Origin of the sequence: Helicobacter sp. MIT 05-5294 (assembly GCF_000765675.1) — a bacterium.
In the GTDB taxonomy this organism is placed as follows: domain Bacteria; phylum Campylobacterota; class Campylobacteria; order Campylobacterales; family Helicobacteraceae; genus Helicobacter_D.
On sequence record NZ_JRPA02000002.1, the window covers coordinates 115,344 to 169,838 of the forward strand.

Consider the following 54,495-nt stretch of genomic DNA (forward strand, 5'->3'; position numbering starts at 1 on the left):
CTGCACACAATCTATGGTGGCGACTTTACAAGGCACACAATGGGATACAAAGTTGGATTTGGAGATTATGGAAAAAGCCGCCGAGATTTTAAAGCGCAATCGCAGAAAATACAAAAAATTTGAATCTGAATACAATCAAATTGATACGCGCGTGTTAGTCAATCAAATCCCCGGTGGTATGATTTCTAATATGGCAAACCAACTCAAAGAGCAAAACGCACTTGATAAGATGGACGAAGTGCTAAAAGAGATTCCCAATGTGCGCAAGGATTTTGGCTATCCTCCGCTTGTTACGCCCTCTAGCCAAATCGTCGGCACACAAGCGGTGTTGAATGTCCTAGCGCAAACGCGTTATAAGACGCTAACCACAGAATCTAAAAATATCATTAAAGGATATTATGGTAAAACACCCGCGCCAATTGCCAAAGAACTATTAGAGCGCATTCAAGCAGAGGGTGAAGAAGTGATTACCGTGCGTCCAGCAGATAGATTAGAGCCTGAATTGCAAAAGGCTCGTGAGGAATCCCAAGGCTTCGCCAAAAGCGAAACTGATGTGATTTCTTATGCGATTTTTGGCGGAATCGCTAAGAAATTTTTGTGTGAGCGCAACGAAAACTGCCTAAGCCCTGAAGCATTGACGACTTTTGAGGGAGCAAATGCGCCAATGTCAAAAGAATTTACGATTAATTTGCATGGGGAAACTTATAATATCAAAATAGAAGGAAGTGGCACGAAAGATGAAAATGTGCGACCTTTCTTCGTGCGCGTCAATGGGGATTTGAAAGAGGTTTTAATAGAATCTAGCGAAAAAGATTCCAAAACCCCTAGTAAAAAATCCGATTCCTTGCCACAAGCGAATCTTCCCGGGCATATTATTTCTCCAATGCCCGGAAATCTAACAAAGCTAAAAGTCAAAGTGGGCGATAAGATCAAAGAGGGCGATGTTTTGGCAATCGTAGAAGCAATGAAAATGGAAAATCAAGTTTTGGCAACCATTGGTGGGGAAATCAAAGAGATTTATGCCAAAGAGGGGCAGCAAATTAGTGCGAATCTCGCAATTATGCTCGTAGAATAATGAATATCTTAAGCGTTAGTGAGCTAAACGCACAGATTAAAAGTTTGCTTGAAGCAACTTTTTTGCAAGTGAGTGTAAGCGGAGAGATTAGCAATTTCACGCACCATAGTAGCGGACATCTTTATTTCACTCTAAAGGACAAGGATTCTAGTCTAAAATGCGTGATGTTTCGCGGGAATGCTTCGCGTTTAAGATTCCAAATCCAAGAGGGTATGAATCTCGTGCTTCAAGGCTCTATTAGCGTCTATTCTCCGCGTGGCGAATACCAGCTAAACTGCGTTAGCGCACAGCCTTTAGGAATCGGAGAATTAACCCTTGCTTTTGAACAATTAAAAGAATCCTATCAAAGCAAAGGCTATTTTGATAACAAAAAACCCTTGCCCAAATTTCCTAAAAAGGTCGCTTTGCTGACTTCTAGCACGGGCGCGGTTTTGCACGATATGCTAAGAGTTGCTAAAAAGCGGTGGAATCTCGTGGAGTTTGTCTTGCTAAATACCCTTGTGCAAGGGGAGGGGGCGAAAGAAAGCATTGCAAACAATATCCAAAAAGCCGATGAATTGGGCGCAGATTGCATTGTATTAGCGCGTGGTGGTGGGAGCTTGGAGGATTTATGGGCTTTTAATGAGTCTTTAGTCGTGGAGAGTATTTATAGAGCAAAAACTCCAATTATCTCGGCTGTGGGTCATGAACCCGATGTGGTATTAAGCGATTTTGTCGCGGATTTACGCGCTCCCACTCCTTCAGCAGCGATGGAAATCTTATTGCCCGATAAGAATGAATGGTTAATGGGTTTGGATTCCATGCAAAACATACTTCAAGAACGATTCTTGCATTTGGTGCGCAAAAAAGCAAACCAACTCCAAAATCAAGCATTTTTGCTAGAGAAAAATTTGTTTTTCAATAAAATAGAACACGCAAGAAATGCGCTTGAAAATTTTGATTTGGTTTTAGCGCAAAAAATGCAACACAAAATCTCCTTGTGCTCCTTAAAATTGCAGAATCCAAATCTTCAAATTTCCCTTAAAATGCAGCAGTTTTTAGCGCGAAAATCTATGCAATTAGAGCATTCTAAAGCGCAACTTTATGCTAAGAATCCCGAAAACTACCAAAAATCAGGCTATGCTTGTGTGTTGATGAAAGGCAAAAAAATAAAATCCTTAGCAGAGATTCCGCCACAAACTCTTTTAGAATTGCAAGATGGAAGTGCCACCATTAAAGCGGAGGTAAAGGAAGTGTTGCAGAGGCATTGAATCGTGAGTCTTTTAGAATCGCAGTTTGCATTGTAGGCATCAACACAACTCTATTCCAAATACTCCCCAATCTCTTTTTTAGAAGTTTTCCATTCGCCAATGCTTTTCCATTTAGCAAGATTACAAAAACGACAAAAAGGAATCGGTTTGGCAAGGAATTGCAAAATCTCGTGATAATCCTTTGCCTTGTAAATATCTATAAAATCTATTGGAGTGATAGGAAGATTTTGATGAAAAGCTGCATTGAAATATTGGATATTGGGCGCAATGTTGCAAGGATAAAGTTTGCCATTTCTAAGTTGCACACAATTATTCGCCATACCGCATTTTACAAAGCTATCTAAGGGATTGCAATTTCCTTTTGGTTCTAGGACAAATTTAAGGGAAGCTTTAATCACTTGCGTGTTGTTGAAAAATATCAGCGGAATCCCAAAGTCTTTGCATTTTTGTTCTATCACTTCCCAATTTACTTTAATAGGATATTTAGTTGGGTGAATCTCTATTTTATTCTCTTTGCAAGATTCCCAAAAGTCTTTAGATTGGGATTCTAAAAGGATTCCATTTGTAACTAGCCAAATTGCACTCTTAGGAAAATATTTTCGTGTAACTTGAAAGAAGTCTTTGCAATTTGGATTCAGCAGAGGTTCTCCGCCCATTAAATGGAATCTCCCAATCAAACCATAAGTTAAGTTGGATAGCCTCTTTAAGTCGCACTCGTATTGATTGAGATTTGGGAATCCCTCTTTTGCTAATTGAGAAAAATGCGAACAGCTAAAGCAGTTGAGATTGCAATGCTCGGCTAGATGAATCTCTAGGATTCTAAGATAGACTTGCGGGGTGAGTTTATTGACTTTGGATTCTAATGCGTGGAATCTGTTTTTAAAGTCTTTATTTTGAATCTCTAATTGCCTTATTTTTTCTTTAGAATCTTGATAAAGAGATTCTACTTCTTGGAGTTTTGTTTTTAACTTTTGGTGTTGTTTGGAGTTTTTAACAAGTGAGAGAATCCAACGCTTTTTATCTTTCAAAAAGAGATTTAGTTTATCTTGCCCCCCCCCCCATATTATTTGTATGATTTGATTGCATGAAAGTCCTTAAAATAAAATGTGCGATTTTAGCGAAAAATCTTTAAGATAAGACGCGCGAATTGGCTAAAAAATCGTTTTTGAAGCGCACATAGTTTTGCGCGGATTCCACGATGAGCGCAACTTCTTCTTCTTTTAATTCCCGAATCCATTTCGCGGGATTTCCTAAAATCAATGAGCGCGGAGGGAATTTCTTGCCTTTAGTTACGACACTTCCAGCTCCTACAATGCTTTCTTCGCCAATTTCTGCATTATCCATAACACAAGCGTGCATACCAATGAGGCAACGCGAATGGATTTGACACGCGTGAATAATGCAGTTATGTCCGATTGTAACTTCATCGCCAATCACAACAGGGAATCCAGAATCTATTATCTTGCCATTTCCATCAAAGCTTCTATGCCAAATATGCAGAGTAGTTAAGTCTTGGATATTCGTGCGTTTGCCAATTTTGATGAAATTTTCATCGCCTCTAAGCACACAATTAAACCAAATGCTAGAATCCTCGCCGATTTCTACTTCTCCGATAATCTTAGCACCTTCGGCGAGGAACACATTAGCGGCGATTTTTGGGGTTTTTCCTTTGAAACTTAATAGCATTTTATTCCTTTGTTGTTGGGGTTTGGCTTACTTCATCAAGTAGATAAATAATGTGTTGCCAAGAAGCGTTGGTCGCCTCGCTTAATCCTACTTCGCAAGTGCTTGAACTCGCATAGAATCGCTGAATGTTTTGTTTTGCAAAGTATTCTTTTAAATCCTCTAGGGCATTTTGGTTTAGCTTGGGATTTATAAAGCCCTTATTTCCCGCGAACCCACAGCAAAAAGTCTGCGCGTGTTCTAATACTTTAGATTTTGTGCAGTTTGTGGCAATCTGCTTAATAGAATCCGCGTAACCTCCCTTTTTGCAAGCGCAAACTGCGTAGATTCCAATGGGTTCATCAAGGGGATTGAGTTTGAGGTTTGGCAAGATAAAGTCCCGCGCAAAGACGCTTATATCAAGAAGTTGCAATTTTTGGGATTCTAGCTTATTTTTGAATTGTTCTAGCATTTCTTGTGTGCATGCGCTATGGTCGCATACGATAGGGATTTCCCCATTGCGCGATTCCTCTATTAAATCTTGCAGGATATTTTGGAACGGGTTGATTTGCGGATTCTTTTGTGTATAGTCTTTAAATGCCTTGCCACAGCACATTTTTTCAAGATTTTTTGGGAAAATCACTTCAATATTAGCCTTTGCGCAAAGGCTTAAAAAGACTTCTTGAATCGGTCTTGTATCTCTAGCAAGAGGCGAGGGAGCAAAAATACGATTCAAACAAGAGCTAAAATACAAGACTTTTTGGGAAGATTTGATTTTTTTATTTGGCAATTTCAAAGCATTAGAAGTTGGCATATATTTAGGGATATAAGGAATTTTTATTTTTTGGTTCGCAAGAAGTGAGAGTTTTTTGATATTTTCGCGTCCTAAAATCTTCGCAGTTGTCTGTGCGAGGGTTACGCCAACTTTGGCAAGAGAGATTGTAAGTGGGATTTGTTTAGTGATTTGTGTAGCAATAGAAATTGCCAAAGGGCTAGAATGGTTGTTTTTGTGTGTAATAGCGATTTTTGCGGTGTTAATGCTTAGAGGACACATACTTTGACATAAGGAGCAAGTCGCGCAAGTCTCTACCACATAATCTTTAAATTTCGCTTCTAATGCGGCTAACTCTTCCCTTTCTTTTTGGTTTTTGTCCTCTAGGCTTTTTAGTCGTTCAATTTCCCTTACAACTGCGATTCTTTGTCTTGGCGTTAGGGTTAGGTTTTTGCTAGGGCAAACTTTCTCGCAGAATCCGCATTCCATACAGGCATTAAGATAATCTTCAATCGCATTAGCGGGTTTGAGGTTTTCAATATGGATTTTAGGATTCTCACAGATAATCACATCGGGGTTAAAGAGGTTTTTGGCGTCAAAAATCTTTTTAATGCGTTGGTTGATGGCATACGCCTTAGCTCCCCATTCTAATTCTACAAAAGGCGCCATCATGCGCCCTGTGCCATGTTCTGCTTTGGTGCTACCTTTAAGCGCGACGACCATTTGGGCTAATGCGTCCATAAATGCAGCGAAATTGGCGCATTCTTGCGGGTCGCTTAAAAGCGGAGTGATGATAAAATGCACATTGCCACTTAGCGCGTGTCCGAAAATGATTCCTTCAAAATCATATTGTTTAAAAAGCTCGGTAATGTTTTGAATGCCTTGTGCGAAATGCGGAATCTCAAAGCAAATATCCTCTGTAATCACCGTGCTTCCGCTGCGTTTAGTTGCCGCAGAGATAGGCAACAATCCTTTGCGGACTTTCCACCATTGTTCTTGTTCTGCGCTATCAAAGCTGAAATTTAAGCCAAAGAGCGTAGGCACGGAATCTAGCTGCTCCCGAATCGTTTGGAGATTGTTTTCCAAAAGAGAGAGCGTGTTGGATTCTAATTGGATAAGAATCGCACAATTCCCCTCACGGACATTTTGCAAATCCTGTGGCATTCCTTCAATATGCCGCACAGCTTTCAAACAAGCATAGTCCATAATTTCTGCAGCACTAACAATAGAATCGTTGGCACTTAGGATTTTTATCGCTTTTGCTGCGTCTTCCAAGGTTTGATAGAAGATTAACGCACAGGCTTTATGTGTGAAATCTTCTTGCATAAAATATTCTACGCGAGAAACGAATCCCAATGTCCCCTCCGCACCGATAAAAATATGATTAAGAATCTCTGTAATATCTTCAAAATCCACTAGAGCATTCAGGCTATAACCTGTGGTGTTTTTTATTTTGAATTTGCGCACAATTTCTTTGCATAAAGAATCATCTTCTAAAATCTCTTGGCGCAAATGGAGTAGATTCTCTACTAATTCTTGATGTGTTTGGAGGAAATTCTCTACATTTTGCCTATCTGAAGTGTCCAAAATAGAACCATCATATAAAATCACGCGGATAGATTTGATGGTGTGGTAGCTGTTTTGCTTGACGCCACAACACATACCGCTAGAATTGTTAGAGAAGATTCCGCCAATACTCGCATTGTTGATAGTCGCGGGGTCTGGTCCTATCTTTTTGTTAAGCGGTTTTAAGGCAAGATTCGCGTCTGAACCAATGACACCACAATCACACCAAATAGAATCCTTTTCTAGTTTGATGTTTTGCCATTTATGGAGACACACGACAAGCACACTATCACTACAAGCCTGTCCGCTTAAACTCGTGCCTGAACCCCTAAAGGTAAGAGGAATATTGTATTTTTGGCTTAAAGCGATGATTTTTTGAATCTCGGTTTCGTTAATGGGTTTAAGGACGAGTTCAGGAATGTAACGGTAGCAAGAAGCGTCAATGCCATAAGCAAAACGCTCCAAATAGTCCCCAAAGATTCTATAATGCTTCACTTCCTCTGTGGTGTCAAATAAAAATTCTCTGCATTCTTTGGCGAAATTTTGGTAATCTCTTTGCATTTTTTTCCTTAGCGTTGAAGTTGTCAGATATTTTACAATTTTTTATTTGCGAATTTTCTTGTTTTTTAGAATGTTTGAAAAAAGAGGGAAAAAACTTGCAATTTGTTTAAAATTTACTCAAATACAAGTTAGAATCCCAAATAAAAGCTTGGAATCGCTAAGGTTTTTTAAGTATGTCTTTGTAGGTGCAAGATTGGCAAAGTTTCTCTACGCATTGGTTATTTTTGAATCCCTCAATGAGTGCTTTTGCGCGTTTGGAGCGTAGAATCTCTTTTAGGCTTTGTGTGCGGAAATCCCCCAAAGGTATGTCGCCTTTAGTATCAAAGCAACACGGCACGACAATGCCATTACAGAGGATTCCTAGCTGTTTGCTTGCTCCATAGCAGAATCCCGCATTGGACTTTGTTTGTGTTTTTAGGTCTGCCCATTTGAAAAATGGTGCGCCCACTAGGAAAATCTTATAGCTTAAACGCGTCCTTTTTGGCACAATAGAATCTAACCCAAAAAAGCTTTTCAAATGCGCATAAATGGCGTTGTTTGTTGGTGGTGGGGTTAGGTTTTCGTCTAGATTCCAAAGTCTTAGGTTGATAAATTTCTCGCTTTTAAGTTTTTGGTGTTGTGCGCAGAGATTAAAAATAGGAGTGAGGTAAGAATCTAGTGAAATGGGCTTGGGTTGATAGAGCGCACTTGCGAGGGAAATATTGATTTGATGAATGCTAGGGTGGCGCAACAAAAGAGAAGAATTTGCTACATTCAAATAGAATCCGCTTGTGGTTAAATCAATCCTAAGCTTAAAATTCTCTGCAATATCCAAATAATCCTCTAGGGATTCCACACTTAGCGGGTCGCCTAAGATATGTAAGGTGCAGAGTTTGGTATGGGGGCTAATTTGCGCAGTAATTTTGCTAAAAAGATTCAAAGGCATAGTTTCTTTGAGGGTTTTTAAAGGAGTGCAAAAAGTGCAGTTTAAACCGCAAAAATTTGTAATTTCAATGAAAATTTTTTCAAATTGCATATTTTATGGAATCTGAAATTACAAATTATTCATTGCGCAAAACTTGCAAAGGGTCAATTTGTGTCGCTTTTTTGGCGGGATAATAGGAAGAAGAGAAGACAATCACAAAAGAACCAACTAGAATAGAGATTAAATCTACGAAAGATAATTCTAAGGGTAGTTTATCGCTCCCATAAACATCAGCTGGTAGCGAAATAATCGGAAAAGAAGAAAGTAGGACAAGGATAATTGCTGCGAGGATTCCACCTGCTAGGATTCCGCTAATGCCGATGAAATTACCCAAATAAAGAAAAGTTTTTTTAATTTCTGTCGCGCTTGTTCCCATGGTTAAAAGCAGGGCGATTTCTTTTCTGCGATTCATCACTGTCATTAGAAGTGAGCTAATGATATTAAGCGAAGCGACGAGAATAATCAGCATTAGCACGATAAATAAGGCGCGTTTTTCCAAAGCCAAAGCGGCGAAGAAATTGCCATTTTGCTCCCACCAACCTACAAAATGGATTTGTGGGTAATGTTTTTGGAGTTCTAAAATATCCTTGTGAGGGTCGCTAGAATAAATATGAATGCCATCATAAACGCCTTGTGGAAGTTGTTTGATAGTCTGCAAGGATTCTAAGTTTGTATAAATATAGCCTTTGTCATAAGCGAGTAATCCCGAATCAAAAACACCCACGACATTAAAGTTTTTCATCGTAGGGCTAAGGCTCATCGCAGTAGGGGTAAGGTGAGTGAAGATAAGCAAAAGATTGGAATGAAATTGTAAGCCATATTGTTGTTGCAGAGTTTTGCCAACAATAATATCAAAATCTCCTCTTTGGTAGGCTGAATTGAAGTTTTTCTGATAGGATTCTTGCGTGTTTTGATAAGCAGTATTAAAGACGGGATTGAGTTTGCTCTCGCGCTCGAAATCCACCCCAAAAACAACTGCACCTTCCATTCTTTGTCCGCGTTTGGAGATTGCTTGAATTTGCACAAAAGGGCTAAATTGCAAGTGTTGGAAACTAGATTCCATCTCTTCTAGCAAGTTTGCGTCTATCATTTCAAAGCCACTACTAAGTGCGGTGATTGGGTAATTCATAATAAATAATTTGCGTTCAAACTCCCTATCAAATCCATTCATTAATGCCATTGCAACAATCAACACCATAACGCCGATACATACACCCAAAAAGGCAAGAATCGCGGTAATAGAAATAAAAGGTTGTGATTTGTTGAATCGCAAATAGCGACGCACTAAAAAAGAAATCAATTTCGTGTTTGATTTTGTGTGTGGCGCAGATGGGATTTGGGGTTGCATTTTTAAGATTCCTTGCGTTTGGCAGCAAGTATGCCACTTTTAGGTCCGCTTTTGCCATGGCAATCTTTATATTTTTTGCCACTTCCACATGGGCAAGGTTCATTGCGCACGGGTTTTGCGCCGGAGTTTCCAAAAGTCGCGCCTTTGTTGGAATCGGATAATTTTTGTCGTGCGGCTTCTGCTTCTTTTTCATTTTCTTTATTGGCGGCTTTTAATTGCACTTTTTGAAGCATTTTGATTGCCGTGTATTTGATTTGTGCAGCAAGTTCTAAAAACAAATTATAACTTTCTTTTTTATACTCTACAAGAGGGTCTTTTTGGTTGTATCCGCGCAATCCGATTCCTGTTTTAAGGTTATCCATTACATAAAGATGTTCGCGCCATAGGTTGTCTAGCGTCTGCAAATAAACAAGTTTTTCAATCTCACTTCGTGTTTTTGCGTCCAAAACTTGCATTTTTTCTTCATAATCACGAGATAAAATTTCCTCAATATAGCCTTCAAATTGGTTGTTTGCCTTGTAATATTCTTTTAAAGAATCCAAATTTAAAAGTGCGTTGAAGTCTTCTTGTGCTTGTGCGCAAAGCAATCCCAAATCATCTTCTTCATTGAAAACTTCGCATTTTTGTAAAAGCATTGTAATGGCTTCTTGTCGGTTTTCTATAATTTTGTGCGCAATGTTGTGGTTTGGGTCTAGCATTTCATCACGCACACGATAGATTGCTTTTCTTTGCTCATTGGCGACATCATCGTATTCAAGCAAATGCTTCCTTGCTTCAAAGTGCATACTTTCTACTTTCTTTTGTGCATTTTCTACTGAACGCGTTACGAGGTGTGATTCTATGTGTTCGCCCTCTTCAAGCCCTAATTTGTCCATAATGTTTTTAATTTTATCGCTTCCAAAAATACGCAACAAAGGGTCTTCAAGGCTTAAATAAAATTGACTTGTTCCGGGGTCGCCTTGTCGTCCGCTACGCCCTCTTAATTGGTTGTCAATCCTGCGCGATTCGTGCCGTTCTGTCCCGATGATATAAAGTCCTCCAAGTGAGCGCACTTCATTATCAATCTTAATATCTACCCCGCGTCCAGCCATATTTGTAGCAATCGTTACTGCGCCCTTTTTCCCAGCATCTTTGATGATTTCGGCTTCTTGTGCGTGGTGTTTGGCATTAAGCACAGAATGAGGAATCCTAGCTTTTTGTAGGAGTTCGTGGATTCTTTCGCTTTTTTCTATAGAGGCAGTTCCTACAAGAATCGGCTGTCCTTTTTGGTTTAGTTCTATGATTTTGGCAACTAATGCTTTAAACTTTTCTGCTTCTGTTTTGTAGATTAAGTCGTTTAAATCTTGACGCAGAATCGGCACATTGGTTGGAATAGAAACGACTTCAAGATTATAGATTTGCAAAAACTCACTTGCCTCTGTTTGCGCTGTTCCAGTCATTCCCGCGAGTTTTTCATAAAGTCTAAAGTAGTTTTGATAAGTAATGTCAGCGAGTGTTTGGGATTCTTCTTTGATTTGCACCCCTTCTTTTGCTTCTAATGCTTGATGCAATCCCTCGCTAAAGCGTCTTCCTTCGCTTAATCGCCCGGTAAATTCATCAACAATCACCACTTCTCCTTCGCGTACGACATAATCTTTGTCTTTTTTGAAAAGATTATTTGCTTTAAGGGCTTGGTCTAAATGGTGCGCTAAAATCGCGTTTTCAATGCTGTATAAATTATCCACGCCAAAGAGTTTTTCTGCCTCATTAACTCCCTCTTCGGTTAGGAGAATCGTGCGGTTTTTCTCATCTAAAGTATAGTGTTTTTCTTCTTTTAGTTTGAGGGCTACGACATTGGCTGCTTTGTAATTGTCTAATGTGCGATTTGCAGGTCCTGAAATAATTAGCGGAGTGCGCGCCTCATCAATCAAAATAGAATCCACTTCATCTACGATAGCAAAATGATGATGTTTTTGCACTTTTTGGTTAAAATCATATTTCATATTATCGCGCAAATAGTCAAACCCAAATTCATTATTTGTGCCATAAACAATGTCGCTAGAGTATTGCTTTAATCTTTCATTATCATCGTAGTTGCCACTAACAATCACACCGACAGAATATCCTAAAAACTCATAGAGCGGACGCATAAGCTCCGCGTCTCTTTGGGCGAGATAGTCATTGACGGTTACGATATGCACACTTTTGCCAATCATTGCATTGAGGCAAACAGGAAGTGTTGCAACGAGGGTTTTCCCCTCGCCTGTTTTCATTTCAGCGATTTTTCCCTCGTGCAATACGATTCCACCGATGAGTTGAACATCAAAATGCCTTAGGTTTAGAATCCTTTTACTCGCTTCTCGCGTGATAGCAAAGGAATCATAAAGCACCTTATCAAGTTCTGCTTTAGCGTCTTTGGAGGTTTTGACTTGTTCTTTTAAGGAATTAAAAGCGTTTTTTAATTCTTCATCGCTTAACTTTTGGTAAGTTTCCTCTAACGCATTGATTTTGCGAATCTCTTTGAGATAATGTCCAATCAATCGGTCATTTTTGCTACTAAAAATTTTTTTTACAAGGGATAATATCATCTCTTAAGCCTTTCGTTTATTTGGGTGCTATCAACAAATCTTTCTAACAAATACAATTAAAAAGTTTGGATTTTAGCATAAATGCTATATTACTTAGATAAAATACAAAGAAATATTTTGATACAAATAAGGATAGTGATGATTTTCGTAGATGCGTGTTTCAAAAAACAAACCCCTTATACTCCGGTATGGTTTATGCGTCAAGCAGGACGCTATTTGAGTGAATACAAAGAAGTCCGAAAACTTGCAGGGGATTTTTTAAGTCTTTGTAAGAATCCAAAATTAGCAAGTGAAGTAACTTTGCAGCCTGTGGAGATTCTTAATGTAGATGCGGCAATTTTGTTTAGTGATATTTTAGTTGTGCCACTTGAAATGGGAATGGATTTGGGATTCTTTGCGGGTGAAGGTCCTAAGTTTGCTGATACAATAGAATCGCAAAAGGATTTAAATAGACTACGCAATGATGCACATTTAAGGTTAAATTATGTTTATGATACGATTGCCCTAACGCGCCAAAATCTCGCAGAAGATAAGGCGTTGATTGGGTTTTGTGGCGCACCTTGGACGCTTGCAACTTATATGATAGAGGGGCAGGGCAGTAAAACTTACGCGAAGTCTAAAAAGATTCTGTATTCTAACCCAAAACTTCTCCACGCATTGCTAGATAAAATCACGCACAATTTAAAATATTATTTGGAATCGCAAATTGAAGCCGGGGTTAATGCGGTAATGGTGTTTGACTCTTGGGCGAGTGCGCTAGAAAAAAGCGCGTATTTGGAGTTTGGTTGGCAGTATTGCAAACAGATTGCAAGTTTTATAAAGCAAAAATACCCTCATATTCCTGTGATTTTGTTTCCTAAAGGAATCTCTGGATATTTAGAAGAGATTGACGGGGAATTTGATGTTTTTGGTGTGGATTGGAGCACTCCTCTTGAAATTGCCAAAGCAAAACTTAGCCCTAAATACACGCTGCAAGGGAATCTTGAGCCTTGCAGAATCTACAATGAAGAATCTATGCTAGAGGGTGCGCGTCAGATTTTGGATTTGATGAAAAACACGCCACATATTTTTAATTTAGGGCATGGAATGCTTCCGGATTTGCCACGAGAAAATGCGATTAAACTTGTGGAATTTATCCATAATTACCGATAGTTGCATACACAGATTGTGAGGGCTGGGCGAGATTTAGCAAGGCAGAATCTGTTAGAATTGTATTTCTTTAGATTTTGGTTTTGGGGTGAGAAAGGGTGTTTTTGAGTAGATTTTAAACACTTTTTGGGATTTTTGCAGCTAAATTCTCCCCAAAAGCCCAAATTTGGCTTAAATTCAAAATTTTTATTTACCCCATTAAGAGAAAAATATATAATTAATCACCCTTAAAAACTTCAAAGGAGAAATTAGAATGAATGTAATTGGTATGGCAGTTTGGGCTGTGATAGCTCTAATTGGCGCATGGTGTTTTGGTGTATTGGCTTTACATCAAGGTGAGCAAATTTCCGCAGTGTGGATTGTTGTAGCCGCAGTATGTATTTATATGATTGGTTATAGATTCTACTCTAAATACATTGCAGAAAAAGTGTTGGGATTAGACGATAATCGCGCTACTCCTGCTTTGACAATGAATGATGGGCGGGATTTTTGTCCTACAAATAAAATCGTGCTTTTTGGACATCACTTCGCGGCAATCGCAGGCGCAGGTCCGCTTGTAGGTCCGATTTTGGCAGCTCAAATGGGCTATTTGCCAAGTATGATTTGGATTGTTGTGGGGGTTGTGCTTGCTGGAGCGGTGCATGATTTCACGGTTTTGTTTGTTTCTATGCGTAGAAATGGTAAGTCTTTGGGCGAAATCATTAAATTAGAGTTAGGCAAAGGTGTTGGAAGTATTGCAATGATTGGTATTTTAGGCATTATGATGTTGATTATTGCAATTCTAGCACTTGTTGTTGTAAATGCTCTTGCAGAATCTCCTTGGGGATTATTTACGATTGCAATGACGATTCCAATTGCGATTTATATGGGAATCCATATGAGATTTTTGCGTCCGGGCAAAATCGGTGAAGCAAGTATTATTGGATTTGTTTTGTTGATTCTTGCATTATTTTATGGGCAAGAAGTCGCTGCAAATCCTACATTAGCGGCTATCTTTACACTAAGCCCCATTACCCTAACTTATATTATGATTGGTTATGGTTTTGTTGCTGCGATTCTACCTGTTTGGTTTCTCTTGGCTCCTCGTGATTATCTAAGCACATTCCTTAAAATCGGTGTTATTGTTTTGATGGCAGCTGGGATTTTGATTGTCGCTCCAGATATTCAATTTCCGAGTGTTACGAAATTTATTGATGGCACAGGACCTGTCTTTAGTGGGCAGTTATTTCCTTTCTTGTTTATTACTATTGCTTGTGGGGCGATTAGTGGATTCCACGCACTTATTTCAAGTGGGACAACTCCAAAAATGCTAGAAAAAGAATCCCACGCTAGAATGGTTGGTTATGGTTCAATGGTAATGGAATCTGCAGTTGCTGTTATGGCTTTGATTGCTGCGTGTATTTTAACTCCGGGATTGTATTTCTCTATCAATGTCGCTCCTGCAGGACTTGGGACAACAGGAATCACCGATGTAGCACAAGCTGCAGCAGTCGCGGCGCAAACCATTAATAGTTTTGGATTCGTTATTACGCCTGAAGAAATTTTAAATATGGCAAATAACATCGGAGAAAATAGCATTTTAAGCCGAACAGGTGGTGCGCCAACTTTCGCGATTGGATTAGCGACAATTATTTCTGAAGTGCCAATTTTCAATCAAGGTTCTACCGCATTTTGGTATCACTTTGCGATTTTGTTTGAAGCACTTTTTATTCTTACTGCAGTAGATGCGGGGACAAGAGCGGGACGCTTTATGGTTCAAGATGTTTTAGGTAATGTTTATGCTCCGATTGGAAACATTCAGTCTATGTTTTGGGGGGTTGTGGCGACATTGATTTGTGTTGCAGGTTGGGGTTATATTCTTTATCAAGGAATCACAGACCCACAAGGTGGCGTGAAATCCCTTTGGACGCTTTTTGGAGTTTCCAATCAAATGCTCGCAGGTATGGCGTTGTTGCTTGTGATTGCAGTGCTTTTCAAAATGGGCAAAGCAAAACAAGCGTGGGTGGTTATTTTACCCGCTGCTTGGGTTTTAATCACTACACTTTATGCAGGAATCCTAAAACTTCTTCCGGCGAATGGCGAAAGAGTGCATGACGCAGTAAGCCATATCGCGCTTTGGCAAATCAATAGCGCAAAGGCAGCGGCTGCGACAGATCCGGCTTTGGCAGAAAGATTTGCAACGATTGCGACAAACAATTTGATTAATGCAGGACTTTGCGCATTCTTTATGTTTGTTACTTGTTTGATTTTGATTCAAACGATTCGTATTTGTATTCAATGCACAAAGGGAGAGGTTGATATTCCTCTTGCAGAATCTCCTTACCAAGAGGCTAGTCAATATGAAGGAAAAGTTGCCGCACACGGATAAGGAACAAAAAAGTTTTAAAAGCAAAATTGTTTGGTTAGAGGCTTTGGCTTCTAACCTTGTCCAAATTTATCGTCGCTCCGATAGGTTTTTTCATCTGCTTGTAGGAATGCCGAGTTATGACAAATATGTAGAGCATATGAGGCAAAATCACCCCGATAAGATTCCAAAATCTCAACGGGAGTTTTTCAAAGAGGCAATGGAAGCCAAATATGGGGCGGGAAGAAATAAGTGCTGATAGCTAAAGCCATAAGGTTTATGGATACAAGATTTCAGCATTCACTCCTGAACTTAAGAATCTATCGCCAATTCCGCTTTACAACCAAAAGATTTATGGAGTAGTATTGTAAGGATTTCATATAATTTTTGCAATGACGACTTAACTATGCCTTTTGTTGTTACGAGGAGCGAACGAAGTGAGAGACGCGGCAATCCATAATTTGAAATCAAAGAATATTCTACAATGACGAGATTCTGTATTATAGATTTGCGCTGAAGTGGGTGAAATTTGTTTCACAAATTGCACGCCACGAGATTCTAGCGAATCTCTCGCAATGACGAACAATGGTTATTTAGCTATGTCTTGCGCATTTTGTTTGTCTCTTGTAATGTTGCAATGGCAATTTATTTTTTAAGCCTTCTATTTATTTGCAAATGTGGAATCTTATTTTAGTTTTATTTTATGATTCTACTTAAAAGGCAAAAGTGGAATGATAAATGCTTTTTAATATTTAAAATTTTAAAAGGAGTTTTTATGCTATCTTCAGTAAATCCCTATGGAATGGGGAAAATTTATCCAAATTCACAAATCAATCTTCAGCCAACGCAAGGGGTGCAAGATACAATTAATGCGGAATCTCAAGCCGTGCAAGAAGCGCAAGAGTTGCCTAATTTATCGCAAACAGCTTTAGAGATTCGCAAGTTTAGCGATGGAGTTAAAGGCGCAAATGAAATGGTAGGCGCAATGCAGATTGCCGATATTACATTAAGCGGATTGGGTAATCAAATCAAAAGTAGCGGTGAAGATTTAGCGCAATTAGATAATACCGCCAAAGCAGCTCAATTCAAAGGAGAAGCACTTTTTGGCAAAGAATTAAGCTTAAGTCTAGCTGGAGAGAATGTGTCGGTTTCTCTTCCATTGCCAAGCCAAATGGAGGGTTCTATCAGTGAAAATCTAACCAATAAACATAATGAGATTATGGAAAAAATGGGAAAAATCAGTGAGTTAATAGAAAAAGCAAGTCAGCCTCTCAATGCGCCTTCCAATCAAGATTTTGATTTTGAAAACTTTGACCCAAGTTCCTTTAAGGGTTTGTTTGGATAGTTTGACGAAGTCGCAAATACTGCGACTTCTTAGAGAATCTTAGAATAAAATCTTAGTGTCCGCCGTTATTTCTATCAGAAATTTTTTCTGCCAAAAGTTTATCCAAAACATCAACGACTTTATCTGAAGCTGCTTCACCTGCATCAAATAGAGATAAAATCTCTTCGTCTCCCTCTAAGCCTTTGACTTTGAAAATATCTAGTGCATTTCTGAAAGATTCATGCACATCGCCATGTGGGGATTCCAAATTTCCATAACTTGGCAATCGGCTAAACATTTCTTTGCCATTTCCTGTTTCATACCATTTTCCAAGTCTGCAATCATGGTGATTTGCTAGTTGCACTTCTCTGTTATCATTGACAACCGCGCTGTAACTATTCATTTTAAACAACAAATGGTCTAGCTTGACAAGTCCGATGAATGTTGTATCCAAGACATTCGCGGAGTTTTGTCGCACATCCATAGAAGCTTCTCCTACTTGAATGAATTTTGAAACTTCGCCATTGACATGATCCATTTCATCGACAATTTCTTCTGTGGAAGTTTGTACTTCAGAGAAGTTTTGGCGCAAGACTTGAATATTCATTTCAATCTCTTTTGTGGCTTTTTGGGCGCGTTCAGCAAGTTTTCGCACTTCATCGGCAACAACTGCAAATCCGCGTCCATGCTCTCCAGCTCTCGCAGCTTCAATAGCGGCATTTAAGGCGAGTAGGTTGGTTTGGTCGCTAACATCGGTGATAAGATTGATTACATTGGTAATAGAATCAAGGTCTTGATAAACTTGCCCAATCATTGTTTGGAAGCTATTAAGTCTTTCTGTTACGCTAGAAACGCTACTTGTAATGGCTTCTTCAAGGATTTTGGTTTGCTTTACATTTTCTGTTGAAGTTTTTTTTGCTTCTTGGAGCAATTCAACCGATGAGGCAAAGTTATCTTGTAGAATCTTCAAATGTTTAGAAGATGAGTTTGTAACAATATTTAAGATTCTAATAAACATTTTAATGCGCTTTTCGTCTGCATTAAATTTCGTAAGAACCGCCGCATTTTCCTCTTTGTTTTCACTGCATTTACGCAAAGCATTTTCAAGCTGTTCAATTTTTGCATGTAATGCCTTGTTTTCTGCCAACAACTCTTGCTCTCTTTTGGAATTGCCAAACATTAAACTCCCCTTTTTGTGAAATTGAAATAATGAAAACTCATTCTATCTAAAAAACTTTAATAGAATCCTTATAATTATAGAAATTTAACGATTTCTTCTTTGGGATTCCGAGATTTTTTTGGAATCTGATTCTGCATTTTTTCTCCAATCACAAGAAGAATCGCAGTGCGTTCTTTGTGGATGTTGAGATTCAAATATGTGTCAAGTTTGTTAGAATCAAACCCGCCAATAATGCAAGAACCAAGCCCTAATGCGCTTACAGCATTCGCGAGATTGCCCAATGCCAAAAAGACTTGTTCTCTTGCATAATGCAACTTTTGCTCTTCGTCCATCGCGTCAATAAAGGGCTTATAAAGCGTGATGCGTTGGTTGATTTCCTCTTGTGGCATATTTCGTGCTTTTAGTTTATCTATGAAATATTCCCCAAAATCTAGCCGCGCAGTGAGGATTAGAATCACTCCGCAGTTTGCAACATGGTTTTGGTTGTTTGCGATTTTAGAAATTTCTAGCTTTTTTGCTTTGTCTTCCACCACATAAAACCTCCAAGGCTCTAAGCCAAGCGAACTAGGCGATAGTCTCCCGGCTTCTAAAATATAGTCTAGGGATTCTTTTGGGATTGGAGAATCCTTAAATTCCCGACAAGAATAACGCTCTTGGAGGATTTGCTGAAAAGCTTGTTTTGTAGATTCCATAGGTTTCCTTTCTGTAAATTTATTGGAGTAAAAATTTCTGTGCTTTTTCTTTGCTTTCAAATGCAAAAGATTCTATTTCTTTGCCTTCAAAGCACACTTTATAGGGCTTGTTCGGCTGTGTTTTGCCATAAAGTAGCGTGAGCGAGATTGCGAGATTTTTATCTTCTAAACTCGCGTTGCTCTCTACAAGCCCCAAAGGTCCGATACAATCTAGCAATTCAATCGGCGACATTTTAGGGTGTGGGAAATTTAGCTTTTGATTCTCTTCTTCGTTTCTAGCGATGACGCAACGCGCACCATTAGGCAGAATCATATAGCGTCCAAATTTGACTAATTCCATATCTTCAAACACAATCTCGCGATGGCTTTGCAGGTCTTTGAGTTTGTTGGCGATAGAAGTTTCTGTTAGCAAACAACCTCCGCCGGGACGCTCGTAGTATTCAATTCCGTATTGTTGGACTAATTCTAGTTGGCGATTCCGTCCTCTCCCGCTAATATCAAGTAGTTTTTCTCTAGGAATCCAACCTCTTTGCTCTGGAATCGTAGGAGGGAGGAGCTTAGCAGAGAGTGGGCGCACGATAAGTCCCGCACTCCCGCTTTGTTTTTCTGTGGAGAGTTTTTCTACTTGCCCTAAAGCCTCTGCGCGTTGGCTTTTGGGACGCTGTCCTAAAACTTCTCCGCTAATGACAAAATTAGCTTGTTTGGATTCTAAAAGCTTCAGTGCGTGGGCAAACATATTGCCATGACAATCAATGCAAGGATTGAAATATTTGCCATAGCCAAATTTGGGTTGGAATAAGATTTCATCAAAAAATTGTCGGCGAATGTCTATGATTTCTAATTCCGTCCCAACTTGATTGAGCCTTTGACGCAAGATTTCGCTTTTGTCGCTTTTGCTTCCAAAGCCGATATTAAAATGCAAAGCCAAAACTTCAATGCCTAAATCTTGAATGATTTTGATTGCAAGTAAGCTATCTAATCCGCCGCTAAAAAGTGCTAACGCTTTCATAAAGTGCCAATTCTCCTTTTTTTAAATCTTCTAAATATTTTTGGTATTTTCTTATTAAAAATGACTTTTCCCTAAGCGTTAGGGAATTATTTTGCAAAAGTGATTTTCTTTGTGCATCATAATGCCGATAGAGAATCATAATGATTTGCTGTTTGAGATTCTCTTTATTTTGGGGTTTGATTTTAGAATCTAACAAGATTCCGATTAATTCGGAGGATTCTAAATCCCCTTGAAGTAGTTTTTGGTATGCAATAGCTTCGGAATGAAACATTTGAGGTTCAAGATAATTTAACACAAAATCCAAAAGGCTCATATCTTCCAAAATGCTTTTGATGATTATTTTCTCGGCTAAACCATAAAAATCATTTTGGGTGTTTTGGCTATTTTGGTAAGCTGGATTGGTAGAAAAGGATTCCTTTTTATATTGGGTTTTAATCAAATGTGCTGGTAGATTTAGCCTTTGTGCTAACCAAACTTTATATTCTTCTTGAATCACAGGTGAGAGTTGGTGTAAAAAGACAAGAGATTCTTTAAGGCAAGTGTCTTTTTGCACTGCGTTTTTTAAATCAAAACGGCTTAAAATCGTGCCAAGCACATAATCAATCAATGGAATCGGCGCACTAAAGAGGTTTTTTAGATTCTGTATTTCTCCATTTTTTACCATATCAGCTGGGTCTAATCCATTATCAAACAGCACAACCCCGCCTTCTTTGTTGGCAAGACTTAAGAGGCTGGCAGCTTTAAAAGCAGCGTTGATTCCTGCATTGTCGCCATCAAAGGCTAAAATCACTTTGGGATTCCCTTTTGCAAGTAAGGGCAAATGCTCGTGTGTGAGCGTAGTGCCTAAAGTCGCAACCGCATTGGTAAAACCTGCTTGGTGCAGCATTAAAACATCTAAATATCCCTCTGTAATAATGATTTCTCCTAAGCGATAAATGCTTTCTTTTGCCTGTGGATAGCCATAGAGAACTTGGGATTTGTTAAAAAGCTTGGTTTGTGGAGAGTTGATGTATTTTGCCGGGTGATTTCCTAAAGTGCGTCCGCCAAAGCCGATAATCTTATTTTGTGCGGAGCGAATCGGAAAAATCAAGCGTTGGGTAAGTCTCGCGTAATATCGTTTCGCACCATTTTCTATATCACTTCCTAAGATTCCGACATTTAATGCGTCTTGCAAATTAATAAAGTTGCGCTGCAAGTGTGCCATAATTTCGTGGTTTTGTGGAGCATAGCCTAATTCAAAGAGGGATTTGGTCTCTGTTGTAATTCCGCGCCCTTTGATATAGGATTCCACTTCGCTATTTAGCATAGATTGGTAATATTCATTCATAAAGTTTAGAATCTTAAAATCATCGGTTTTTTTGAATTTTTCTGTGTATTGTAAAGTAACATTATAAAATTGCGCAAGTTTTTCTAAAGCCTCTATGTAATTAAGCTTTTCATAATCCATTACAAATTTAATCGTATCGCCACTAACTCCACAGCCAAAGCAGTGAAAATATCCTTTGTTGGAATTTAGCACGAAGCTTGGCGTTTTTTCTTGGTGGAAAGGACAACAAGCCTTATAGCTTGAACCCATTTTCTTTACTTCTATATAATGGCTGACAACTTCTACAATATCTAGTTGATTTTTGAGTGCTTCAATGCTCTCTTGTGTAATCAATTTCGCTCCACTTCTTAAAACTAAAGGTGGAATTTTACAAAATTTTATCTATAAGTTTTGTTATAATGTGGAGTAAATTTACAAAAAGGCAAAAATTGGATTTTTTGGAAAGCATTGAATATCGCGACCCGCTTTTTGGAGTGATGATATTTATTTTTTGTGTTGGACTTGCAAGTCTTTTTGCGTATTATTGGAATTATTTGATTGGCAAAAGACGGCAGGATTCTTTGAGTAAATTCATAGAAAGCTTTGATTATATTGGGTTTGATGAAGAGGCGCAAGAGTTTTTAGCCCTTAGTCCTAATCCGATTCCATCTTTGTTGTTTATGGCAAAAATGTATCAAAAAAGTGCGAATTACGAAAAGGCGATTCGGCTTTATGTCGCTTTGCTAGAATCTATCCAAAATCCTGTGGATAAAGTGCCGATTTTAGAATCCTTAGGATTGCTGTATGAAAAGGCGGGATTCCCTTCAAGAGCAAAAGAGATTTATTTGGAGATTCTGCATTATTATCCGCGAAGCCCTTTAGTTTTAAAGGCGTTCATTAGGGTTTGCGAGAAGCTAAGTTTGTTTAAAGAATCCTTGGACGCACTAGATTGTTTGGAAGAATTACAAGGAAATACGCAGGTTTATCGGCATTATTTAAAGGCGAAGATTCTGATTGCAAAGGGGCAAAAAAGCGAAGAAACCACACAAAAGTTACTTGCGATTCTCCAAGAACAACCCCTTTTGGCGCGTTTGATTTTGGGCTTTTTAAAAGACTTCTATCCGACGCTTTTTTGGGAATATTTAAAAATCATTCCTAAAGAGATTCTGCTAGAATTGCAAGATATGCTATGGAATCTTAACAGAGAAATAATCCCGCAAAGTCTCCTTGAAGAGTTGAAAAATACTCCACAAAATGCGCAAAACCAAATCCTAAAAGATATTTTTGAGGCTAAAGGAATCTTGCCGCTTAGCTTCTCGCAAAAAATGACTTTTGAGCTTGAAACGCTTTGTTTGTTGCGCACACACAAAAGCTTTCAAGGCGATTTGGGATTCCACTATCAATGCACTTCTTGCAAGGCAACGACGCCTTTAGCCTTTGAACATTGTCCGCATTGTGATGGGCTTTTGACGCTTAAGACACTCGTGTTTTTAAAAGAAAAACAAGATGAAACGCGTTACTCTTTTTTGTGATGGCTCTTCTTTGGGGAATCCCGGAAGTGGCGGTTGGTGCGGAATCTTGCGCTATGGAGAGCATGAAAAGATTGTGCGCGGTGGAGCGGAATTTGCGACGAATAATCAAATGGAGCTTACCGCGTTAATTCGTGGATTAGAAGCACTCAAAGAGCCTTGTGAGGTTTTGGTGGTTTGCGATTCTAAATATGTGTTAGAGGGTTTAAATAGATGGTTGCCAAATTGGATTCAAAAGGATTTTAAAAATGTCAAGAATCCTGAGCTTTGGAGGCTTTATTTGGAAGTTTCCAAACCGCATAAAATCCAAGTGCAATGGGTCAAAGGGCATAGCGGACATATTGAAAATGAAATCTGCGATAGAATCGCCAAAGAAGAAGCAATGAAATTCAAAAACCCTTAAGTTTGTGAGTGGGATTCTGTGTTGGAGTATCAATACAAGGAAGATTCTTTGTGGTGGGGAGAAAATATGTTAAAATACCCGAAATCTTGTAATGTGCCTAAGGCTAAAAAGAATTAAAATGTAAGGATTGCTGTGGATTTAGGAAATTTTGAACAAACTTTAGGCTATCACTTTAAAAAACAAAATCTACTCAAAGTCGCCCTAACGCACAAAAGTGCCAAAAAAGGAAACCATAACGAGCGTTTGGAGTTTTTGGGTGATGCGGTGTTGGATTTGATTGTCGGGGAATTTTTATATAATAAATTTCCGCATTCTCCAGAGGGAGAACTCTCGAAAATGCGCGCGTCTATGGTGAATGAAAAGTCGTTTGCGAAGTTGGCGCGTCATTTGAATGTCGGCAAATATTTGTATATTTCTGTTTCTGAAGAACAAAACAACGGGCGCGATAAGGATTCTATTCTCTCTAACGCCTTTGAAGCGATTATGGGAGCAATTTATCTTGAAAGCGGTTTGGGAGCTGTGCAAAAGCTAGTGTTGGCATTGCTAGAAGAGATTTATCCAAAGATTGATTTAAAAAGCTTATTTTACGACCATAAGACTGCTTTGCAGGAATTAACACAAGCTCTTTTTGGAATCACGCCCGAATATGTTGTGCTAGATTCGTTTGGACCAGACCATAATAAAGAATTTTTAATGGGTGTGAAAATCAACGATAGAGAATATGCTAGGGCAAATGGTAAAAGCAAGAAAGAAGCACAGCAGACTTGCGCAAAAGCCGCATTGGAAATTTTAGAGAAAGAATCGCAAAGGAATGCTCAATGAATACTTTTGGACAAGCTCTTAGGGTAAGCACTTTTGGTGAAAGTCATGGCGTGGGAATTGGCGCGGTGATAGACGGATTACCAGCGGGGTTGGAGATTGATGAGGAGTTTATCGCTTCTGAAATGCTAAGACGCGCCGGAGGGCGGAATCTGTATGCAACCCAACGCAAAGAAGCAGATGAGGTAACAATCCTAAGTGGTGTTTTTGAGGGCAAAACCACCGGCACACCTTTGGGATTCTTTATCCAAAATTCCGCGAGTAAAAGCAGCGATTATGCGACGATTCAGAATCTTTTTCGTCCCGGACACGCGGATTTTACTTATTTTTGCAAATATGGAATCCGAGATTATCGCGGAGGAGGGCGCAGTAGTGCAAGGGAAACAAGTGCGCGTGTCGCAGCAGGTGCGATTGCGAAATTGCTTTTGGGGAAATTTGGAATCTCACTTAGAAGTGGAATCCTAAACATTGGCGCGATTGTGGGGAAAGAAATTGATTTTGAAAATGCCAAGAAAAGCGAGATTTTCGCACTAGATAAACAAGTGGAATCTGCGCAAAAAGAAGCGATTTTACAAGCAAGAGAAGCACATGATAGTTTAGGAGGTGTGGCATTAATTAGTGCAAAGGGCGTTCCTATCGGACTTGGTGAGCCTTTGTATCACAAGCTAGATTCCGCGATTGGTGCTTTGATGTTGGGTTTAAATGGTGTCAAGGCAGTGGAAATAGGTTTGGGCGTGGAATCTTCAAAGCTTAGAGGCTCACAAAACAACGATGAAATGGACGCAAAGGGATTCCTAAGTAACCATTGTGGCGGAGTTTTGGGAGGTATTAGCAATGGTGAAGAAGTAGTGGTAAAAGTGCATTTTAAACCAACGCCTAGCATATTTGTGCCACAAAATACGCAAGATTTGCAAGGCAATGCTGTGCGTTGTGAGATTAAAGGAAGACATGACCCATGTATTGCGGTGCGCGGTAGCGTGGTTTGCGAATCTAGTCTAGCACTGATTTTGGCGGATATGTTGCTATTAAATGCGACAAGCAAACTAGAGAATCTACAAAAAATCTATTCTTAAAAGCTTTGCAAGGTGCGTTTGTGACTAAAAATGCGTTGATTTTCGCCGATGGCAAACTTGGCGTTGGGCTAGGGCATATTAGTCGGTGCAGGGCATTGAAGTCGGAGTTGGAATCCTTAGGCTTTGTTGTGGAGCTTAAAGACACGCAGGAACTAGAAGAGGAATTTAAAAAGTTAGAATCCCAAAGAGCATTAAGGCAGGAATCCAAAGAAAAATATTGCAGTTTTTTGTGGGATTTAATTGTCATAGATTCGTATGTGTTGGGTGTGGAATCTTACAAAAGCGCGACGCAGTTTGCGAAAGTTTGTTTGTTTTTTGATGATACTTTGCGCCTAAATTATCCAGAGGCGATTTTGCTAAATAACGCTAGAAGCGCGGATTTGTCAGAATATAAAGCCAAATATCCTAAGCATCAATTATTTTTAGGGAATAGCTATCGCTTATTACAAACTCCTTTTGTGGAAGTGTTGGAATCTCCAGCAATTCCGCTGAATTTAGAGATAAAAAAGGTATTAATTACGCTTGGCGGGAGTGATTTGTTGGGGTTGAATGCACCTTTGCTTGTGGCACTTCGCAAAGCCTATCCGCATTTGGAGCTGCATTGTATTGCTAAAGATTCCTTGGAGGATTTGTTGGACACGCCTTTGAGAGGATTGTCTAAAGAGCGGGGCGTGAGTTTGCATTATGGTTTGAGTGCGCGAGAAATGGTAGCTTTGATTAGGCAAATGGACCTTTGCATTTGTGCTTGTGGGCAGAGTTTAGGGGAGATTCTAGTCTGTGGAATCCCAGCCATCGCATTAGAAGTCGCGGCGAATCAAAAGACGAATCTAACGAGCTTTGCAAGTTGTATTTTAAGCATAAGAGAGGCTTATTTGATGACGCGCGATAGGATTTGTCAAAAGGTTTTAGAGCATTTAGAATCCTATGCCTCGCTTACTTTGCGCACGACACACCAAACCCGTGCTTTAGAGATTTTAAGAACTCCTACGAAATGGAAAGAAAGCATAGAAGCGGTGTTTTGTTAGTCTTGTAGGGGCGGCACGGCTTGTAGATTGTTTGTGTTTTGATTGATTTCGTTTTTGCCTTATTGCTTGGGATTTTACGCTTTTGAAGTTGGGATTCTTTGGCTTAGTGAGGTGAGATTTAAGAGAAATTTAGAAAAACAAATAAGCTTATGCTATAATGTCCGCTTATTTTGTTTTTAAGGAAAATTATGCGCAAACTAATTGGTTTATTGACACTTACTAGCTTAGCACTTTTCGCGGATTCTTCAAAAGAGATTCTAATGTATTCTAGCCCTACTTGTGGGTGTTGTGAGAAATGGGCGCAGTATATGGATAGTAGGGGCTATGTTGTCAAATCCCATAAAGACGATGAGGTTTTTATGCAAGTCAAAAAGGATTTTAAGATTGAGCCAAAATATCAAAGCTGCCACACAGGAGTCATTGAAAAAAATGGCACAAAATACGCGATAGAGGGGCATGTCCCAGCTGATGCGGTGGCTTGGCTGCTAGAAAATGAGCCTAAGGATATTATTGGTGTCTCCACGCCGGGAATGCCACAAGGAAGCCCGGGAATGGAGCATGGAATCTATGAGGAATATCCTGTGGTTTTGATGACGCAAGGGGGCGGTTATAAGGTTTTTGGCATTTATAAGGGCGAGGAGAAAATCAAAGAGGGGGCTATGAAGTAGCCTTGCTCCTCATTGCTACAAGAAGCGTTGCGACAGAGCAATCTATAATGTTGCACACAAAAGGTGTTGCAATGGAATCTCTAAAGTGAGATTCCATAATTTGTTTTTGGGTTGTTGATATTATAGGTTTGCAAGTGTGGGCAACTTAATGTAAATGTGCGCTTCGGATTTCCTTGCAAGGATACTAAGGGATTCGTTATTTTTGCAATCACTCTAATTCATTTCCGCACACATTTTTTCAAATGCTTGATAATATTGCCAAGATTCCACAATATCGGGACGATGGGATTTGATATGTGACAGATGGGTATCTAAGACTTTTTTGCAGTGTTGCTTTAAATGAGTATCACTTTTTAGATAATCTAACACATCTTGTTCGGTTAGCTTTTTTTGGGATTCTATTTCATCTTGCTTATCTAGAGCCTGAAAAAGCGTTTGAATGTAGTTGGAAGCTTTTGTTGTGAGGGTTTCATCTTGTATAAAATCGCAATAATTATCAGAAAGAATATAAATATGCCTTTCTTCTTTATTTTCGAAAAAATCTCGTAAAAGATTCTTTGTAATATTAGTATATTTGGTCTCAATAGCTTCTTTGTGTTCATAAACTCTATCATTCCAATATTCATTGACATACACTCTTTTATCAAATTCCCACAATCTACTAGTAATATGGAGTTTAAAGATTTTATTGCGCAGGTTTGATATTTTAAGAGTCAGAGGCAATAATCCGCAATAGCGACTTACTCTTTGGGCAAAGAAGTTTTTTTCTTTTTGTAATGGAGGATTGAAACCAAAGGTTTTGGATAGTTTGCAGAAAGTCTCAAAAGCTTTTTTACCCGTGATTTCGCTCATATCCATATAAATTGTATTTTTAAGGTTTATTAAACGCTCATAAAGTGGAGTATCGTGCAAACACATAAATTGAAAGTTTAACCAAAATTCAAGCGTTTCAAGAGAGGGTTCATTGGAATTTTTCTCGTATTTAATGAGTTTTTTGCAGATTTCATAAGGATTGTCCTCTAAGCTCAATTCTCCCCTAAAATTAATCCTACGCATTGTTATATAGTGTCTAATGGAGCTAATGGGGTCTCGAATAAGATTGATGGATTTTAGATTTGGGATAAGCGCATAGTATTTTGCTCCCTCTAAAGTGTCTATAAAATTTCTAATAGATAAATAGCCAAAATATTGCTTAAATTCACTACAAGACAGAATCCGACAATAAAGATCTTTGTAGGTTTCTTGCGCATTTTTGGAGTTTCCACAATAATGGTCTAGCACCCCGCATCTGCGCATAAAGCACTTAAAAGCAGTGTTTCCTGTCCCATGTCCTCCCCAATAGACGAATAATACTCTGTCTTTTGGCAAAGGCAAATTTATCTCCCAAGCTACTTCTGGTGGGATATTTTGATAACTTAAAGCGGGATATGGATTTTGCGATTCTTTGTTAAGTCGGTTGGGATTCAACAAAGGCGGGTAGGGGTGGTTGGTATCAAGATAGGATTCTTTAAATTCCTTTGATTGTAACCATTTTAAGACTTCTTGATAGTGTTCTAAAATAAAATTTTTGCTTTGGGATTCCATTGACTTAATTGTCTCTTCTAGTGCATTGAGACTAGCAATAAGAGAGGAAATATTTTTTTCTTTTGGGACAAAATAATAAGGTAAGCCTAAAGATTGCAATACTTGTTTGAAATCTTGATGATTTTTGTAGATTTGATTGGCAAGTTTTATTTCGCCGAAGAGCCTAAAATACCCTCCATAAAGCAAGGTTTTATTTGCCTTTATCAAGGCTTCGCCGATAAGATAAGCCAAATGATATTTGACTTGCAGGGATTGTGGATAATCCTCTAAGGACTCTAAAGCGGGGTATTTTAGACTAGGGAAGACTTTGATAGTTTGTTGGTAGATTTGTTGTTGTTTTTTGTGTTGCCGTGTGATTTGAAGCAGTGTGTAGATGAATTGGAATAACCTAAAGGGATTGAATGTGCAAAAAGGATTTTTTAAACTTTTGTTATTTTGCCCCCCCCCCCCATATTTTCAGCATTTAAAGCGCAGTTTTGCCCTTGATAAAAATACAATGCACAAAGTCCAAGCTGATAAGCTAGATGATTTTTGAATCGTTCTTTTGCATTTTTGGGATTCTTCATTTGATTTTGTCGGTAAGTTTTTGAGGCAAAATAGCTGTGAAACTGCATTTTTCTTTCCTTTGGTAATTTTTGTGCGATTTTAAGATTGTAATTTTTCTTGTAAAAACTCGTGGAGTTTGTTGTATTCTTTGCGCTCTAGGAATCGCGATTTTTGGGTGGGAAGATTGTTTAAATGCACGAATCCATAAGCAACGCGTTTTAAATCCAAAACTTCTAAGCCAAAATGCGCAAAAAACCTGCGTAATTCGCGGTTTTTGCCCTCTGTGATTGCCACTTTGATTTTGGAATATTTTGGAGTATTTTTGATACAAGAGAAACTCGCAAAAGGCGCGAAGTCCATTGAGCGGATTTCACTTTTACTATGCGCACCTGCACTTGCGTTTTCTAGGCTAAGCCCTGATTCCATAGCTTTAAAGACATAATCTTGAATCTTGCCAGAGAGTTTGAGCAAATAAACGCGCTCCAAATTGCTTTCCATTAAAATCCGCGCAACTTGCACATTATCGCTAAGCAAAAGCAATCCCTCACTTGCAAAATCCAATCTCCCAACAGGAGTAAAATGCGCGAATCTTTTAGGCAAGGAATCAAAGATTACGCGCCGATTGCGGTCGTCTTTTTTGCTGACAAGCTCTCCTTTGGGCTTGTTGTAGGCGATGAGGGTGTATTTGTCTTGAGGTTTTAGTAGTCTGCCATCAAGATAGACTTTCATGCCCTCACGCACTTGATAGGAAAAATCCCTAACAATTTCGTGTTGGATACTTACTTTTCCTGCAAGGATTAGTTTGTCCGCCTCGCGCCTTGAGTATTTGGAATGATGAGCAATGTATTGATTAAGTCGCATATTATTTCTTGAATCTAAAATTTTGTTCTTTAAGAAAGATTTTGAGCCTCTCTTTATGTTTGCCTTGCAGAATAAGAGAGAATCCACCCTCTTTTTCCTCCAATTTTCCGCCACTTGCAAAATGTTTTTTAACAGCTTTTAGGAGAGTTTGCATTACTTCTTTGTCTGCATAAAAGATTCCACAACGCGTAATGTCTTTGCCGCCTGATTTTTCCTCGTTGATTCCTAAAAAATACGAATCCTTTTCTTTGCAAATGGGATTCTTTTTACATAAACACGCACTTTTTAACTCTCCGCATTTTTTGCATAAAGTATCCAAGCTATCTTCAAATTTCGCGCCAATGACTAAGCATTTTAGAGAATCGTTTAGTTCTGCCATTGGAGTTGCTTTAATTCTTCTTTGATATTGCTATGCACAGATAGGGAGCTAATCATCTCTAATTCTTGTGTTTGTGTTTTAAAGAGAATCCTAAGTTCGCGTTTGCCTTGATGTTTGATTGCCGCTTCTCGCAAAAGTCGCATAATGTTTGCGTCTGTATGAATATCCAATAAAAGCGTTAATGGCTCATTGGTATCACTTTTTTGAATTGTAAAATCTACCTTTTCTTTTTTTGCCTCATCAAGGGTTAAAAGTTTCTCCGCTTTGAGTTTTTTTGTTTCATCTTGTTCTTGCACGAGGCATTTTACGGCGACTGGGGATTCCTTGTCCATTGTTTCAAGCTGTTTGAGGATTTGTTCAAAAATCGTTAATTCTACGCTTCCATATAAATCTTGAATCTTTAGGATTCCATATCTTTTGCCATTTTTGGAGAATTTACTCACCACATCTTCAATCTGCCCGGCAATCAAAATGCGGCTATTTTCCGCAATATCTTTGATTTGATTTGTAGGAGTGTAGGCAATGGACTTGAAAGATTCCTTAAAAGCGTCTAATGGGTGTCCAGAAGCATAGAATCCCAAACTTTCTTTTTCAAATTCTAAGATTTGCTTTTGTGCAAACTCTTCGTAATGTTCTAGATTTAAGCGGATTCCTGTGATTTCCTCATCGTTTCCAAAAAGGGAATTTTCTGCTTCTTTTTTGGCGGTTTGTGCTGCTTTGGCAGCTTCTGTTAGGGATTCTATTTGTTTCAATAAAGATCTGCGTGTAATGCCAAAGCAATCCATCGCGCCACTTTTAATAAAGGATTCCAATGATTTTTTATTGACTTTTTGTGGGTCAATGCGTCCTAAAAAATCCTCTAAATCTTTGAAATCTCCATTGTTTTTGCGCTCATCTAAGATGATATTAATCGCCACTTCACCCGCGCCTTTGATTGCGCCAAGTCCAAAAAGAATGCAGCTCTCTCCGCCAATTTCTGCAACGCTAAATTCTAATTCGGATTTTTGGAGATTGGGCGGAAGCACTTTGATTCCCATTTGATTGGCTTCTTCAATGTATTCTACGATTTTATCTGTGTCGTTTTTCTCTGAAGTAAGCAAGGCAGCCATAAATTCTTTGGGATAATAGGTTTTAAGATACGCAGTTTCAAAGGTTACCATAGCATAGGCAGCGGAATGGGATTTATTGAATCCATAACCCGCGAATTTAACAATGAGTTCCCATAATTCCTCTGCTTTTGCTCTATCAAAGCCTTGCGCGACTGCGCCATCGGCAAATTTACTTTTGTTGTCCGCCATAATCTTCGCGTCTTTCTTCCCCATTGCGCGGCGGATTAAGTCTGCTCCTCCTAGACTAAAGCCCCCGATTCTTTGCACGATTTGCATAACTTGTTCTTGATAAACAATCGTGCCATAAGTTGGGCGCAAAATCGGTTCTAACTCCGGAAACATATACACAATCGGTGCTTTGCCATGCTTCCTATCAATAAAATCGCTTACCATTCCGGATTCTAGCGGACCGGGACGCCCTAAGGCGATGATTGCGATAATGTCTTCAAAAGTGCTAGGGCGCATTCGTTTATTGATTCCTTGAAACATACTAGATTCTATTTGAAATACGCCTAGAGTATTGCCACTTTGTAGTGTTTCATAGACTTTTTTATCATCTACATCTATACTTAGGAAATCTATCTCTTTATTGTAGTTGGTTTTGATAAGTTTAAGCGCATTATCAATGAGGGTAAGGGTTTTTAAGCCCAAAAAGTCAAATTTAATCAAATCCACATCTTCAAGATATTTCATAGAATATTGTGTCGCAATGATTCCGTCTCGTTGTGAGCGATAAAGCGGGGCTTTGTGCCATAGCTCTTGCTCGGAATCAATCACGACAGCAGCAGCGTGTGTTCCGGGATTCCGCTTTGTCCCCTCCAAAATCCGCGCAAACTCCCATACTTTTTTAGCAAGAGGATTGTTTGCGAGAAGTTCCGCGATTTTGGGTTCTTTATTATAAGCGTCTTCTAGGGTGATTTCTAATTCTTTTGGAATTAGTTTTGCAAACGCATCAGCATCGCCATAAGGCATTCCCATAACACGCGCAACATCACGCACTACGGCTTTGGCTTTCATCATACCAAAGGTAATAACTTGCGCGACATTGTGGCGTCCATATTTTTCTGTAACATAGTCCAAAATCTCCCCGCGTCTGCTTTGGCAAAAGTCCATATCAATATCGGGCATACTTACACGCTCTGGATTCAAGAAGCGTTCAAAAAGCAAATCGTATTTCATAGGATCAATATTAGTAATCTCCAAGCAAAACGCAACCAAGCTTCCCGCAGCACTTCCACGACCCGGACCTACTGGGATTCCGCGTTCTTTTGCTGCACGCACGAAATCCCATACGATGAGCATATAGCCCGGAAATTTCATTTTGTTGATGATTTCAATTTCACGCTCTAAGCGTTCTTTGTATTCTTGGTGGCGATCGCTCTCTACATTGGCGAGTCGTTTTTCTAAGCCCTTGCGGCATTTATAGGCGAAATATTCGCTATCTTGTGTGAAGTCTAATCCCTCTTTTTGTGCGTATTCTTGCGTGAATTTAAAACTAGGAGGCGTTGGGTCGCCTAGATGAAGCTCTAAATCGCATTTGTTGGCAATTTCTTGTGTGTTTTCCAAAGCTTCAGGAATATCCGCATAGAGTTCTGCCATTTGCGCGGGGGTTTTGATGTAAAATTCTTGCACGGTGTGGTGCATACGATTGGGATCGTTGAAATCCTTGCCAAATCCAATACAAAAGGCGACTTCTTGCGCAGTGGAATCGCTTTGATAAGTGTAGTGCGTATCGTTGGTTGCGATGATTTTAATGCCTGTTTCAAAGGAAAGCTTTAAAAGCTGGTTGTCAATGAGTTGTTGTTCTTGGATTCCGTGTCGCATAAGCTCCAAATAAAAGTCTTCGCCAAAAATCTCTTTGTATTCTAGCGCAACTTCTTTTGCACGCTCATAGCCTTTGCGCCCTTTGTTGTCGTCTTTTTTAAGATTAAGATGCCATTGCACTTCGCCATTAAGACACGCACTACTGCAAATCAAACCCGCGCTGTGTTCTCGTAGCATTTTTTTGCTAATGCGCGGTTTCATATGGAATCCATAAAGACAAGCCTGTGAGCTTAGATACATTAGATTTTTATAGCCCTCTAGGTTTTTGGCATAAAGGCATAAATGGAATCTTTGATTGTTTTTATCGCTAATATCTTCGGCATTATGCAAATAAGCTTCCATACCCAAAATCGGCTTGATTCCCTCATCTTTCATTGTCTTATAAAATTCAATCGCACCAAACATATTCCCATGGTCTGTAATTGCCACGCTCTCCATACCATATTCTTTGATTTTTTTTGCCAAAGTTTTGACTTTGTTTAATCCATCAAGTAAGGAATATTCAGTATGTAAATGCAAATGCGTAAATTTCGGTGTTTGACTCATTATTTGCCTCTTTAAAATCATTTGGATTCGTGATTCTAACCTATAAATACTAATAGAGGGATTAACTTTAGCAGAATAATAAAGAAGTGCAATAAAAGGAAGTTTTTAAAGAAATCGGATTGCAAGGAATCCCTTAGGATTCTTGCAGTTTGCGTCATTTAGCAACTAATACCGCTTCGCGTTGGTCTTCACCATAGATAGGTGCTAGGGTTTTAGCATAAGCCTCTTGCATAAAGCCATTTTCATTGAGAGTTTTTATCTCATTGTTAAGCCATTCTAGCAATTCTTTATCGCCTTTTTTAACTGCTGGGGCAATCACATCTTCATCGCCTAGTTTTCCGATTCCAACCGCAAATTCGGGATTCTCTTTTGCCCAAGCAAAAACTAGCAAATTATCGTGAGCGAGTGCCGCGCCTCTGCCGTCTTTAAGTGCCAAAAATGCTTCTGTGTTTTGGTCGTATTTGAGCAATTCAATCTCTGGGTGGTTTTTGGTGAAGTAAAAATCCGCTGTTGTGCCTTTGTTGATGATGAGTTTTTTGCCTTTCAAGTCTTCTACGCTTTGAATCTCACCATTTTTAGAAACAACACCCAAAGCAACTTTCATATAAGGAGTTGCAAAATCCACAACTTCTTCTCTTTCTTTGGTTTGTGTGAAATTCGCCATAATCACATCAACTTTACCGCTTTTAAGAAACTCTACGCGGCTTGCTGCTTCTACTAATTCAAACTTGACTTTGCTAGAATCCCCTAGAAGATCTTTAGCGATTTGTCGTGAGATATAAACATCAAATCCGTCGTTTTCTCCCGTGCTATTGACAAATCCAAAAGGTGGTTTATCGCTAAAAACTCCAATAGTGATTTCGCCTTTTTGTTTGATGGATTCTAAGCCGTTGGTTGTTTTTGAAGTGTTTGTATCTTCTCCACAACCCATAAGCAATGCTCCAAATCCTAGACTTAAGAATACTAAAAATAATCTTGAAAACATCTTTTTCATTGATTTTCCTTTATCGTTTTGATTTGCATAAAGCGTGGAATTTTACCCATAAAACCTTAAAACTAATTATTAAAATTTATATTTCGGGTTCCATTGTGAAAATATATTAAGATTTGCAGGATTAAAATGCACAGAATTTAATAGAAGTAGTGCAAGAGTTGGGATTTAAATAAGGAGATAAAATGTTATTATAGAAAGAAAAATCAAAGAAAATTCTCTATGAGAAAGCTCTCTTAAGATTCTTGTATTTCATATTGAAAGACATCAAAAAGCTGACCAAAACGACAAGATAGGCTTGAGAAGATGAGCCTAAAAGTCTTGTGTTTAATCTTTTTAGTCGCGCAATAAAGCAAATGAAGCGTGTATTTAAAAGTAGAATCTTAAGAAAAGAATCTAGCCTTTAGTGCAATATTCTGCGATTCTTTGGATTCCTTTTTCTATGCTTTTTAAATCTGTGGCAAAAGAAAATCTAAAATACCCGTCCATTCCAAAGCCAATACCCGGAATCACCGCAACTCCAACCTTTTCTAGCAAGTCTTTACAAAACTGCATAGAATCTTTAGAAATCTCCGCACAATGCACAAAAAGATAGAATGCTCCATCGGGCTTATTGACGCTTAAGCCTTTGATGGCATTGAGTTTCTCACAAGCAAAATCGCGTCTTTCTTTAAATGCCAAGCGCATGGTTTCAATATCCTTATCCGCGCTTCCATTAAGTCCTACAATCGCGGCTTTTTGGGTGATAGAGTTGATATTAGAGAGGGATTGGCTTTGGAAAGAGTTGATGAGTTTGACAAGCTTTTGGTCTTTACTTGCAAGATAGCCCATACGCCACCCTGTCATTGCGACAGCCTTGCTAAGCCCATTGATTGTAATTGTGCGCTCTAACATATCTTGACTAATGCTTCCGGGCGAAACAAAAGTGCCATCATAGACTAATTTTTCATAAATTTCATCGCTAAGCACCCAAACATTTGTGTCTTTCAAAACTGCAGCAATCTCTTCTAGCTCTGCCTTAGAATACACCATTCCTGTGGGATTAGATGGAGTGGTTAACACGAGCATTTTGGTTTTTGGAGTGAGTGCGGTTTTGAGTTGGTCTTTGGTGATTTTGAAGTTGTTTTCTTGTGTGGTTTGGATAAAAATATTTTTGCCCCCGCTAAAAGTAACAAGCTCGGGATAAGTTACCCAATAAGGACAAGGGATAATCACTTCATCGCCTACATCAATGAGGGCTTGAAATACATTAAAAAGCGAGTGTTTTGCTCCGCTATTGACGATGATTTCTTTTGTGGAATATTCTAAGTGATTGTCGCGTTTAAGCTTCGTGCTGATAGCCTCTAAAAGCTCCGGGATTCCTGCTACTGCGGTGTATTTGGTGAATCCTTCGTTGATTGCTTTTATTGCCGCGTCTTTAACGACTTGTGGTGTGTCAAAGTCTGGCTCACCTGCAGAAAAAGAAAGAATATCTTTGCCTTGTGATTTGAGTTCTCTAGCAAGTGTGCTAATAGCGATAGTTATGGATTCTGAAAGGTTGCTGATACGATTGGAATACATTTTGGCTCTCCTTTAAAAGCGCAATTTAAAATGTTGCAAATATAGCCTTTTTTAACTTTGATAAAAATTATAAAATAATGGAGAATCGCAAATCATAGAATCTTTTTGTTTTAATTAATATTAGCTCTAAAAGCTAAATAAACTTTAGTTAATTAGACTAAAATATTATGAATTTTTTAACTTAGGGTATTGACAATTTTTATTTTTTTGATTATAATCCGCGCCGTTTTTATACGATAAACCATACTAATTGGAGGTATTCCTATGAATTTCAAACCACTTGGAGAAAGAGTTCTAGTAGAAAGACTAGAAGAAGACACGAAAACAGCTTCTGGCATTATTATTCCTGATAATGCAAAAGAAAAGCCACTTGAAGGGAAAGTTTTAGCAATCGGCAGTGAAGTAAAAGAAGTAAAAGTCGGTGATGTCGTTGTTTTTGGGAAATATTCTGGAACTGAAGTGAAACTAGAGGGCAAAGAATATTTGATTTTAAAACTTGAAGATGTTTTAGGCGTTCGTGCTTAATAATTTAAAATTATTTTAAGGAGATAAAAATGGCAAGTAAAGAGATTAATTTTTCAGATAGTGCAAGAAATAGATTATATGAGGGCGTAAAACAACTCAATGACGCAGTAAAAGTAACGATGGGACCAAGAGGACGCAATGTGTTGATTCAAAAAAGCTTTGGTGCGCCAACTATCACAAAAGACGGCGTTTCTGTGGCAAAAGAGATTGAACTCGCAGATCCTATTGCGAATATGGGAGCGCAACTCGTTAAAGAAGTCGCAAGTAAAACGGCAGATGCCGCAGGTGATGGCACGACAACTGCAACCGTGTTGGCTTATAGCATTTTCAAAGAAGGATTGAGAAATATCACTGCAGGAGCGAATCCTGTGCAAGTTAAACGCGGAATGGACAAAGCAGCAGAAGCTATCACAGAAGAACTTAAAAAAATCGCAAAGCCTGTCGCAGGTAAAAAAGAAATTGCGCAAGTCGCTACTATCTCTGCAAACTCCGATTCTAAAGTGGGTGAGTTGATTGCTGAAGCAATGGAAAAAGTTGGCAAAGATGGCGTGATTACCGTCGAAGAAGCAAAAGGAATCAACGATGAATTAAGCGTAGTTGAGGGAATGCAATTTGATAGAGGTTATCTAAGCCCATATTTCGTAACAAACAGCGACAAAATGGAAGCAGAATTAGAGCACCCTTATATTTTATTGACAGACAAAAAAATCACTTCTATGAAAGATATTTTGCCTCTTTTGGAATCCACAATGAAGAGCGGCAAACCTTTGCTTATCATCGCAGAAGATATTGAGGGTGAAGCATTGACTACTTTGGTTGTGAATAAATTGCGCGGTGTGCTAAATGTCGCAGCGGTTAAAGCTCCGGGGTTTGGCGATAGAAGAAAAGAAATGCTAAAAGACATTGCGACTTTAACCGGTGGTGAAGTGATTAGCGAGGAGTTAGGCAAGACGCTTGAAGCTGCGACGATTGAAGATTTAGGACAGGCAGCTAGAATCGTGATTGACAAAGACAATACAACAATCGTTGATGGTTCAGGCAAAAAAGAAGCGGTAAATGCAAGAATCGCGCAAATTAGAACCCAAATTGACAGCACAACAAGCGATTATGATAGAGAAAAACTCCAAGAAAGACTTGCAAAGCTTAGTGGTGGAGTTGCAGTGATTAAAGTCGGTGCGGCAAGTGAAGTAGAAATGAAAGAGAAAAAAGACCGCGTAGATGATGCGTTAAGTGCGACAAAAGCAGCCGTAGAAGAGGGCATTATCATTGGCGGTGGTGCAGCACTCGTGCGTGCAGCAGCGAAAGTTAGCTTGAAACTTGAGGGTGATGAGAAAATCGGCTATGAAATCATCAAACGCGCAATTTCTGCGCCTATCAAACAAATTGCAACCAACGCAGGGTTTGATGATGGCGTGGTTGTGAATAATGTAGAAAAAGATTCCAATATAAATCACGGATTTGACGCTTCTAATGGCACTTATGTGGATATGTTTGAAGCAGGAATCATTGACCCGCTAAAAGTTGCTAGAATCGCATTGCAAAACGCAGTTTCTGTATCTAGCTTACTACTCACCACAGAAGCCACAGTGCATGAAATCAAAGAAGATAAACCTGCAATGCCAGATATGGGAGGTATGGGCGGAATGGGAGGTATGGGCGGAATGATGTAATTCTTCCGCCTCGCGCTTAAAGCGCGGAGATTCCGCGTTTTAGCCATCTGCTTAAAAATCTTAAATCCTCTTTTTTTTTTAAAAAAAATTATTTTTCTTGCACAATTTGTTTTTATTAAGATATACAGAGTTGGGGATAATCCAAGCCAAAGAAAGCTTTATTTTTCAAGATATTTGATAAAGCGCATTGTTGATTTTTAAAAGTTTGCAAAAATCCTAGAATCTCAAAGGCGAAGCAGACAAAATAAGCTTGATTTATTGTAAAATTACATTTTAAATAAAAATCATAAGGTTTATTAATGAATAATGAAGATTTATGGAATCTCAAAGCACTTTTTACAGATGAAGAATCTCTGCAAAGTTGCATTCAAACAAGCATTCAAGAAGTAAAAGCATTTGAAAAGGCTTACAAAGATAAGCTTCCCACGCTTTCCCCTAAAGATTTTTACCAAGTTGTTACAGCCTATGAAAAACTCTGTGAGAATCTCTCGCGCATTATGACTTACGCATTTTTGCGCTTCGCGTCTAACACCAAAGAGGGCGCATTTTATGCTGAATGTGAAATGCAGGTTAATGCCGCGCAAGAACATTTGTTGTTTTTTGAAGTGGAGTTTAATACACTTCCAAAACTAATACAAGAAGAGTTTATCGCGCATAGTGGGCAATACCGCTACTTTTTGGAGCTTTTGGCAAAAAGCGCGAAACATCAGCTGACTTTACCAGAAGAGAAGATTCTGCTTAAAACTCAACCGGTGGGCGTGGATAGCTTTAAGCGTCTATTTGATGAGCATTTAAGCCATTTGCGCTTTAAAATTGCTCTAAAAGGCGAACAAAAAGAAGTGGGCGAAGAAGAAGTGTTAAGCTTGTTGTATGATGAAGAAAGAGAAGTGCGCAAAATGGCGCAAGTTTCTTTAAGCGAGATATTAGAACAGAATCTTAATTTGCTAGGATTTATTTACAATGTTGTGCGTAAGGATTTAAGAATCACGGCGGAGTTGAGGAATTATGCGAATTTAGAGGAATCGCGCCATTTGGACAATCAAACCACGCAAAAAAGTGTGGATTGTATGGTAAAAACCATTAATGAAAATGTTGGAATCGTGGAAGAATATTACAAGCTTAAAGCCAAGCTTTTAGGGCTTGAAACGCTTTATGATTACGATAGATATGCCCCGATTCCTTGCAGTGAGGAGGCGGAATTTACTTATCAAGATTCTAAAGCGATTGTGTTAGGGACTTTCAAGGATTTTTCGCCGCGCTTTTTTCAAATCGCCAATCGTGCTTTTGAAGAAGGTTGGGTGGATTCTCACCCGCGAGAAAACAAACGCGGAGGGGCTTTTAGCCATAGTGCTGTGCCAAGTGCGCACCCTTATTTAATGCTAAATCATACCAACCGCAGAAGAGATGCTTTTACGATGGCACACGAATTGGGGCATACGATTCATCAGAGCCTCTCTTATCGTGTGGGTTATTTGAATGCAGACACGCCTTTAACGACAGCGGAGACTGCTTCGGTGTTTGCTGAAATGTTGTTGTTTGAAAAAATGAAAGATTCCTTGCCAAAAGAGCAAAAAATCGCCCTTTATGCAGGGAAGTTGGAGGATATTTTTGCCACACTTTTTAGGCAGAATGTTTTTACAAATTTTGAACGCAAAGTGCATAGTCATAAAGGCGAACTCTCTGTGCAAGAGATTAGCGATATTTGGCAGGAAGAAAACCAAAAAATGTTTGGTAAAAGCGTGATTTTGACGCCAAATTATCGTCTTTGGTGGTCTTATATCCCGCATTTTATTCACACGCCTTTTTATTGTTATGCGTATAGTTATGGGCAGCTTTTAGTAATGGCACTTTTTGGCGTATACCGCAAGAATCCTGTGGATTTTGTTGTAAAATACGAAGAGTTTTTAAGTCTTGGCGGAAGTAAATCGCCCAAAGAGTTAGTAGGAATCTTTGATTTGGATATTGAAAGCGATGATTTTTGGAAAATTGGTATTAAAGAAGTTCGCTTGTTGTTAGAGGGCTTGAAATCGTTTTTGTAAGGAGGGATTATGGAGTTTTTGTTAAGGGATAAAAAATTTAGAGAATTGCTCAAAGGGCATTCTCGCGAAATTTTAGAATACTTGATTCGTAAAAATATCAATTTTTCTATCGTATGTAATGTGAATCGTGTCAAATTTGAACCGGAGCTTCCGGATTCCATTCGTGGAACTTTTAGTGATTTGACCGTGTTTATTTTGGCGGGTTATACCTTTGAAAGTTTAGAATTGGATTCTAATAATCTTTATTTTGAAGCGGGGTTTGGCGAAGAGAATTTGGGCAGTTTTGTAACAACTCCAATAGATTCTATTGTGCAGATTTTATTGCCAAACGATGAAGATTTACGCGCGGATTTTTGCGTATATGTGAATCTTTTTGCGACTTTTATGGAAGCAGAGCAAAACCAAAATGGGGAAGAAGAGGGGATTAGCAGCTCAATGAAAGCATTGCTTGCCAACCCAAAAAACAAAAGGTTTAAAAAATAATTTGCTATACTTCAAGATTTAGTGTTTTGGCGAAGGAAAACAATGGAAAAAAAAATTAATTTAGAATTATTCCGATTTGATATAAAAACGGATTATTTGCCTTATTTTGCGAAGTTGGCAATCAAAATGGATTTGCAAAAATCCCTCTTGGATTTGTTGGCAAGAGTGCAAGAAGATGTGTCAGAATATGGCTATAATGCGTATGGATTTAAGATTAATGGAATCGTAGTTTTTGATTTTAGTTTAAAAATAGAAGAACTGATTAAAAATTTTGGTTGCGAGTGGAAAATAGAGCCGCTTAACCCTCATTTGGCGTTAAAAGATTTAATCATTGATGTGAAGCCCTTTTTGCAAAAAATAGAATTATTGCGACGCGTCGGGCTTGATGAATTGGCTCAAGATGAGGTGCAAAGTGTGCTAAAAGATGCAGAGTTTAGAGGCTTAGAAGCCTTAGATGTTGAAACCCAAAGCATCAAAGATGCTTTTTTGCTTTCTTTTTTGCCTTTTGCTTATGCAACTCCTCTAAGTGTAGAAAATTCGGATTATTTGGGCGAAGCATTTTTTATTTTAGTTGCTTCTTTATATGCCAAGCATAAAACCCCAGAGATTTTAGAAACGATTTGTTCTTTAGAAAACGGAATCTTAAATGCACAGAGTTTGCAAACCTATCTTTTTCCTCAAAACGATAAGTTTGATATTTGCATTGACGCGCTAAAAACGATTGTTTTTGAAAGAAGTGAGAATCCTAAGATTCAATCTTTTAAATCAAAAATGCTAAAAAAGCTTAATTTCTAAGGATAGAAAATGGAATCTTTTGTTTTGTTGCACAATAATTTATATCCCAAATCCGCACAAATTTTAATGCAAAACTTCAGCAATCTTTTGGAGAAACTGCAAATTCCGACAGAAAAATCCCATTCTATCGTCTTAGAACATAAATTTTTGCCTTTTATTGAAAGGGCAAAATATTACAAAAGATTACTCGCATTGCTACTAGAATCCCAAACAGAGAATCGCAAAATCCTTATATGCGATTCTCAAAGTTTGTTGGAGACTAAGAAATTCCTAAAGATTCTTTGCCAAGAGAGTGAATTGCGAGAGATTTTAAACAAAGAATGCAGTGTAGAAATTGATATTTTGGAATTAGAAAATCAATTTGTTTTTGCACCACAAGTTGTGCTAGATGCGCTCAAAACAGCTTCATTTAAGCCGAAGCGTTGGCAGGGATTCCGATGCGCTTTTATTATAGATAGGGAGCTTGAAAAATGGGTTGTAGAATCCAAAATGCTCAACACAATAGAAGAAATTACAGGCTTGAAGATTCTGCCTTTTTTTAAAGAAAGTTATGATTATTTGTTGGAAGTCAATCCGCAATTAGCCTATCAAATGGGGGCGGCGGATTATTATGAAATGGTAGATAGTGGCGTGGATTTTATTCTAACCCCAAATATTGGTAACTTTGAATTAATGGATAGAAATGCGACGCATCTCAAAAGCGTGAGCGGTCGTGATGATTTGGAGATTCCATTATTGTTTGTTCCGCAAGTGATTCTTGCACTTTTTGAAGATTCTACGCGGGATTCTTTGTGTTTTGGACAGCATAAAATTCTTCCAAAAATGCTTTAAGGGACGAAAATGGTCATTGCGTTAAAGGTTATCCTTTCGCTTGTGATTGCAATGGTTTGGTATCAGCTCACCTCCAATCAAGAAACAGCTATTTTCTTTTTCGTCTTAATGCTCGTGATTTTTTTTATTCGTCCTATTGCCTACCAAAGCCCAACAGAGCGTCAAGAATATTTGGAGAAGTTTAAACGCTCCAGAGAGCGTCAAATGAATTTAGAAAGAATGCGCAAGGAAGAAAAGAAAAAGTCTTTGGAAGAAAAGAAAAAACGAATGGGCGTCAAAGATGACTAAAGCAAAAGGCAAGAATCGCCTAATGTTGTTATAAACAACTACAACAGAAGAAAATGCCAAAGTCATAATAGATATGGCGTTAGAATCCAAACTCACCGCTTGTATCCAAGAATCCAAAATCCAAAGCCATTATCTTTGGCGCAACAATCCAAAGGAAAATTTTGAAGTCTATAATGAAAAAGAGATTTTGTTGTGTTTTAAGGTTTTTAAGCAGGATTTTAAGGCTTTGCGTCAGTTGATTTTACGATTCCACTCTTATGAGATTCCAGAAATCATTGGAATCAAACTCTACAAAGTCTCTAGTGCATATCAAAAATGGTGCGAAGAGATAGGAAGTTTAAAATTATCTAAATAAAGAATGATGAAGTATTTTATAAAGCTTCAATGGTGGAGCTGTGGGGAATCAAACCCCAGTCCAAAAATGAGACCAACCCCAGCCGATATACATGCTTTTTTGGATTTTATTCTTTCTTTAAAGCACCAAACTTCCAAAAATAATGCTTCAAGGCAACCAAAAACTTAACTTAACATTTGGCAATATTAAGCGCATCTAGCTTGAATGATGTTTTTAAAAAGTCGCTAGAATCCTTGTTTAAAAACAGCTCCAAAAGCTTAGTTAAACTTACGCAACTTTAGCGTAAGCAGGAGCGTAATTTGCGTTGTTTGCGTTTATATTTATCGGTTGGTTTTACGACATAACCAAGTCGGCATGCAGCCAGAGCCATCGCACTCTTGTCGAAATTCAAGTCAGCCCCAAACAAAGCTGCGATTCTATTGTAAAGTTGCTAAAGATTCTATTAAACTATCTAGCAAGGTTTGGTTTGATAGAATCCCGCAAAGTCGCGCTTATTCTGTGTATTCAGAAATATCTTTTTTAGAAGTTCTCCATTCTCCGATGTGTTGCCATTTGGTCGTATCACAGTAGCGACAAAAAGGAATGGGACGACTAAGGAAATCTAGAATTTCTCTGTATGCGGTGTTTGGGGTTAGCGCAATATAATCTTGGCTTGTTATTTGTAAATTTTGGTTAAACTTTTGGTTGAAATGTTCTATATGTCCGCTAAAAGAGCAGTGATAGATTCTTGATTCCCCATTCACATTTTTTAGTTGCACACAGTCGTATTGTGTGCAGTTGAGGTAGTTTAAAAATGGGTCTGAAGTGCCTTTGGTGTTTAGCACCATTTTGATACTTTCTTTCTTTTTGGATTCTCCATTGTAAAAGGCAAAATCAATTCCATATTGCTTACATTTTGACTTCGCCGTATCCCAATCCACTTTAATCGGGTATCTTGTGGGGGATATTTTTATCGCGTTCTTTTGGCATTCTTGCCAAAATTCCTCATCTTGTTTGGGAAGCAAAATGCCATTGGTTACTAGGATAATTTGAGAATTTGGAAAATATTTGCGCGTAATGCCAAAAAAGTCTTTGCAATTTGGATTCAAAAGTGGTTCGCCCCCTAAAAGCACAATTTTGCCAATTAATCCTTGCGTGATTTGGCTTAAAAGCGCAATGTCTTGTTCGTAGGTTTTTGGGTCTAGGAGGGTAGGCTTGGCGAGTTGAGAAAAATGGTCGCAACTGAAGCAGTTTAGGTTGCAATGTTCTGCTAGATTGACATCTAGTTTTTTAATAAAAGGAGCGGGAGTGAGCCGTCTCATAAAGCCTACATATTTGGATTTTAGGAGTAAATTTCTTCTGTATCTTTGGAATTTTAGTTTGAATGCGAGAAATAAACTAAGCGGGGTGGGGGTGGATATTTTCATAATTTTCCTTGCAAAATTGATTGATGTTTGCTATTTTAGAATAAAAAATCTTAAATTTTATTGTAAAATTGCCTTATAGAATGACTTTGCAAAGGATAAGTGATGAGTATGCAAGGAGTGATAAAATCTATCACAACGACACAGATTCTAAATAAAAAAGGCGTAGAAAAAATCACTATGCTTACCGCCTATGACGCATTGATGGCGAAAATCTTTGATGGCGAAGTGGATATGATTTTAGTTGGGGATAGTTTGCAGATGAGTTTTTTTGGCGATTCTGATACACTAAGTAGTAGTTTGGACGCGATGATTTATCACACCAAGGCAGTTTGCAGTGGAGCAAAGCAGAGTTTAGTGATTTGCGATATGCCTTTTGGAAGCACGATAACACCTGAAATTGCACTAGAATCCGCGATTCGTGTTTATAAAGAAACAAAAGCCCAAGCAGTGAAATTAGAAGTGGGTTTAGAGGGAATCAAAAGCGTTGAAAAGCTAGTAGGAAATGGAATCGCAGTGATGGCACATATTGGATTAAAACCGCAGTTTGTCCGCAGTGAGGGTGGTTATAAGGTGCAGGGAAAAACGCAAGAAAATGTAGAATCTCTGATTTCTTTAGCAAAACAAATTGAACAAAGTGGCGCGTTTAGTATTTTGCTAGAGGGAGTTAAAGCAGAGGCAGCAAAGCAAATTGCACAAAGTGTTAAGATTCCGATTATTGGCATTGGAAGCGGGGTTGATGTAGATGGGCAAGTATTGGTGTGGAGTGATGCGTTTGGGTTTTTTGAAGAGTTTAAGCCAAAATTTGTGCGTCAATATTTGCAAGGTGCGCGAATTTTGCGTCAAAGTGTGCGCCAATATGTCCAAGATGTAAAAAGCGGAGACTTTCCGAACACACAAGAAAGTTATTAGGGGCAGATTTGGAACGCATTGTAGAGATTGAAAAGCTATCCTTAGAAAGTGAAGAAGAAGTTAAACTGCGTCCCGCTTGTTGGGAAGATTATATTGGGCAGGAGAAATTAAAGCGGAATCTGCAAGTCTTTATTGCTGCGGCAAAAAAGCGCAACGATGTGCTAGATCATATTTTGCTTTTTGGTCCTCCCGGTCTTGGCAAAACGACTTTGGCGCATATTATCAGCAATCAAATGCAAACTTCTATCAAAGTAACTGCAGCTCCGATGATTGAAAAAGCGGGTGATTTGGCGGCAATTTTGACAAATTTAGGGGAGGGCGAGATTTTATTTATTGATGAAATTCATCGCTTAAGTCCCGCGATTGAAGAGATTTTATATCCTGCAATGGAAGATTTTAGACTAGATATTATCATCGGTAGCGGACCTGCGGCGCAAACGGTGAAGATTGATTTGCCACGATTTACTCTAATTGGCGCAACAACTCGTGCGGGAATGATTAGTAATCCTTTGCGGGATAGGTTTGGAATGCAGTTTCGTATGCAGTTTTACGAGCAAGAGGAATTGGCAAAAATCGTGAAAATCGCTTCGGTTAAATTACAAAAGGAATGCTCTAATGAGGGTGCGTTGGAGATTGCCAAACGCTCACGCGGAACACCACGAATCGCATTAAGACTTTTAAAGCGCGTTAGAGATTTCGCCGAAGTCGCAGAAGAAGCAATCATTAGCAAAGAACGCACACAATACGCATTAAATGAGCTTGGCGTGAATGAAAATGGGTTTGATGAGCTGGATTTGCGCTTTTTGAAAATCATTTGCGAGAATCGCGGACGCCCGATTGGGCTTAGCACTCTTGCGGCAGCTATGAGTGAAGATGAAGGGACGATTGAAGATGTGATTGAGCCTTATTTGCTTGTAAATGGGTATTTGGAGCGCACCGCGCGGGGTAGAATTGCGACGCAAAAAACCTATGAGTTGTTTTCTTTTAGAGAAATAGGAAGCTTGTTTTAAGAATTTTTAAGATTTCCTTAAAGAGTGAAAAAGAGGCGTATTTGTTGGCTTTGAGACTTTTAATTTTGTGCTTCCTTGCTTTTTGTATTTCTTGGTTTTTTTGAGTGTGTGCTGCATTTTCTCGTTTTTTAAGTGTTTTAATTAGCTTGGCGTATTCTTCTGGTAGGTTACTTTCTCCATTGAGAAACACGCGTTCTTTCACACCCTTTCTCCAAAGATCATATTTGCTTTGGTTTTCAAAGTAATTCAAATTCTTGCCATTTCTTGCCCTCTGCGAAAAATTTTTCCACAATAGGGTCTGTTAGCTCTTTGTGTGTCATAATGCCAAAGCTTGGAGAGACTTTGTAGCACTCTGCTAATTCTTTTTTGAAAGTCTCGAAGTCATCACTAAAATCACTCACAAAAACTGCCCTTTTGCCATCACTTTCACTAGCGTAGCTAAAGAGGTTAAACCTTTATGCAGCTAAGCAATATTGTGCTGATGAAAATTCTAGACTTCATTGTTTTATTGAGTGATTTGCATTTTAGAATCCATCGGTTTAATCAAGCAAAAATAATTCTAAAGGATATTTTTTGCCTAAATCTTTCAAATCCAAATACGCGCGCACTTTGAGAAGCTCATTTTGTGGGTAAGCATTAAGACGCTCTTTTGCTTCTTCTACCATTTCAAGCTCTAAAAGCACATAAAAATAAGCCATTTCCGCGTGTTCGTCTTTATTGGAGAGTGTTTCAAATAAACTAACCCAAGCGACAGGCTCATAACAAGCTTTGAGCTTTTGTGCCAAAAGTAAATAATCTTCTTTGCTGTAACCTACTTCTGCGCAAAGCTGCGCAATTTCATCATTGCTGAAGTCTATTTTTTTGGCATAGCACATACTAAGGATTTCATTTGCCAATTCTTTGTTGAATTTAATCTCACCAATATAATTTCTAATGGTTTTTGTCTCGCCCGAATTTAGAATCTTTTTAAAGGCTTCTCGCTTGCATTCTTCATCAAAACTAGATTTTTTGAGGACTTCTAAGGCAAATTTTTCATCGCTATGAATCTGATTGAAGATATTTTGGCGCATAAAGGGAGATTTTTCGCCCGGATTGAATTTTTTGAGATTCACATACGAACCTCTTTTTAAATCTCCTAGAAGCTCAATCATTTCATCAAGCCTTGTTTCGCCACTTTTGAGTGCGATTCCGTCTTTAATATCCAAAGTCAGATTGCTTAACAAAATAGAAAGGCTTTTGTAGCGATTCATTGTTGGTTGCTTTAAAGGAATGTCTTTGCTAAGAAGTTGATTTTCTATTTGTTCTAAAAGCAGTTTGTAGTCGTGTTTGTATTTCGTGCGTTTGCGCCACATACGATAAGAACCGCCTATCTCTAGGAATCCCACGATGATAAAAAAAGCAATGACAGGAACGATAAACCATACCGCAACAGGAAGCGTGATACTCTGTGTGCTAAATGGAATCGCAAACGAATAACTTGCGCCGCTAAGGCTATAAACATAAAGCCCCAAAAGAACGATAAAGATAAATAGTGCGCTGATGTAATATTTGAATTTCATTTCTGATCCTTTGAATCTTTTTCAACAATTTGTCTGCATACTATACAATATTTTGCATGTGGTTTTGCTTTTAGCCGCCCGATTCCGATTGCCTCATCACACATTTCACAGATTCCATAGATTCCCTCATCAATCTTTTCTAATGCCCTTTCAATGTGTTCTAGCTCCAAATAATGCCTTTTTGAAATGGAACTATCAAGCATATTTCGCGTGTGGGCAGCCGCCAAATCCGCTTCGTTAATATTGCTGTTTTTGGTGTATTCCATTGTCTGTTTGTGTATTAGATTATTGTCTAAAATCGCCTGTTTTCTATCCAACAAAATAGACTTAAAGTTTTCTAATTCATTTGAACGCATTCTTTGGTCTCCTGTCATTTGTGGTATGGGTGGTTGTTTATTAGGCAAAAGGCGCGGTAAATTTGTTCGCTTAGCACGACTTTCGCGATTTTATGGCTGAAAGTGAGCTTGGAGAGTGAGATTTGAGAATGGCAGGATTTGAGGAAATCCTCTTCTAAGCCATACGCCCCGCCAATAAAAAATACGATATTGCCTTGATTTTGTAGAATCTTTGCAAATTCAAAGGAATCTAGTTCTTTCGCACTAGGTGTCAATGCGATTCTGTGTTGATTATCTTTGAAAACCTTGAGAAATTCTTTGGTATAAGATTTTTGTGCAATGTTTGCTTCTTGTGTTTGGCTTGTTGCAATAGCTTTGCAAAACAGATTGACAAATTCTAATTTCGCTCCAAATTTCCCGCACAATGTGATAAATTCTTCTGATAATTTGTCGCTCATATCTTTGTTGGTTTTGGCAATATAATAGACGCTAATTTTAATCATGAGCTTAAATAATGCGTAAAGATTTTAGATAAATTGGGGCAAAAAACATTTGCAATTACCCCTTATGCTTCTGTTTTGAAATATTCTAGGGCTTGGGCGATTGTTTTTTTCATATCTTTGCGTTGCACAATCATATCAATAAGCCCGTGTTCTAGTAGAAATTCCGCCGTTTGGAATCCTTGTGGTAAATCTGTGCCGATAGTTTGTTTAATCACTCTAGCACCTGCAAACCCAATCATCGCGCCGGGTTCTGCCATAATCAAATCCCCCAAAAACGCAAAGGAAGCACTTACTCCTCCTAATGTGGGGTCGCTTAACACGGAAATAAAAGGCAAATGTGCCTCACTAAGTGCATTGAGTGCCGCGGAAGTTTTTGCCATTTGCATTAAAGAATAAGTGGATTCTTGCATTCTTGCTCCACCGCTTGTGCTAACAATCACAAGACCTTGCCTTTTGTCTATGGCGCGTGAAATGGCGCGAATAATCTTTTCTCCCTCCACAGAAGCAAGTGAGCCTCCCATAAAGTTAAAATCAAACAAGGCAATTTGTGCGCCAATGCCTTCAATCGTGCATTCTCCGCTAAGGATTGAGCTGGGACGCCCACATTTTTTGGCATATTCTTCAATGCGTTTTTTGTAGCTTTTTTTATCCACAAAGTCCAAAGGATCATTGGGGGCAAGTTCTTTGTCAAACTCTACAAAGCTCCCCTCATCACACATTAATGCGATTCTATCTTCTAGACCAATGCGCATATGAAAATTGCATTTGGGGCAAGTGTGGAGTTGCGCAATGATTTCTTTGTAATACATTAACGCATTGCAACTCGGGCATTTCACCCAATGGCTAGGGGCAGCTTGTGGCACAGCTCTATCGTCCTTTTTGAAGTTTTTAAAAAAATCCGCAAAACCCATTTGATTTCCTTAAAGGCTTAGGATTCCACATTGTTAAGCTTTAGGAATCCCAAAAACAACAATATTTTTGTAAAAAATTTCAAAATTGTATAGAATTTCGTGTTAATTTACTCTAAAAAGAAAAAAATATGCAGATTTTGACGCAAGATTCTAGTATCACACTCTATAATGAGCATTTTCGCGAGGCTTATCATAATGCAAATGACGGCGCATTGCAAGAAACTCTGCATAAGCATATTTTACCCGCCCTTTCTCTTCAAACCAATATGCCTTATTTGTCAGTGCTTGATATTTGCTTTGGGCTTGGATTTAATACGCTTTGTTTGCTTTTTGCGGCGCGTTTGCAAAACTTTAGTGGCAAAATAGCAATCCATTCTCCCGAGATTGACGAAAGGCTTTTGCCTCGTCTTTTGAGCTTCCCTTATCCAAAAGAATTGAAATCCCAACGCGTTGCTTTAGAGTCTCTTGTGAAAACGCATTATTTTAAAGAAGCGAATTTTGAAGTGGTTTTGCATTTAGGAGATGCGCGGGAGATTCTAGCTGGGTTTGTAGAGAATTGGAATCCCAAAAGGGATTTTCAAAAAGATTCCAACTTGCAAACGCAAAGGGAGCAAAGGATTCCAAAAATGCCTTTTAATGTGATTTTTCAAGACCCTTTTAGCCCCGCAAAGAATCGCAGTTTATGGACTTATGAGTATTTTAAGAATCTCTATGTATTAAGTGCGCAAAATGTAGTGATAACGACTTATAGTCTTCATTCAGGTATGCTGTATTCTGCGTATCTTGCGGGATTTTATGCTTATAGAGTGAAGCAAAAGCGCGTTCGGGATTCTGTGATTTTGACAAAAACAAGTGAGATTCCGCGACTTCGGCTAGAAAATGTGCTAGAAATTACGCCAATTAATCTTGCACACAAAATCAAAGCAAACCCGAATCTTTGGGGGTTGTATGATGAAAATAAAGGCGTGTAGAGGTTAATATGGCGTATGGCTTGTTTATAATTGTAATGCTGTTGATTTATTGGCGACCTTTTGGGATTCCGCTATGGGTTACTAGCACATTGGGTGCGGGTGTAGCATACTTACTTGGAATCGTGAGTGCGCGTGATGTGTGGTTTGTGTGGGGAATGGTGTGGGATTCTACTTTGGTTTTGGTTGGGTTGATTGTTTTGAGTCTTGCAATGGAGCGCATTGGGTTTTTTGCGTATTTGGCGCACAAAATAATACTTTTTGCGGGTGAAAAAGGAGGAGGAAAGTGTCTTTTCAAGCCTAATAACTTGGATTCTATGCAAGATTTATTGCAAATCCCTTGTAAAGCTTCGAAACTTTTTGTCTTTTTGGTGCTATTTGGGGCATTTTTGGCGTCATTTTTGGCAAACGATGGGGCGATTTTGATTCTAACTCCGCTGATGTTTGCGCTGTTTCCTAATAAAAACAAGGGATTCTTTGCGTCTTTGATTTTATTTTTGCTTTTTATGGGTTTTATTAGTGATTTTGCTTCAAATCTCTTTGTGTTTTCAAATCTTACCAATATCCTAACCGCGTCTGTTTTTGGGATTTCGTTTGTTGATTTTGTGTGGTTTATGGCTTTGCCACAACTTTTTGCGATTCTTTCATCATTGTTGATTTTTTGGGTTGTTTTGGGCAGAAAGTTGCCCAAAACCTTATTGATGACAAGCAGTTTTAAAACAGATTCTATTAGCCCTTTTGGTATTTTCTTTTGTTTTTTGTTGCTCATTTTATTGCCAATTTTTGCAACTTTTGGGGCGCATTTTAGAATCCCACTTTCTATTTTTGTAGGAATCTGCGCGATTTTGGCAGTGAGCTATGGGATAAAAATCCAAAAAATACAGCCATTTGTTTTACTTAAAAATTCGCCTTTTAGTGTGGTAGTTTTTAGCGTTGGCTTATTTGTGGTTGTATTTGGGTTAAAGAATGCAGGTTTGTTAGAGTTTATGCGCATTGGGATTGTTGAAATTAGCGCATTTGGAGAGCAGGTAAGGCTTTTGTATGTTGGATTTTTAAGTGCATTGGGGAGTAGTCTGATTAATAACTTACCAATGGTGATGCTAGGCGATTTAGCTCTTAAAGATGCCTTTGACTTGCCGCTTGTCTTTGCACATTTACTAGGCTGTAATATCGGCGCGAAGCTCACGCCTATCGGCTCACTTGCGACACTTTTATGGCTTGTGAGCCTAAAGCGATATGGAGTGAAGATTCCGCTTTTTGAATTTTTTAAACTTAGCTTTATCTTTAGTGTGGTTGTGCTTTTTTGTGCGATTTTGGGGTTAATTTTGAGCGTGAGTTTAGCGAAAGTGTTTTTAGAGTATTAAAAGATTCCAAGCTTTAGAATCTGTGTTTTTTACAATCAGTGTTATTTGCTCTCCTTTTTAGCATTATAGTTTAATTTAAAAAGATTTTTTGATAAAAACAATGCTTAAAATCACGCAAAAACACTCCGCGATAAAAGCAGTCAAAAAAACGCCCTTTAAGCCCCAATCTTGCGTAATTAAAACTAAGTGCTGGTTGGATTCCCTCATTTAAAGTCATCAAAAGCAAAATCTTGAAATTAAAAAAGATTCGTGAAAATTTGAGTGGCATTTCCATAAATCAAAATGGAATAAACCCAAAAAGCGTCGCAAGGCTAAATCCTAATGCAAGTCGCTAGTGCAGCGGAACTAAGCCCAAAGCCAAACTTCACGATAAAAAGATAATCCAACGCAATATTGCTTAAAGCTAAAATCGCTCCGACTATATTGGACAGGGAGCAACGAAAGAGTAGATAATGGAGGTTTTAGGTATAGTTTGTCATTTTAAATAGTTATTTAGAGTCTTAAATTTAAATCCTATCATTGCAGCAAGAAGCAACTAAAGATTCCTCGAATCTCGGGATTCCACATTTACAAATCGCAACGCAAACTGCAAAATCAAAAAATCTTAAAACAATTTGATATAATTTTGAGAAAATTAGAGATTTAAGGGATTTGCGATGAGGTTAAGACCACGATTGCATAAAAAATTAAAATTCAAAACACATTTTCAGATTTTATCGGGCTTGAGCTTAGCGATTTTTTGTGCCTTTGTGTCGGCTTTTTTGAGCATTTATTATTTTACTGCTTCTTTTGAAGTGGGGGCGTTTATTGGTATTTTATTTTTCTTGATTGTTTTGTGGATTAACGAAGCGTTGCCACTTGGCATTGTTTCTTTGTTGCCGATTATTTTGTTTCCAGCCTTTGGAATCTTAGATGTCAAAAGCGCGACAAGCAACTATGCAAACCCTATTATTTTCTTGTTTTTGGGCGGGTTTATGTTAGCGATTGGAGTGGAAAAGATTGGTTTGCACAAAATCATCGCCAAGAAATTTTTGAGTTTTTTCCCGACGACGCCCAAAGGCGTTATTACCGCGCTTGGCGTGGCGAGTGTCGCACTAGGAAGTGTGCTATCTAACTCCACGGTGGCACTTTTGCTAATCCCTATTGCATTTTCTATCACGCAAGAGGAATTGCTAAAGACTAGATTTTTGCTTGTTGTTGCCTTTGGCGCGAGTATTAGCGGAATCACAACGCCCATAGGCACACCGCCAAACCTCATATTTTTAGGATTTTTAGAGACCGTGCATTTTGAAAGCATTGGCTTTGCCGCGTGGATTTTTATGATGTTGCCTCTAACCTTAAGTATGCTGTATGTGATGATTAAGATTCTTTCTTATAATCTCCCCAATGAGGAGCTTAAGATTGATGCTTTTGAGGATATTAAAATCACCTTTGAACATAAAAAACTAATGTTTTTGATTGGGATTTTATTGTTATTGCTGTTGTTAAATTCTCCAATTAAGCCAATTTATAGCGGATTGGGATTCAATGAAAATATTTTGTTGCTTAGTTTTGGGCTTTTGATGTTTGTGCCAAAAATTGGCTGTTTGCGTTGGGAGGATTCCAAAGCGATTCCCTTTGAAGTGATGTTTCTCTTTGGTGCTGGTTTTTGTATTGCGATGGCGATTGCAGAAATGCAGTTAGGAGACGCGTTTAAACCTGTTTTTGAATATTTTGGCAGTTTGCCGATTTTGATATTTTTACTCTGTGTTTGTCTTTTGGTTTTGTGCTTGACGATGTTTATTAGCTCTACGGCTTTGATTGCGATTCTTTTGTCTGCAATTTTTGCTTCTACAAAGGATTTTTTAGACCCACAAATGCAAAGCTTGGTGATGTTGATTGCAACCATTTGTGTAGGATTCTCTTTTATGTTTCCCATTTCCACGCCACCTAATGCTATTGTGTTTAGCAAAGGCGGGATAAAGATTTGGGATATGTTTCGGTTTGGAATCGTGTTGAGCTTTGCTGGAATCGTGCTAATTATCGCTTTTGGTATGCTTTATTGGCGTTGGTTCTTTTAGTGGGTTTGTTGTTAGTAAGTCCTCATTAAAAGAGTTGCGCATTTAAGATTCTATTGGGTTTGCACGATGGCGTTGTGAAAATTGCAATTTTATCTTGTAAGATGGTTTGAATGAAGTTTCAGTAATGTTAAAACAAGCTTATCTAGGTTAAGATTCTAAAAATAAAACTTAGGAAGCAAGAATGAACAATGTGCAAATTTTAGTGCTAGACTTTGGCTCTCAATACACGCAGCTGATTGCGCGGAGATTGCGAGAATATGGTGTTTATACCGAGATTGTGCCGTATTTTGAAAGCATAGAATCCATACGAGCCAAAAACCCCAAAGGCATTATTTTAAGCGGCGGACCCGCAAGCGTGTATGAAAAAGACGCCTATAAGCCCGATAGTGCGATTTTTTCGCTTGGAATCCCCATTCTTGGCATTTGCTATGGTATGCAATATATCGCTGATTTTTTTGGCGGGCGGGTGATACGCGCAGACGCACAAGAGTTTGGCAAGGCGGTGCTAGAGATTTTAGAATCCAAACCAACCATAAATTTTGAACTTTATACTTACCAAAAATCGCCGCAAAACTTAAAGATATTGGTAGATTTATGGGAAGATTCTGTGCGCGCAAGCCACTTGTTTTTGAGCGAAAAAGATATTAAAGAAATTCGCCCCGAAGTTAAAAAGGCATTTCAAAGCTCTCAAAAGATTATCATTGCCAAAAATCAAGACGAGTTTTTGGGCTTTATTGGAATAGAAAAAAACCAAATCGAAATGCTTTTTGTTGCACCCAATGCGTTTAAAAAAGGTGT

49 protein-coding genes, 1 other RNA gene and 2 pseudogenes (1 of these 52 cut by a window edge) are annotated in these 54,495 nt (G+C 38.6%); 26 read left to right on the top strand and 26 right to left on the bottom strand.

The window, feature by feature from the left end; translation table 11 throughout:
* Positions 1 to 1,075, top strand: partial view of a sodium-extruding oxaloacetate decarboxylase subunit alpha gene (oadA, locus tag LS69_RS01895; RefSeq protein ID WP_138121759.1) — the 3' portion only. Its footprint begins 713 nt before the window's first position; 1,075 of the gene's 1,788 nt are visible here — the last part of the coding sequence; the start codon falls outside the window, past its left edge; it ends in the stop codon at positions 1,073 to 1,075.
* Entirely contained in the window at positions 1,075 to 2,325 is a 1,251-nt protein-coding gene (xseA, locus tag LS69_RS01900; RefSeq protein ID WP_138121705.1) for an exodeoxyribonuclease VII large subunit, read from the top strand. Before oadA ends, xseA begins: the two co-directional genes overlap by 1 nt.
* A gap of 50 nt (positions 2,326 to 2,375) precedes the next feature.
* On the opposite strand, the gene LS69_RS01905 is transcribed toward xseA, so the two are convergent.
* From LS69_RS01905 to secA, 6 genes are all read right to left on the bottom strand, one after another.
* Positions 2,376 to 3,353 carry a 4Fe-4S cluster-binding domain-containing protein gene (locus LS69_RS01905; protein ID WP_138121706.1) on the bottom strand — a complete coding sequence of 326 codons (978 nt, stop codon included), beginning with the start codon at positions 3,351 to 3,353 and terminating at the stop codon, positions 2,376 to 2,378.
* 100 nt (positions 3,354 to 3,453) lie between these two features.
* Positions 3,454 to 4,011: a gamma carbonic anhydrase family protein gene (locus LS69_RS01910; protein WP_138121707.1), complete on the bottom strand. Its 558-nt coding sequence runs from the start codon at positions 4,009 to 4,011 to the stop codon at positions 3,454 to 3,456.
* A gap of 1 nt (position 4,012) precedes the next feature.
* A complete protein-coding gene (locus tag LS69_RS01915) occupies positions 4,013 to 6,886 on the bottom strand; it encodes an FAD-binding and (Fe-S)-binding domain-containing protein (protein WP_138121708.1) in 2,874 nt (957 codons plus the stop codon).
* Between the two features lie 157 nt (positions 6,887 to 7,043).
* Positions 7,044 to 7,901, bottom strand: coding sequence for an SPASM domain-containing protein (locus LS69_RS01920; protein ID WP_138121709.1), 858 nt, complete (start codon positions 7,899 to 7,901; stop codon positions 7,044 to 7,046).
* A 25-nt stretch (positions 7,902 to 7,926) separates the two neighbouring features.
* The gene (locus LS69_RS01925) at positions 7,927 to 9,198 is read right to left on the bottom strand and encodes an ABC transporter permease (protein ID WP_138121710.1); all 1,272 of its coding nucleotides are present in this window, start codon (positions 9,196 to 9,198) and stop codon (positions 7,927 to 7,929) included.
* Between the two features lie 2 nt (positions 9,199 to 9,200).
* Positions 9,201 to 11,765: a preprotein translocase subunit SecA gene (secA, locus tag LS69_RS01930; protein WP_194145375.1), complete on the bottom strand. Its 2,565-nt coding sequence runs from the start codon at positions 11,763 to 11,765 to the stop codon at positions 9,201 to 9,203.
* Between the two features lie 135 nt (positions 11,766 to 11,900).
* Here secA and hemE point away from each other — a divergent pair, with 135 nt between their 5' ends.
* From hemE to LS69_RS01950, 4 genes are all read left to right on the top strand, one after another.
* Positions 11,901 to 12,917: a uroporphyrinogen decarboxylase gene (hemE, locus tag LS69_RS01935; RefSeq protein WP_194145379.1), complete on the top strand. Its 1,017-nt coding sequence runs from the start codon at positions 11,901 to 11,903 to the stop codon at positions 12,915 to 12,917.
* Positions 12,918 to 13,167: 250 nt separating this feature from the next.
* Complete coding sequence (locus LS69_RS01940) at positions 13,168 to 15,282, top strand: carbon starvation CstA family protein (protein ID WP_138121712.1); 2,115 nt, start codon at positions 13,168 to 13,170, stop codon at positions 15,280 to 15,282.
* 43 nt (positions 15,283 to 15,325) lie between these two features.
* A complete protein-coding gene (kcuS, locus tag LS69_RS01945) occupies positions 15,326 to 15,517 on the top strand; it encodes a KCU-star family selenoprotein (protein ID WP_238699068.1) in 192 nt (63 codons plus the stop codon).
* A gap of 516 nt (positions 15,518 to 16,033) precedes the next feature.
* Entirely contained in the window at positions 16,034 to 16,603 is a 570-nt protein-coding gene (locus tag LS69_RS01950) for a flagellar FLiS export co-chaperone (protein ID WP_138121714.1), read from the top strand.
* 52 nt (positions 16,604 to 16,655) lie between these two features.
* Here the strand turns inward: LS69_RS01950 and LS69_RS01955 are convergent, their stop codons facing one another.
* The 4 genes from LS69_RS01955 to dnaG form a co-directional block, all read right to left on the bottom strand.
* Positions 16,656 to 17,762, bottom strand: coding sequence for a methyl-accepting chemotaxis protein (locus LS69_RS01955; RefSeq protein WP_138121715.1), 1,107 nt, complete (start codon positions 17,760 to 17,762; stop codon positions 16,656 to 16,658).
* 74 nt (positions 17,763 to 17,836) lie between these two features.
* Entirely contained in the window at positions 17,837 to 18,454 is a 618-nt protein-coding gene (locus tag LS69_RS01960) for a nitroreductase family protein (RefSeq protein ID WP_138121716.1), read from the bottom strand.
* Between the two features lie 19 nt (positions 18,455 to 18,473).
* Entirely contained in the window at positions 18,474 to 19,463 is a 990-nt protein-coding gene (locus tag LS69_RS01965) for an argininosuccinate synthase domain-containing protein (RefSeq protein ID WP_138121717.1), read from the bottom strand.
* On the bottom strand, positions 19,441 to 21,123 hold the full coding sequence (gene dnaG / locus LS69_RS01970) for a DNA primase (RefSeq protein WP_138121718.1): 1,683 nt from the start codon (positions 21,121 to 21,123) through the stop codon (positions 19,441 to 19,443). The genes LS69_RS01965 and dnaG overlap by 23 nt, the downstream gene beginning before the upstream one ends.
* 95 nt (positions 21,124 to 21,218) lie before the next feature.
* Between dnaG and LS69_RS01975 the strand changes: the two genes are divergently transcribed.
* The 6 genes from LS69_RS01975 to LS69_RS02000 all read left to right on the top strand — a co-directional run bounded on the left by LS69_RS01975 (position 21,219) and on the right by LS69_RS02000 (position 26,286).
* Positions 21,219 to 22,301, top strand: a complete 1,083-nt coding sequence (locus tag LS69_RS01975; RefSeq protein ID WP_138121719.1) for a tetratricopeptide repeat protein — start codon at positions 21,219 to 21,221, stop codon at positions 22,299 to 22,301.
* Entirely contained in the window at positions 22,276 to 22,701 is a 426-nt protein-coding gene (rnhA, locus tag LS69_RS01980) for a ribonuclease HI (RefSeq protein ID WP_138121720.1), read from the top strand. The genes LS69_RS01975 and rnhA overlap by 26 nt, the downstream gene beginning before the upstream one ends.
* A gap of 132 nt (positions 22,702 to 22,833) precedes the next feature.
* On the top strand, positions 22,834 to 23,523 hold the full coding sequence (gene rnc / locus LS69_RS01985) for a ribonuclease III (protein WP_138121721.1): 690 nt from the start codon (positions 22,834 to 22,836) through the stop codon (positions 23,521 to 23,523).
* Entirely contained in the window at positions 23,520 to 24,593 is a 1,074-nt protein-coding gene (aroC, locus tag LS69_RS01990; RefSeq protein ID WP_138121722.1) for a chorismate synthase, read from the top strand. The genes rnc and aroC overlap by 4 nt, the downstream gene beginning before the upstream one ends.
* Before the next feature lie 20 nt (positions 24,594 to 24,613).
* The gene (locus tag LS69_RS01995; RefSeq protein WP_138121723.1) at positions 24,614 to 25,618 is read left to right on the top strand and encodes a hypothetical protein; all 1,005 of its coding nucleotides are present in this window, start codon (positions 24,614 to 24,616) and stop codon (positions 25,616 to 25,618) included.
* A gap of 188 nt (positions 25,619 to 25,806) precedes the next feature.
* Positions 25,807 to 26,286 (top strand): DUF411 domain-containing protein, encoded by a 480-nt coding sequence (locus tag LS69_RS02000; RefSeq protein ID WP_138121724.1) that lies wholly within the window; start codon positions 25,807 to 25,809, stop codon positions 26,284 to 26,286.
* A 213-nt stretch (positions 26,287 to 26,499) separates the two neighbouring features.
* Here the strand turns inward: LS69_RS02000 and LS69_RS02005 are convergent, their stop codons facing one another.
* The 7 genes from LS69_RS02005 to LS69_RS02035 form a co-directional block, all read right to left on the bottom strand.
* The gene (locus LS69_RS02005; protein WP_138121725.1) at positions 26,500 to 28,101 is read right to left on the bottom strand and encodes a DUF2972 domain-containing protein; all 1,602 of its coding nucleotides are present in this window, start codon (positions 28,099 to 28,101) and stop codon (positions 26,500 to 26,502) included.
* A gap of 188 nt (positions 28,102 to 28,289) precedes the next feature.
* Positions 28,290 to 28,484 carry a hypothetical protein gene (locus tag LS69_RS02010; RefSeq protein ID WP_138121726.1) on the bottom strand — a complete coding sequence of 65 codons (195 nt, stop codon included), beginning with the start codon at positions 28,482 to 28,484 and terminating at the stop codon, positions 28,290 to 28,292.
* A gap of 31 nt (positions 28,485 to 28,515) precedes the next feature.
* Positions 28,516 to 29,277, bottom strand: coding sequence for a pseudouridine synthase (locus LS69_RS02015; protein ID WP_138121727.1), 762 nt, complete (start codon positions 29,275 to 29,277; stop codon positions 28,516 to 28,518).
* 1 nt (position 29,278) lies between these two features.
* Positions 29,279 to 29,656 (bottom strand): translation initiation factor, encoded by a 378-nt coding sequence (locus tag LS69_RS02020; RefSeq protein WP_138121728.1) that lies wholly within the window; start codon positions 29,654 to 29,656, stop codon positions 29,279 to 29,281.
* Positions 29,644 to 33,135 carry a DNA polymerase III subunit alpha gene (dnaE, locus tag LS69_RS02025; protein WP_194145376.1) on the bottom strand — a complete coding sequence of 1,164 codons (3,492 nt, stop codon included), beginning with the start codon at positions 33,133 to 33,135 and terminating at the stop codon, positions 29,644 to 29,646. Before dnaE ends, LS69_RS02020 begins: the two co-directional genes overlap by 13 nt.
* Before the next feature lie 154 nt (positions 33,136 to 33,289).
* On the bottom strand, positions 33,290 to 34,129 hold the full coding sequence (locus LS69_RS02030) for a cysteine ABC transporter substrate-binding protein (protein WP_138121730.1): 840 nt from the start codon (positions 34,127 to 34,129) through the stop codon (positions 33,290 to 33,292).
* Positions 34,130 to 34,522: 393 nt separating this feature from the next.
* A complete protein-coding gene (locus tag LS69_RS02035; protein WP_138121731.1) occupies positions 34,523 to 35,686 on the bottom strand; it encodes a pyridoxal phosphate-dependent aminotransferase in 1,164 nt (387 codons plus the stop codon).
* Positions 35,687 to 35,950: 264 nt separating this feature from the next.
* On the opposite strand from LS69_RS02035, the gene groES reads away from it, so the two are divergent.
* The 8 genes and pseudogenes from groES to cutA form a co-directional block, all read left to right on the top strand.
* Positions 35,951 to 36,211, top strand: coding sequence for a co-chaperone GroES (groES, locus tag LS69_RS02040; RefSeq protein WP_138121732.1), 261 nt, complete (start codon positions 35,951 to 35,953; stop codon positions 36,209 to 36,211).
* Positions 36,212 to 36,240: 29 nt separating this feature from the next.
* The gene (gene groL / locus LS69_RS02045; RefSeq protein ID WP_138121733.1) at positions 36,241 to 37,881 is read left to right on the top strand and encodes a chaperonin GroEL; all 1,641 of its coding nucleotides are present in this window, start codon (positions 36,241 to 36,243) and stop codon (positions 37,879 to 37,881) included.
* A 299-nt stretch (positions 37,882 to 38,180) separates the two neighbouring features.
* Positions 38,181 to 39,920, top strand: coding sequence for a M3 family oligoendopeptidase (locus LS69_RS02050; RefSeq protein WP_138121734.1), 1,740 nt, complete (start codon positions 38,181 to 38,183; stop codon positions 39,918 to 39,920).
* Between the two features lie 9 nt (positions 39,921 to 39,929).
* The gene (locus tag LS69_RS02055) at positions 39,930 to 40,403 is read left to right on the top strand and encodes a hypothetical protein (protein WP_138121735.1); all 474 of its coding nucleotides are present in this window, start codon (positions 39,930 to 39,932) and stop codon (positions 40,401 to 40,403) included.
* Between the two features lie 42 nt (positions 40,404 to 40,445).
* Positions 40,446 to 41,198, top strand: coding sequence for a DUF5644 domain-containing protein (locus tag LS69_RS02060; RefSeq protein ID WP_138121736.1), 753 nt, complete (start codon positions 40,446 to 40,448; stop codon positions 41,196 to 41,198).
* Between the two features lie 9 nt (positions 41,199 to 41,207).
* A complete protein-coding gene (locus LS69_RS02065) occupies positions 41,208 to 42,029 on the top strand; it encodes a hypothetical protein (RefSeq protein ID WP_138121737.1) in 822 nt (273 codons plus the stop codon).
* Positions 42,030 to 42,038: 9 nt separating this feature from the next.
* The gene (locus LS69_RS02070; RefSeq protein WP_138121738.1) at positions 42,039 to 42,317 is read left to right on the top strand and encodes a hypothetical protein; all 279 of its coding nucleotides are present in this window, start codon (positions 42,039 to 42,041) and stop codon (positions 42,315 to 42,317) included.
* Positions 42,318 to 42,363: 46 nt separating this feature from the next.
* Positions 42,364 to 42,672 (top strand): annotated as a pseudogene (gene cutA / locus LS69_RS02075) (divalent cation tolerance protein CutA); the annotation flags it as partial.
* 30 nt (positions 42,673 to 42,702) lie between these two features.
* On the opposite strand, the gene ssrA reads toward cutA, so the two are convergent.
* Positions 42,703 to 43,072, bottom strand: a transfer-messenger RNA (tmRNA) gene (gene ssrA, locus LS69_RS02080).
* Positions 43,073 to 43,163: 91 nt separating this feature from the next.
* Complete coding sequence (locus LS69_RS02085; protein WP_138121739.1) at positions 43,164 to 44,078, bottom strand: radical SAM protein; 915 nt, start codon at positions 44,076 to 44,078, stop codon at positions 43,164 to 43,166.
* 102 nt (positions 44,079 to 44,180) lie between these two features.
* Between LS69_RS02085 and panB the strand changes: the two genes are divergently transcribed.
* Both panB and ruvB read left to right on the top strand, forming a co-directional pair.
* Positions 44,181 to 44,987, top strand: coding sequence for a 3-methyl-2-oxobutanoate hydroxymethyltransferase (panB, locus tag LS69_RS02090; protein WP_138121740.1), 807 nt, complete (start codon positions 44,181 to 44,183; stop codon positions 44,985 to 44,987).
* Positions 44,988 to 44,995: 8 nt separating this feature from the next.
* Positions 44,996 to 45,997 (top strand): Holliday junction branch migration DNA helicase RuvB, encoded by a 1,002-nt coding sequence (gene ruvB / locus LS69_RS02095; RefSeq protein ID WP_138121741.1) that lies wholly within the window; start codon positions 44,996 to 44,998, stop codon positions 45,995 to 45,997.
* On the opposite strand, the gene LS69_RS10305 is transcribed toward ruvB, so the two are convergent.
* The 6 genes from LS69_RS10305 to accD form a co-directional block, all read right to left on the bottom strand.
* Complete coding sequence (locus tag LS69_RS10305) at positions 45,972 to 46,247, bottom strand: hypothetical protein (RefSeq protein ID WP_194145377.1); 276 nt, start codon at positions 46,245 to 46,247, stop codon at positions 45,972 to 45,974. The genes ruvB and LS69_RS10305 overlap by 26 nt on opposite strands.
* Complete coding sequence (locus LS69_RS10310) at positions 46,234 to 46,398, bottom strand: hypothetical protein (RefSeq protein WP_194145378.1); 165 nt, start codon at positions 46,396 to 46,398, stop codon at positions 46,234 to 46,236. Before LS69_RS10310 ends, LS69_RS10305 begins: the two co-directional genes overlap by 14 nt.
* 138 nt (positions 46,399 to 46,536) lie before the next feature.
* Positions 46,537 to 47,556, bottom strand: coding sequence for a hypothetical protein (locus LS69_RS02100; protein ID WP_138121742.1), 1,020 nt, complete (start codon positions 47,554 to 47,556; stop codon positions 46,537 to 46,539).
* Positions 47,553 to 47,912 carry an RNA polymerase-binding protein DksA gene (dksA, locus tag LS69_RS02105; protein ID WP_138121743.1) on the bottom strand — a complete coding sequence of 120 codons (360 nt, stop codon included), beginning with the start codon at positions 47,910 to 47,912 and terminating at the stop codon, positions 47,553 to 47,555. The genes LS69_RS02100 and dksA overlap by 4 nt, the downstream gene beginning before the upstream one ends.
* A 14-nt stretch (positions 47,913 to 47,926) precedes the next feature.
* Entirely contained in the window at positions 47,927 to 48,394 is a 468-nt protein-coding gene (locus tag LS69_RS02110; RefSeq protein ID WP_138121744.1) for a 23S rRNA (pseudouridine(1915)-N(3))-methyltransferase RlmH, read from the bottom strand.
* 62 nt (positions 48,395 to 48,456) lie between these two features.
* Positions 48,457 to 49,305: an acetyl-CoA carboxylase, carboxyltransferase subunit beta gene (accD, locus tag LS69_RS02115; RefSeq protein WP_138121745.1), complete on the bottom strand. Its 849-nt coding sequence runs from the start codon at positions 49,303 to 49,305 to the stop codon at positions 48,457 to 48,459.
* Between the two features lie 128 nt (positions 49,306 to 49,433).
* On the opposite strand from accD, the gene LS69_RS02120 reads away from it, so the two are divergent.
* The gene (locus LS69_RS02120) at positions 49,434 to 50,276 is read left to right on the top strand and encodes an MnmC family methyltransferase (protein ID WP_138121746.1); all 843 of its coding nucleotides are present in this window, start codon (positions 49,434 to 49,436) and stop codon (positions 50,274 to 50,276) included.
* Positions 50,277 to 50,284: 8 nt separating this feature from the next.
* Positions 50,285 to 51,637, top strand: a complete 1,353-nt coding sequence (locus LS69_RS02125; RefSeq protein WP_138121747.1) for an arsenic transporter — start codon at positions 50,285 to 50,287, stop codon at positions 51,635 to 51,637.
* 70 nt (positions 51,638 to 51,707) lie between these two features.
* Here the strand turns inward: LS69_RS02125 and LS69_RS02130 are convergent, their stop codons facing one another.
* Entirely contained in the window at positions 51,708 to 51,905 is a 198-nt protein-coding gene (locus LS69_RS02130) for a hypothetical protein (RefSeq protein ID WP_138121748.1), read from the bottom strand.
* A 388-nt stretch (positions 51,906 to 52,293) separates the two neighbouring features.
* Here LS69_RS02130 and LS69_RS02135 point away from each other — a divergent pair, with 388 nt between their 5' ends.
* On the top strand, positions 52,294 to 53,697 hold the full coding sequence (locus LS69_RS02135; protein ID WP_138121749.1) for an SLC13 family permease: 1,404 nt from the start codon (positions 52,294 to 52,296) through the stop codon (positions 53,695 to 53,697).
* A 181-nt stretch (positions 53,698 to 53,878) separates the two neighbouring features.
* Positions 53,879 to 54,495 (top strand): annotated as a pseudogene (locus LS69_RS10765) (glutamine-hydrolyzing GMP synthase); the annotation flags it as partial.

Bases quoted from the DNA above. Each gene is read 5' to 3' on its own strand.
- xseA (WP_138121705.1), top strand. From the start codon at position 1,075: ATGAATATCTTAAGCGTTAGTGAGCTAAACGCACAGATTAAAAGTTTG.
- LS69_RS01910 (WP_138121707.1), bottom strand. From the start codon at position 4,011: ATGCTATTAAGTTTCAAAGGAAAAACCCCAAAAATCGCCGCTAATGTG.
- LS69_RS01915 (WP_138121708.1), bottom strand. From the start codon at position 6,886: ATGCAAAGAGATTACCAAAATTTCGCCAAAGAATGCAGAGAATTTTTA.
- LS69_RS01920 (WP_138121709.1), bottom strand. From the start codon at position 7,901: ATGCAATTTGAAAAAATTTTCATTGAAATTACAAATTTTTGCGGTTTA.
- LS69_RS01925 (WP_138121710.1), bottom strand. From the start codon at position 9,198: ATGCAACCCCAAATCCCATCTGCGCCACACACAAAATCAAACACGAAA.
- secA (WP_194145375.1), bottom strand. From the start codon at position 11,765: ATGATATTATCCCTTGTAAAAAAAATTTTTAGTAGCAAAAATGACCGA.
- LS69_RS01940 (WP_138121712.1), top strand. From the start codon at position 13,168: ATGAATGTAATTGGTATGGCAGTTTGGGCTGTGATAGCTCTAATTGGC.
- LS69_RS01950 (WP_138121714.1), top strand. From the start codon at position 16,034: ATGCTATCTTCAGTAAATCCCTATGGAATGGGGAAAATTTATCCAAAT.
- LS69_RS01955 (WP_138121715.1), bottom strand. From the start codon at position 17,762: ATGTTTGGCAATTCCAAAAGAGAGCAAGAGTTGTTGGCAGAAAACAAG.
- LS69_RS01960 (WP_138121716.1), bottom strand. From the start codon at position 18,454: ATGGAATCTACAAAACAAGCTTTTCAGCAAATCCTCCAAGAGCGTTAT.
- LS69_RS01965 (WP_138121717.1), bottom strand. From the start codon at position 19,463: ATGAAAGCGTTAGCACTTTTTAGCGGCGGATTAGATAGCTTACTTGCA.
- rnhA (WP_138121720.1), top strand. From the start codon at position 22,276: ATGAAACGCGTTACTCTTTTTTGTGATGGCTCTTCTTTGGGGAATCCC.
- aroC (WP_138121722.1), top strand. From the start codon at position 23,520: ATGAATACTTTTGGACAAGCTCTTAGGGTAAGCACTTTTGGTGAAAGT.
- LS69_RS02000 (WP_138121724.1), top strand. From the start codon at position 25,807: ATGCGCAAACTAATTGGTTTATTGACACTTACTAGCTTAGCACTTTTC.
- LS69_RS02010 (WP_138121726.1), bottom strand. From the start codon at position 28,484: ATGCAGTTTCACAGCTATTTTGCCTCAAAAACTTACCGACAAAATCAA.
- LS69_RS02015 (WP_138121727.1), bottom strand. From the start codon at position 29,277: ATGCGACTTAATCAATACATTGCTCATCATTCCAAATACTCAAGGCGC.
- LS69_RS02020 (WP_138121728.1), bottom strand. From the start codon at position 29,656: ATGGCAGAACTAAACGATTCTCTAAAATGCTTAGTCATTGGCGCGAAA.
- dnaE (WP_194145376.1), bottom strand. From the start codon at position 33,135: ATGAGTCAAACACCGAAATTTACGCATTTGCATTTACATACTGAATAT.
- LS69_RS02030 (WP_138121730.1), bottom strand. From the start codon at position 34,129: ATGAAAAAGATGTTTTCAAGATTATTTTTAGTATTCTTAAGTCTAGGA.
- LS69_RS02035 (WP_138121731.1), bottom strand. From the start codon at position 35,686: ATGTATTCCAATCGTATCAGCAACCTTTCAGAATCCATAACTATCGCT.
- groES (WP_138121732.1), top strand. From the start codon at position 35,951: ATGAATTTCAAACCACTTGGAGAAAGAGTTCTAGTAGAAAGACTAGAA.
- groL (WP_138121733.1), top strand. From the start codon at position 36,241: ATGGCAAGTAAAGAGATTAATTTTTCAGATAGTGCAAGAAATAGATTA.
- LS69_RS02050 (WP_138121734.1), top strand. From the start codon at position 38,181: ATGAATAATGAAGATTTATGGAATCTCAAAGCACTTTTTACAGATGAA.
- LS69_RS02055 (WP_138121735.1), top strand. From the start codon at position 39,930: ATGGAGTTTTTGTTAAGGGATAAAAAATTTAGAGAATTGCTCAAAGGG.
- LS69_RS02060 (WP_138121736.1), top strand. From the start codon at position 40,446: ATGGAAAAAAAAATTAATTTAGAATTATTCCGATTTGATATAAAAACG.
- LS69_RS02065 (WP_138121737.1), top strand. From the start codon at position 41,208: ATGGAATCTTTTGTTTTGTTGCACAATAATTTATATCCCAAATCCGCA.
- LS69_RS02070 (WP_138121738.1), top strand. From the start codon at position 42,039: ATGGTCATTGCGTTAAAGGTTATCCTTTCGCTTGTGATTGCAATGGTT.
- LS69_RS02085 (WP_138121739.1), bottom strand. From the start codon at position 44,078: ATGAAAATATCCACCCCCACCCCGCTTAGTTTATTTCTCGCATTCAAA.
- panB (WP_138121740.1), top strand. From the start codon at position 44,181: ATGAGTATGCAAGGAGTGATAAAATCTATCACAACGACACAGATTCTA.
- LS69_RS02100 (WP_138121742.1), bottom strand. From the start codon at position 47,556: ATGAAATTCAAATATTACATCAGCGCACTATTTATCTTTATCGTTCTT.
- dksA (WP_138121743.1), bottom strand. From the start codon at position 47,912: ATGCGTTCAAATGAATTAGAAAACTTTAAGTCTATTTTGTTGGATAGA.
- LS69_RS02110 (WP_138121744.1), bottom strand. From the start codon at position 48,394: ATGATTAAAATTAGCGTCTATTATATTGCCAAAACCAACAAAGATATG.
- accD (WP_138121745.1), bottom strand. From the start codon at position 49,305: ATGGGTTTTGCGGATTTTTTTAAAAACTTCAAAAAGGACGATAGAGCT.
- LS69_RS02120 (WP_138121746.1), top strand. From the start codon at position 49,434: ATGCAGATTTTGACGCAAGATTCTAGTATCACACTCTATAATGAGCAT.
- LS69_RS02125 (WP_138121747.1), top strand. From the start codon at position 50,285: ATGGCGTATGGCTTGTTTATAATTGTAATGCTGTTGATTTATTGGCGA.
- LS69_RS02130 (WP_138121748.1), bottom strand. From the start codon at position 51,905: ATGCCACTCAAATTTTCACGAATCTTTTTTAATTTCAAGATTTTGCTT.
- LS69_RS02135 (WP_138121749.1), top strand. From the start codon at position 52,294: ATGAGGTTAAGACCACGATTGCATAAAAAATTAAAATTCAAAACACAT.